This is a genomic window from Massilia sp. LMS1-1-1.1, from assembly GCF_040815535.1.
GTDB lineage: Bacteria > Pseudomonadota > Gammaproteobacteria > Burkholderiales > Burkholderiaceae_D > Janthinobacterium > Janthinobacterium aestuarii.
The window spans coordinates 55,858-113,528 of sequence record NZ_JBFPNG010000056.1 but is presented as its reverse complement, the minus strand read 5'-3'; the positions used below and the strand labels follow the sequence as shown (position 1 = coordinate 113,528).

At 60.2% G+C, this 57,671-nt stretch carries 43 protein-coding genes (2 of these 43 only partly in view); 27 read left to right on the top strand and 16 right to left on the bottom strand.

The genetic code is table 11. The features are described 5' to 3' along the window. Positions 1 to 1,221, top strand: partial view of an amidase gene (locus MRBLMS1_RS25195; protein ID WP_485882822.1) — the 3' portion only. It extends 219 nt beyond the left edge of the window; the window shows 1,221 of its 1,440 coding nt (coding positions 220-1,440); its start codon lies beyond the left edge, outside the window; its stop codon occupies positions 1,219 to 1,221. Between the two features lie 113 nt (positions 1,222 to 1,334). Here the strand turns inward: MRBLMS1_RS25195 and MRBLMS1_RS25190 are convergent, their stop codons facing one another. Next, the gene (locus MRBLMS1_RS25190) at positions 1,335 to 1,763 is read right to left on the bottom strand and encodes a DUF2061 domain-containing protein (RefSeq protein ID WP_338678708.1); all 429 of its coding nucleotides are present in this window, start codon (positions 1,761 to 1,763) and stop codon (positions 1,335 to 1,337) included. 218 nt (positions 1,764 to 1,981) lie between these two features. Here MRBLMS1_RS25190 and MRBLMS1_RS25185 point away from each other — a divergent pair, with 218 nt between their 5' ends. Then, a complete protein-coding gene (locus MRBLMS1_RS25185; protein ID WP_485882819.1) occupies positions 1,982 to 2,755 on the top strand; it encodes a hypothetical protein in 774 nt (257 codons plus the stop codon). Positions 2,756 to 2,817: 62 nt separating this feature from the next. Here MRBLMS1_RS25185 and MRBLMS1_RS25180 read toward each other — a convergent pair whose 3' ends face one another. Continuing rightward, on the bottom strand, positions 2,818 to 4,173 hold the full coding sequence (locus MRBLMS1_RS25180) for a chitinase (RefSeq protein ID WP_485882817.1): 1,356 nt from the start codon (positions 4,171 to 4,173) through the stop codon (positions 2,818 to 2,820). A 536-nt stretch (positions 4,174 to 4,709) separates the two neighbouring features. On the opposite strand from MRBLMS1_RS25180, the gene MRBLMS1_RS25175 reads away from it, so the two are divergent. Then, complete coding sequence (locus MRBLMS1_RS25175) at positions 4,710 to 5,348, top strand: SDR family oxidoreductase (protein ID WP_485882815.1); 639 nt, start codon at positions 4,710 to 4,712, stop codon at positions 5,346 to 5,348. A gap of 240 nt (positions 5,349 to 5,588) precedes the next feature. Here the strand turns inward: MRBLMS1_RS25175 and MRBLMS1_RS25170 are convergent, their stop codons facing one another. The 3 genes from MRBLMS1_RS25170 to MRBLMS1_RS25160 all read right to left on the bottom strand — a co-directional run bounded on the left by MRBLMS1_RS25170 (position 5,589) and on the right by MRBLMS1_RS25160 (position 9,192). Then, the gene (locus MRBLMS1_RS25170) at positions 5,589 to 7,238 is read right to left on the bottom strand and encodes an RNA-directed DNA polymerase (RefSeq protein ID WP_485882813.1); all 1,650 of its coding nucleotides are present in this window, start codon (positions 7,236 to 7,238) and stop codon (positions 5,589 to 5,591) included. Continuing rightward, positions 7,238 to 8,128, bottom strand: coding sequence for a hypothetical protein (locus tag MRBLMS1_RS25165; RefSeq protein WP_485882811.1), 891 nt, complete (start codon positions 8,126 to 8,128; stop codon positions 7,238 to 7,240). Before MRBLMS1_RS25165 ends, MRBLMS1_RS25170 begins: the two co-directional genes overlap by 1 nt. Positions 8,129 to 8,625: 497 nt before the next feature. Further along, positions 8,626 to 9,192: a rolling circle replication-associated protein gene (locus tag MRBLMS1_RS25160; protein WP_485882809.1), complete on the bottom strand. Its 567-nt coding sequence runs from the start codon at positions 9,190 to 9,192 to the stop codon at positions 8,626 to 8,628. 500 nt (positions 9,193 to 9,692) lie between these two features. Here MRBLMS1_RS25160 and MRBLMS1_RS25155 point away from each other — a divergent pair, with 500 nt between their 5' ends. Together MRBLMS1_RS25155 and MRBLMS1_RS25150 are read left to right on the top strand one after the other, a co-directional pair. Beyond that, positions 9,693 to 10,706, top strand: coding sequence for a CBASS cGAMP-activated phospholipase (locus MRBLMS1_RS25155; RefSeq protein ID WP_485882807.1), 1,014 nt, complete (start codon positions 9,693 to 9,695; stop codon positions 10,704 to 10,706). Between the two features lies 1 nt (position 10,707). Next, on the top strand, positions 10,708 to 12,123 hold the full coding sequence (locus tag MRBLMS1_RS25150) for a CBASS cGAMP synthase (protein ID WP_058051057.1): 1,416 nt from the start codon (positions 10,708 to 10,710) through the stop codon (positions 12,121 to 12,123). A gap of 150 nt (positions 12,124 to 12,273) precedes the next feature. Here MRBLMS1_RS25150 and iteS read toward each other — a convergent pair whose 3' ends face one another. Continuing rightward, a complete protein-coding gene (iteS, locus tag MRBLMS1_RS25145) occupies positions 12,274 to 14,598 on the bottom strand; it encodes a S8 family anti-phage peptidase IteS (RefSeq protein ID WP_485882804.1) in 2,325 nt (774 codons plus the stop codon). Then, the gene (gene iteA, locus MRBLMS1_RS25140; RefSeq protein ID WP_485882802.1) at positions 14,564 to 15,739 is read right to left on the bottom strand and encodes an anti-phage ATPase IteA; all 1,176 of its coding nucleotides are present in this window, start codon (positions 15,737 to 15,739) and stop codon (positions 14,564 to 14,566) included. The genes iteS and iteA overlap by 35 nt, the downstream gene beginning before the upstream one ends. An 864-nt stretch (positions 15,740 to 16,603) precedes the next feature. Here iteA and MRBLMS1_RS25135 point away from each other — a divergent pair. Beyond that, entirely contained in the window at positions 16,604 to 18,763 is a 2,160-nt protein-coding gene (locus MRBLMS1_RS25135) for a TonB-dependent receptor (protein ID WP_485882800.1), read from the top strand. Between the two features lie 19 nt (positions 18,764 to 18,782). Here the strand turns inward: MRBLMS1_RS25135 and MRBLMS1_RS25130 are convergent, their stop codons facing one another. Both MRBLMS1_RS25130 and MRBLMS1_RS25125 read right to left on the bottom strand, forming a co-directional pair. Then, positions 18,783 to 19,568, bottom strand: coding sequence for an anti-sigma factor family protein (locus tag MRBLMS1_RS25130; protein WP_485882798.1), 786 nt, complete (start codon positions 19,566 to 19,568; stop codon positions 18,783 to 18,785). Next, complete coding sequence (locus MRBLMS1_RS25125) at positions 19,565 to 20,068, bottom strand: RNA polymerase sigma factor (protein ID WP_139089018.1); 504 nt, start codon at positions 20,066 to 20,068, stop codon at positions 19,565 to 19,567. The genes MRBLMS1_RS25130 and MRBLMS1_RS25125 overlap by 4 nt, the downstream gene beginning before the upstream one ends. A 334-nt stretch (positions 20,069 to 20,402) precedes the next feature. On the opposite strand from MRBLMS1_RS25125, the gene MRBLMS1_RS25120 reads away from it, so the two are divergent. Both MRBLMS1_RS25120 and MRBLMS1_RS25115 read left to right on the top strand, forming a co-directional pair. Next, positions 20,403 to 21,725: a S8 family serine peptidase gene (locus tag MRBLMS1_RS25120; RefSeq protein WP_485882796.1), complete on the top strand. Its 1,323-nt coding sequence runs from the start codon at positions 20,403 to 20,405 to the stop codon at positions 21,723 to 21,725. A 175-nt stretch (positions 21,726 to 21,900) separates the two neighbouring features. Continuing rightward, the gene (locus MRBLMS1_RS25115; protein ID WP_485882794.1) at positions 21,901 to 23,112 is read left to right on the top strand and encodes a DUF4382 domain-containing protein; all 1,212 of its coding nucleotides are present in this window, start codon (positions 21,901 to 21,903) and stop codon (positions 23,110 to 23,112) included. Positions 23,113 to 23,498: 386 nt separating this feature from the next. On the opposite strand, the gene MRBLMS1_RS25110 is transcribed toward MRBLMS1_RS25115, so the two are convergent. Together MRBLMS1_RS25110 and MRBLMS1_RS25105 are read right to left on the bottom strand one after the other, a co-directional pair. Then, complete coding sequence (locus MRBLMS1_RS25110; RefSeq protein WP_485882792.1) at positions 23,499 to 27,302, bottom strand: hypothetical protein; 3,804 nt, start codon at positions 27,300 to 27,302, stop codon at positions 23,499 to 23,501. A gap of 387 nt (positions 27,303 to 27,689) precedes the next feature. Further along, the gene (locus MRBLMS1_RS25105) at positions 27,690 to 28,103 is read right to left on the bottom strand and encodes a MerR family transcriptional regulator (RefSeq protein ID WP_485882790.1); all 414 of its coding nucleotides are present in this window, start codon (positions 28,101 to 28,103) and stop codon (positions 27,690 to 27,692) included. Between the two features lie 194 nt (positions 28,104 to 28,297). Between MRBLMS1_RS25105 and MRBLMS1_RS25100 the strand changes: the two genes are divergently transcribed. After that, entirely contained in the window at positions 28,298 to 29,527 is a 1,230-nt protein-coding gene (locus MRBLMS1_RS25100) for an NADH:flavin oxidoreductase/NADH oxidase family protein (RefSeq protein ID WP_485882788.1), read from the top strand. A gap of 43 nt (positions 29,528 to 29,570) precedes the next feature. After that, on the top strand, positions 29,571 to 30,554 hold the full coding sequence (locus tag MRBLMS1_RS25095; RefSeq protein ID WP_485882786.1) for an acetoacetate decarboxylase (ADC): 984 nt from the start codon (positions 29,571 to 29,573) through the stop codon (positions 30,552 to 30,554). A gap of 4 nt (positions 30,555 to 30,558) precedes the next feature. On the opposite strand, the gene arsH is transcribed toward MRBLMS1_RS25095, so the two are convergent. Together arsH and nhaA are read right to left on the bottom strand one after the other, a co-directional pair. Further along, on the bottom strand, positions 30,559 to 31,290 hold the full coding sequence (gene arsH / locus MRBLMS1_RS25090; protein WP_485882784.1) for an arsenical resistance protein ArsH: 732 nt from the start codon (positions 31,288 to 31,290) through the stop codon (positions 30,559 to 30,561). Between the two features lie 185 nt (positions 31,291 to 31,475). Next, positions 31,476 to 32,741, bottom strand: a complete 1,266-nt coding sequence (gene nhaA, locus MRBLMS1_RS25085) for a Na+/H+ antiporter NhaA (RefSeq protein ID WP_139089026.1) — start codon at positions 32,739 to 32,741, stop codon at positions 31,476 to 31,478. A 505-nt stretch (positions 32,742 to 33,246) separates the two neighbouring features. Between nhaA and MRBLMS1_RS25080 the strand changes: the two genes are divergently transcribed. The 3 genes from MRBLMS1_RS25080 (at position 33,247) to MRBLMS1_RS25070 (ending at position 37,176) form a co-directional block, all read left to right on the top strand. After that, the gene (locus MRBLMS1_RS25080) at positions 33,247 to 34,284 is read left to right on the top strand and encodes a zinc-dependent alcohol dehydrogenase (protein WP_485882782.1); all 1,038 of its coding nucleotides are present in this window, start codon (positions 33,247 to 33,249) and stop codon (positions 34,282 to 34,284) included. A 92-nt stretch (positions 34,285 to 34,376) separates the two neighbouring features. After that, entirely contained in the window at positions 34,377 to 35,090 is a 714-nt protein-coding gene (locus MRBLMS1_RS25075) for a hypothetical protein (RefSeq protein WP_485882780.1), read from the top strand. A 142-nt stretch (positions 35,091 to 35,232) separates the two neighbouring features. After that, entirely contained in the window at positions 35,233 to 37,176 is a 1,944-nt protein-coding gene (locus tag MRBLMS1_RS25070) for an FTR1 family protein (protein ID WP_485882778.1), read from the top strand. A 40-nt stretch (positions 37,177 to 37,216) separates the two neighbouring features. On the opposite strand, the gene MRBLMS1_RS25065 is transcribed toward MRBLMS1_RS25070, so the two are convergent. Next, a complete protein-coding gene (locus tag MRBLMS1_RS25065) occupies positions 37,217 to 38,593 on the bottom strand; it encodes an amidohydrolase family protein (protein ID WP_485882776.1) in 1,377 nt (458 codons plus the stop codon). 148 nt (positions 38,594 to 38,741) lie between these two features. On the opposite strand from MRBLMS1_RS25065, the gene MRBLMS1_RS25060 reads away from it, so the two are divergent. From MRBLMS1_RS25060 to MRBLMS1_RS25020, 9 genes are all read left to right on the top strand, one after another. After that, positions 38,742 to 39,638, top strand: a complete 897-nt coding sequence (locus MRBLMS1_RS25060) for a LysR family transcriptional regulator (RefSeq protein ID WP_485882774.1) — start codon at positions 38,742 to 38,744, stop codon at positions 39,636 to 39,638. 127 nt (positions 39,639 to 39,765) lie between these two features. Continuing rightward, complete coding sequence (locus tag MRBLMS1_RS25055; protein WP_436480668.1) at positions 39,766 to 40,170, top strand: ribonuclease domain-containing protein; 405 nt, start codon at positions 39,766 to 39,768, stop codon at positions 40,168 to 40,170. A gap of 76 nt (positions 40,171 to 40,246) precedes the next feature. Then, on the top strand, positions 40,247 to 40,852 hold the full coding sequence (locus MRBLMS1_RS25050) for a TetR/AcrR family transcriptional regulator (protein WP_485882771.1): 606 nt from the start codon (positions 40,247 to 40,249) through the stop codon (positions 40,850 to 40,852). 104 nt (positions 40,853 to 40,956) lie between these two features. After that, entirely contained in the window at positions 40,957 to 41,760 is an 804-nt protein-coding gene (locus MRBLMS1_RS25045; RefSeq protein ID WP_485882769.1) for an oxidoreductase, read from the top strand. Positions 41,761 to 41,795: 35 nt separating this feature from the next. Further along, complete coding sequence (locus tag MRBLMS1_RS25040; RefSeq protein WP_485882767.1) at positions 41,796 to 42,803, top strand: NADP-dependent oxidoreductase; 1,008 nt, start codon at positions 41,796 to 41,798, stop codon at positions 42,801 to 42,803. 155 nt (positions 42,804 to 42,958) lie between these two features. After that, positions 42,959 to 44,116: an ABC transporter substrate-binding protein gene (locus tag MRBLMS1_RS25035; protein ID WP_485882765.1), complete on the top strand. Its 1,158-nt coding sequence runs from the start codon at positions 42,959 to 42,961 to the stop codon at positions 44,114 to 44,116. Between the two features lie 37 nt (positions 44,117 to 44,153). Further along, on the top strand, positions 44,154 to 47,798 hold the full coding sequence (locus MRBLMS1_RS25030; RefSeq protein ID WP_485882763.1) for a response regulator: 3,645 nt from the start codon (positions 44,154 to 44,156) through the stop codon (positions 47,796 to 47,798). Then, positions 47,795 to 50,335 (top strand): EAL domain-containing protein, encoded by a 2,541-nt coding sequence (locus MRBLMS1_RS25025; protein ID WP_485882761.1) that lies wholly within the window; start codon positions 47,795 to 47,797, stop codon positions 50,333 to 50,335. The genes MRBLMS1_RS25030 and MRBLMS1_RS25025 overlap by 4 nt, the downstream gene beginning before the upstream one ends. 19 nt (positions 50,336 to 50,354) lie before the next feature. Then, positions 50,355 to 50,729, top strand: coding sequence for a hypothetical protein (locus MRBLMS1_RS25020; RefSeq protein WP_485882759.1), 375 nt, complete (start codon positions 50,355 to 50,357; stop codon positions 50,727 to 50,729). Between the two features lie 28 nt (positions 50,730 to 50,757). On the opposite strand, the gene MRBLMS1_RS25015 is transcribed toward MRBLMS1_RS25020, so the two are convergent. Continuing rightward, positions 50,758 to 52,263 (bottom strand): anion permease, encoded by a 1,506-nt coding sequence (locus MRBLMS1_RS25015; RefSeq protein ID WP_485883332.1) that lies wholly within the window; start codon positions 52,261 to 52,263, stop codon positions 50,758 to 50,760. A 287-nt stretch (positions 52,264 to 52,550) separates the two neighbouring features. On the opposite strand from MRBLMS1_RS25015, the gene lodA reads away from it, so the two are divergent. The 5 genes from lodA (at position 52,551) to MRBLMS1_RS24990 (ending at position 57,666) form a co-directional block, all read left to right on the top strand. Next, on the top strand, positions 52,551 to 54,344 hold the full coding sequence (gene lodA / locus MRBLMS1_RS25010) for a CTQ-dependent lysine 6-oxidase LodA (protein ID WP_485882757.1): 1,794 nt from the start codon (positions 52,551 to 52,553) through the stop codon (positions 54,342 to 54,344). Then, positions 54,341 to 54,760 carry a hypothetical protein gene (locus MRBLMS1_RS25005; protein ID WP_485882755.1) on the top strand — a complete coding sequence of 140 codons (420 nt, stop codon included), beginning with the start codon at positions 54,341 to 54,343 and terminating at the stop codon, positions 54,758 to 54,760. The genes lodA and MRBLMS1_RS25005 overlap by 4 nt, the downstream gene beginning before the upstream one ends. After that, a complete protein-coding gene (locus tag MRBLMS1_RS25000) occupies positions 54,757 to 55,872 on the top strand; it encodes a tryptophan 7-halogenase (RefSeq protein ID WP_485882753.1) in 1,116 nt (371 codons plus the stop codon). Before MRBLMS1_RS25005 ends, MRBLMS1_RS25000 begins: the two co-directional genes overlap by 4 nt. A gap of 245 nt (positions 55,873 to 56,117) precedes the next feature. Next, positions 56,118 to 56,891, top strand: a complete 774-nt coding sequence (locus MRBLMS1_RS24995; protein ID WP_034748152.1) for a ferredoxin--NADP reductase — start codon at positions 56,118 to 56,120, stop codon at positions 56,889 to 56,891. 199 nt (positions 56,892 to 57,090) lie between these two features. Then, positions 57,091 to 57,666 (top strand): type 1 glutamine amidotransferase family protein, encoded by a 576-nt coding sequence (locus MRBLMS1_RS24990; protein ID WP_485882750.1) that lies wholly within the window; start codon positions 57,091 to 57,093, stop codon positions 57,664 to 57,666. On the opposite strand, the gene MRBLMS1_RS24985 is transcribed toward MRBLMS1_RS24990, so the two are convergent. Further along, positions 57,663 to 57,671, bottom strand: the 3' end of a protein-coding gene (locus MRBLMS1_RS24985; RefSeq protein WP_485882748.1) for a serine hydrolase domain-containing protein. The gene runs 1,437 nt beyond the window's last position; 9 of the gene's 1,446 nt are visible here — the last part of the coding sequence; its start codon lies off the right edge, out of view — the gene reads right to left on this strand; the stop codon is at positions 57,663 to 57,665. The two genes, MRBLMS1_RS24990 and MRBLMS1_RS24985, sit on opposite strands and share 4 nt — an antisense overlap.

Genomic DNA, 57,671 nt, shown 5'->3' with positions numbered 1-57,671 from the left:
GCCGTCACCATGGCAGGCAAGCGCAGCGAAGCGGGCAGCCGCCTGGGCGCCGGCCATGTCGCCGCGCTGGATTCGCATCTGATGACGCAGTTCCGCCAGGCGGGACTAATCACCTTTGGCCGCACGAGCACGCCGGAAATGGCCTTTGCCACCACCACGGAACCCGTGCTCTACGGCGCCACGCGCAATCCGTGGAACGTGGCATTGAGTGCGGGCGGCTCCAGCGGCGGCGCGGCGGCGGCCGTCGCGGCCGGCATCGTGCCCTTGGCCCATGCGACGGACGCGGCCGGTTCCATCCGCGTGCCGGCCGCCTCGACGGGCCTGTTCGGCTTGAAACCGAGCCGTGGCCGGGTTTCGAACGGTCCCGCCATGGACGAAATCTTCAGCGGCCTGGGCGTGCAACTGGGCGTGAGCCGCACGGTGCGCGACAGCGCCGCCTTGCTTGATTGCGTGCAGGGTGTGCTGCCGGGCGAGCCATATGTGACGGCTGCGCCCGGCCACAGCTGGCTGTCGCAAGTGAGCGTGGCGCCGGGCAAGCTGCGCATCGCCGTGCAGCGCGCCGCCTGCAATGGCGCCCATCCCGTGCCGGCCATCGATGTCGCGCTCGACACGACCGTGCGCCTGCTGGAAAGCCTGGGCCACCACGTGGAAGAAGTGGCGCCCGCGCTGGGCGTGTCGTGGGAAGCGTTCGTGCACGCCAATGCCAGCATCTGGTGCGCCAACCTGGTGCCATGGATGGACGCCCTTGCGCAAGAGAGCGGGCGGAGCGTGTCACTCGACACCCTGGAAGCGGCGACCCTGGCCTGCTACCGCCATGGCAAGACGGTCTCGGCAGTCGATTTCGTGGCCGCCCTCGACGTGCGCAACACCGTCACGCGCCAGGCCAGCGCCTTGTTTGGCCAGTACGACGTGCTGCTGACGCCCGCCATGCCGGACTTGCCATGGCAGCTGGGCCGCTATGGCGAAAAGGAGGAAAAACTTGACGGTGTTGGCTGGACGGCGCGCCTGTTCGAGCATTCGCCATACACGCCGCTGGCGAACGTGGCAGGCTTGCCAGCCATGTCCGTACCGCTCGGCATGTCGCATGAGGGTTTGCCGATCGGCATGCAATTCATGGCGGGCTATGCGAACGATGGGATCTTGCTGCGCCTGGCGGGACAGCTGGAGCGGGCGGCGCCGTGGGGGCAGCGTCGCCCATCCGTGTGGGCGGGCAAGGTGTAAAGCATGCCATGAAGGCGGCTGAAACCGGCCGCCATATCGGCTTTGGCCTGCGGCAGAAGCCGGGGTCGGACCCGCCGGGTTCGAGCCCAGTCCTTGTTCTTGGGTGAAAAATATCAGGTGGGCAGCGTCGCCAGCGGCGCCGCGCTGCGGCTTTCCAGGCGAAAGCGGGCTTTTTCCCACAGCCGGTCGTGGAAGGGCAGGACGATCACGTTGCAGATCGGCTCGACCACGGCCAGCAAGCCGCCGAAGGCCATGGAACCGGTGGCCCAGTACATGACGCCGAAAGCCACGCTCATGTGCAAGGCCGTCTGGCTGAGCTTTTCACCGGCCAGTGCGGCAAAGCCAAGGCGGCTGGCGGCGTAGCGGCGGCGGATCGCATGCCAGGCTTTTTCATGCCACGGCAGCAGGGCTACGTTGATGACCGGTTCGATGATGGCTGCCAAGCCACCGAGCGCCAGGGAACCCGTGAGCAAATAGGCGAGGCCGAAGGCGATCGACATGTGCGTGCAGACCTGGCTGAATGTTTTGATCGCTGTGAACAAGGGAGGCTCCTTTCTGTTGAATTCGCTTATCCTTGATTTAGATAGTAACGATTCTCATTTACAAAAGGAAGCAAAATATTTCAAACGGCTCAATAGAAATAAACTATCAATACATGACATTACATTTTATTTTCACGAAACCGGGCTGATCCCGTCCCAAACGCGCATTTGCTAGCTACACAGTAAACCAGCATGTGCTGGGGTTTCTGGAGAACAGCATGCCCACCCTTTTTGACGATGTACTGACCACGCCACAACCCTGGTCGCAGCAAGTGATTGCCGAGTGGCGCGATGTTTTTCCTGCGCAACACGGCGCCAATCTCGATGATTTCGTCGTGCGCGAGTGCCTGCGGCGCAACGCTCTCATGGACATGCGCAGCGTCGTCGGCCAGTCGGACCACTATGCGGGCCAGTCGTGGCGCGACGCGGCGCTGGGACCGCAATACAAACCGGGCAAGATGCGCGCCGTCTTTGCTCAATATGAACGCAATCCGGACTACTATTTCAACGGCGAACTGGACAATGGCATCGTGCTCAGTTCCATCGATGGCCACGATTGGTACACGGATGGCGGCGGCAATCACCGCACGGTGCTGGCGAAGTTCGCCTGCGACCGCATTGCGCGCCACACCGGGCGCTATCCGCTGGTGCGCGGCGTGTCGACTTGCCACTATGAGCCGGACATGCAGGCCTGGCGCCTGTTCTGCCAGCTGCAGCAACGCCATGCGCAGCTCATTTCCGTGGCCGTCACGCGTGAAGACAGGCAAAGAACCGATGTGGCCGGCGCGACGGACATCACCTGGCGCCTGCGGTTTTTTGTGCTGGACCGGCGTTTTGGCGGTATTCCTCGCGCCGGGCAGCTCGACGCTGCCCGCTTTTGCGCCTATGCCCGCCATGTGCTTGCGCATGACGGCAAGCCAAGCTGGCGCGACCGCGTGCTGGACCGCCTGATTGCCGACCCGGACCGTCTCGTGTACCAGTCCGTAGCGTAAGCACGCCTATATATAGAGTATGCAGGCCGGAGGAGGGAAGTACTCGTCCGGCCTGCCTGACCTTACGGCAAGGTCTTCAGCACGGTCTTCGTCGGCACGGAGAAATTATAGTTGTCGTGGCGGTCCCAGTTGATCGACCACGTCATCACGCCGCGGAAGTCCGGATATGCCTGCAGCGGCTTGATGGTGCCGCAGTTGAGCAGGCGCGTCAGGCAATTGAGGGCGTTGCTGACGTCGGCATTCGTCGTGAAACCCGAGCCGGCCGAGCTGCGCCCCGACGGCACGCCAAAGCCCACCTGGTCCGGACGCAGGCCGGCAAAGGTATTGCTGCCGTAATTGAAACCTTCGATCAGCATGCGCGCCGTGGCCACCAGCTGGTCGGCCGAGCCGGCCTTGATGGGACCTGTGGCGTACGGCGTATAGATATCGCCATTGTTGTAGTACTGCGGGTGCAGCACCGTCAGCTCCGAGCGCAGGGCGTTGATGATGGGAATGTAGGCGCCCCAGATGCTGCCGTAACTGGTGTAACCACCTTCCACGTACACCCATTCCGGCGCCATCGACAGGTAAAAACTGCTGCCGACCTTGGCTTTCAGGTTTTTCACGGCGATCGGCAGATAGGTCTGGATGGCCGCGCCTTGCGCCACGCCGTTTTCCAGGTCCAGGTCGATGCCGTCGAAACCATATTTGGTGATGATGGCGTACAGGCTGTTGGTGAAATTCGTCGCTTCGGCCGTGTTGCCGACGGAAACGGAGCCATTTTGCCCGCCCAGCGACAGGATGACTTTCTTGCCCTTGGCACGCTTGGCGGCCACGTCGGCGATGAATTGCGCTTCCGTGCCGGCGCCCGGATCGATGGTCAGGCTGACATTGCCGCCGCCCGCGTTGTCGCCGAACGACACGACGATCACGTCCCAGTCGTCGCTGACCTGGCTGATCGGATAGGTGGCGCCGCTGGGGTTGGTGAAGTTGTGCCAATAGCCGATCAGCGCGTGTTTCGCCAGGCCCGTGGGAGTAGGCGTCGGTGTTGGAGTTGGAGTCGGGGTAGGTGTCGGAGTAGGCGTCGGGGTGGGAGTCGGCGTAGGTGTTGGGGTAGGCGTGGGTGTCGGAGTTGGCGTAGGAGTTGGCGTCGGCGTGCCGCAGTCTCCCACTGCCGTCCAGGGCTGGCCGCTACCGGCGCCGCCGTTGCTGGTCGACGGGTTATTGCCTTGCGTCCACCAGTTGGCCGTGTAATTGACGTTGTTGTAGCTGGCCTGGCCGCCGCCGTTGTAGGCCGTGCCGCTGTTCCACGGCGCATAGCAGGCGACCGCTTGCGTGGCGCCGGCCAGCAGCTGGCTTGCGCCTGCGCTAGATCCTTCGCTGCCACCGCCGCAGGCTGCCAACGTTCCCCCGAAGAGGGTAATGATGAGGGTATTCATGACTGTCCGGTTCATTGCGTCTCCTTGTGTATTTTTTTTGCAGGCCGGCTGGACACCGTCCGATTTTTCAGAGTGCAAGCATTGCAGGTGGTAGTCAACTGGTTTTATTCTTTGCGCAAGATCACAATACCAGTTGCCGTCTTTCCCCAGTTGAAGGGCGATGCGGGCCATACCAGTGGCTGTTTTCTGGCGCGCTGGTATGGTGCTTGGATTGGTGACGGGAGCAGGGCGGGGAAGGGAGGAAGAATCTCGCAACGGCTATGACGCTGTTTCCTGACGCAATACGGCATACGATACGCGACAGATCCAGCAGCCTCTGCGTCAAGGCCACGGCCTGATCATCGGAATTTAATGTTGAGATTCCTCATTGAAAATAATCTGTAAATGGCTGATTTCATTGCCTATTTTGTTGATGCTGCTGGCAGTGGAATATTAGTCGCGGGCGGCAATTTGCCACCAGTCAAGCGCATGTGTTCCTTCATTAAAGAAAGCCTGTAAGTTCCTGTATGGAACCATGCCACGACGAAAGCGAGAAGATGAAAAAGATAGTGATACTGGGTGCAGGCGGACAAGTGGCGCAGTGGGTCATCCGCGCCTTGGCGGGCCGTGAAGACATTGCCTTGACGTTGTTGTTGCGTAATCCCGCCAAGCTGCCTGCGCCAGTCCCGGCAAACGCCGCCGTGCTGGCCGGCGACGTGCTGGATCAGGCATTGCTGCGTCAAACGATGCCTGGTCACGACGTGGTCTACGCCAATCTGGTCGGCGACGACATGGAAGACCAGGCCAACAGCATCATTGCTTCCATGCAGGCCTCGCATGTCGAGCGCCTGATTTTCGTGCTGTCGATGGGCATCTACGATGAAGTTCCTGGCAAATTCGGAGAATGGAACAGCGCCAGGCTGGCGGAACACCTGAAACCATTCCGCCGCGCCGCCGACGCCATCGAAGCATCAGGCTTGGCATACACGATCGTGCGCCCAGCCTGGATGACGGACGAAGACGAAGTCGACTACGAACTGACGACGCGCCACGCGCCATTCAAAGGCACCGTGGTGTCGCGCAAGAGCGTGGCAGACCTGATCGCCAGCATCATCGAAGCGCCAGAACTGCACCTGCACGCCAACCTGGGCGTGAACAAACCAAACACGGACGGAGACAAGCCATATTTCATGTAGCTTGTTCAAGCGGCGGCAACAGCGGCGCGCAGATAGGGAAAATCGCGTTTGCGATTGGGGAGTTGGCAAAATGGGGGTTTTCTCAAATTCATCCATAACTTCGCATAATTTATATTATGTCAAATTAAGACGGGAGGTGGCAAGTACTTTTGGTCCCTCAATCCCCTCAAGCTAGACGCTCCATACAGCGCCCCATTTGCTAATTTTCTGTATGGAGCCAGCGGCCAATAGACTTAGCAGTTAACTAGAAATCATTTGGTCACCCAATTCCAAAGCCTGCATGTCCAGGTCCTCACCATCGGTTTCCCTCCTGCCTAACAACATTTCCTGTGTCGAAGCGTCAAGATTTATACGTAAAGACTCAATTTCCTTTTCAAATCCAGAAAGCTCCTTGGTGCGCTCTACTACTCCTTCCCGCAGTGCAAAGAGTATTGAATGATTGTACTCTACGTGGCTACTTGGGATAACATTATGCAAATGAAGAGAGACAAAGGCATCTAACCTATGCGTCACAGATAGATCCCAAGTATTTACCACAGGTTGCTTCCTAATTGAATGCGAAACTGTTTTCCATATTTCGCAATATGAACTTACAGTTGATCCAGGGTAATCTATTAAAGAGGTACAATCATTGCTGATAACGGCATTCGAAACCTCTCTTTGTACGGTTAATTTTGGATGCATTCCTGCAACATCAGATATGATGTGATATTCAGACGTATCTAAAAGATAAAATAATGGATTAATCGCTCTTCGAGCTTTTTGCAGTGACCCTCTCGTATGATCATGAGTGTCAACACGTATATCCAATGCTGCGTTCCTATATTTCTCGCGCAGGGCTTTTGTCCTAGACATTATGTCGATAAATTTCAGACCGCCACTTCCTCTATTTTGATTCGCCCAACTTCTAGCAATTATCTTCTCTAATGGAATATGAAATCCCTCATCCCTCAAATTTCTTCTTGTGGATTCAAATCTACTTAAATCAGTCTTTAGCCAGTTTTCTAATAACTGGCAATAATTGAAAAAATCCTCTCCTTCAATTGGATTTGTATTGGTTTCGCTCTCCCATTGAAGTAAAGAGTAAACCTCTTCTTTTTCATGGTTTGGTGACAGTCCAAGCTCAGAAATTAATGCATTTACTGCAGTTTTTGTTGTTTCAATTTCACTTCTATGGCAAACAATAGTAATGTCATCAACATATCGAAAGAATTTATCGCCAAATTTCTCGCATAATTTTTTATCGAAATCTCGCAACAATATATTCGCAAGTAAATGTGACACTTCTGTGCCAACAGGTAGCCCAGACGGCGATTCCATCAATTGCTGTATCGAAAAATCAACAAAAACCTTTAGGTCAATATGCTGTTTCATTTCCAAATGAAACTTCTTCAACTTATCGATCATTATCTGAATATTTACAGATGGATAAAATTTTTCTATATCAAAGAAAACAGCAACATGATCTTGCGATTTAGTCAAGCAAGATAAAATAGCTTTATTTCTAGCTTCATACTCAGGAAGGAAATATTTATAATTTGAAGATGTATTATGATTTGCAATTCTATAGCTAAAAACGTTTGGAGGACTTATCAGATGTTTAAACAGTGAAATCTCGTTGATTAAAAATGCCTCTGCTGCAGCTGTTGTTGGGCTTGGAGTCAGACATCTTCTATACTCTAACTTTCCTTCCGAATTAATTCCCTTAAATATTGAATATTTTTTGTAATTCCAATGCTCAGAAGAGTTCAACTTCTTTTGAATGGATCGTTCTATAATCGCCGCTTGCATTGCGCTAGGATTTTTAGCTCTAATTTTCGCGCCCAAAAAGGCAGGATCGTAACCTTTTCGCAATGCATTAACTGGTCTATTTAATATATATTTCTTCATTATTTCGCCAAATCCATGAGAAGATAATCAGCTGCAGTTTTTTGAGCCCCCTCGGAATGAGGGTCGAGCCAAGTGTATTCTTGCTTTACTATACGTTTAGTACTTCTCTCATCATCCGCAACATCTGGCTTATCTTTCATGAAATCGACCCAATATTTCGGCATCCATTTTTTCTCAGTTAGCGGCTCCACCCATAAAAAAGCACTATTGTTTTCCTTGAAAGATTCGGCAATTACTTGATAAGACTTGGAAAACTGAGAAATGAAAACGCTTTTCTTTACTCCAGATATTGCAGAACAAAGCAATAAATATCTAGGATCAATGCCAATTCCAAGAATTGGAGAATTTATGACCTCTGATTTTATTTCTTCTATCTTAACCCTAATTTTATCATCATCTGTAATGTCCACTTCGTGCTTCTTAATGGTAGTGTGGATTCCAAATTTACTATAATCAGACTTAAGGGAGTCCAATAAGCACTCATAATGATTTAAAGCGTTTTGACTAAAATCTATAGCATGTATATCTACGTCAAGCGGATCCATTGGAAGAGTAAGATTTTCTCGCATTTTACATATCGTATTCAACAGCGACATAGTTCCAGCGCCGTGGCCTGCGGCAATATCAATAATATAAATATGTCCATCTGTCAACAATCCAAGAACTTCCAATTTTATATCTTCACAATCTTGCTGTTCAATGCAAGCTATAACTTGTGTACGTGCAGCAGAATTTAAATAACGCGCGATCAAATGTTTATCGCTCTCGTCGTCCTGCGCACCACCGACAGCGCCACAATAATCTTTTCCAGAATTCTTCAACTGATCTGCAAATCCAATTTTTGTACAGTATTTCGCATGACTATCTATTGTATACGGAGCTAATGTCATGCACTTAATTCCATCATGCTCTATTTCAAATTTTGGATACATAAAAACCCTGTTGATATTTAAATTCAATAAAGCTAACCATCCGTTTAAACCACTTGAAAATTACATTTGCTATTATAAATAAAATACAACATTACCACAAAACTAGCATAAAAGAGCAACCATCAGAATAAAATTTAACTATTGAAATCTCCGCGCTTGGCTCGACCGCAGATTCCATGGCAGCGGATATCATCCTTAAAACAGCGTTCACAGACCCGTAAACGCAGACAGTACCGTGCCTGCTGAACTGCCCATTTCGGCACCCCAAGCATGTACATAAAATCTTCCAGCATCCTCGTGCGATTGACCGCCCGCCAGTTTGTCCGTCTGGAGTTGCGAATGATCCAGTACTGATTGCGAAACTCTCCTCAATTTGCTCAAGTATCCGCAGTGAATTAGCGTCAAAATGCGCCATAGCACGTCCCTCCTCCCCGTCAATCAAGGTGGAGTAACTGTCAGAAGGGACAATCGTCCACCACTTGTGGCAATCCCGGTGCGGTCGCCAGGTACACGACGCCGAGATTGTTGTTGCACCAGGTCTGCAGGCCGGCCATGCAATGGCCTGATAGCGCCTGGAATGCGACCTGCGCAGCGCGCAGCATGTTTGTACAAAACGGCACCCGCCATACATCGACTTCCGGCACCACGATGCCCCTGGAGCGGAAGTAGCGTTTCTGGTCGAGCGTCCTGCACTGCGTTTCCTTACCGCAGTATTTCGCTATATAGCTGGCGATCTTGTGCGCCCCGGCCACACCAAAGCCGAAACGGTGCGGGTTGCGGACGTGGACTTGGCCCAACTGCTCGCCGTTCGGGCCACGCCCCAGGATGCCTTGCCAGATGGAGCGCAGCAGCGCATACATTTGTCGCCCCGCGACGGCCACATGAAAATGCAAGGCGCCACGGGCCTGTTCTTCAATGACCGCCACATAATGAAATTGTTTATGCTTACCAAGTTTTCGAGAAAAGGCTTTCCAGTGTTTTAATGCAAGTTCGCGGTCCAGCATGTTTTCTCTGTAGGTCAACCCGAGCGGGCTTCACCGCACTGGCTGCACCATACTTTTGCCAAGGCGGCCCATCCGACCGACCAAAATATTGGGACTGCGACAGCTTGGCCCGGGCATCGCTTTTTAAGCACAACCATGCCTTATACCGGGCAGGCCTTGGTGGAATTAATCAGGGCACCAATTCGATCATCCCCGAAATTTTCATAGTAGCGAACGGATAGCCATTTCATGCGTGTATTGGGAAAGCGTTTACGTGTTCGATTGATTCTTGCAGTACATGCAGTGTCTGGACGACTAAAGCCGGAGAGCGTCCTGTGCCGGCGGACATTGATAACGCATTAGATGAATTTGTGGCGCTCGCGCGACGGCGCACACGATCTCGGAATTTTGTGATTCCCTCGTGATCGGTATGCCCTTCATTCGTCGCCGGCGCAAAATATCGTTCAGACACCCGAACCAAGAGGATGTATACAAGGAAATAGTGGTGTATATTTAAACATTCAAGAATTAGGCGACCTATGGCAGATAATTCCAATGAATGGCCTGGAAAGCAAGAATTTCATGCTTTAGCACTTACAGGTGGAGGTTACCGTGGCCTGTTCTCCGCGCAAGCCCTTGCTAGCATGGAATACACCACTGGGAAACCAATAGGACGAAGCTTCGATCTCATCTGCGGTACGTCAATCGGTGGAATAGTGGCGATTGCGGCGGCGTTTGAGATACCTATGTCGAAGGTTGTCGAGGTATTCGAATCGAGGGGGGCATTAATCTTTCCTACCGATCGACGCGCACCGGAAGGTAGTATTTTAAAAAAAATCGACCTAGCAAGGCACCTTGGAAAACCGCGATACTCAAGTTCGCCCCTGCGTGCCGCTGTTGAGGCACTAATACCGCCGGATACGCTTCTAGGCGAAGCAATCCATCCCCTCGCAATTCCAGCCGTCAACCTTACACAAGGGAGTCCACAGGTCTTCAAAACACGGCACAAGTCGGAGTGGCAGCGCGATAGTAAGCTGAAGGTTGTAGACGTCGCGCTTGCGACGTCAGCAGCACCAACTTTTTTCGAATTAGCCGAGATAGGAGGCGACCGTTACGCCGATGGCGGACTATTTGCAAACGCTCCGGACCAGATCGCTCTTCATGAAGCTGAGCATTATTTTGGGGTTCCTTCCAGTTCAGTACATATATTAAGCATCGGGACCACGACGAGGTCCTATTCAGTCGCCCATTCAGCCGGCCGCAATTTTGGGATCGGCACATGGATGGATGACGCAAGACTACTTTCTGTCATGATTTCAGCACAGCAGCAGTTCATTGGCCAGGTAGTAGCTCATCGCCTTGGTGAGCGCTACCTTCGAATTGATCGCGAGCCCTCGCATGAACAAGCGGAGGAAATGGGGCTCGATATCGCCACAGAAAGTGCGCGGTCGACGTTGATTAGCTTGGCGAAAAAGGCCGTGACCGACATCATGCACACGAAACTACTGCCCTTTCTCGCCCACACTCCTTACTTGCGAATCATTAAAGACTAATATGGCCAAAGCTGCGCATCTTTTCAGTGGTAACGCCTCTGACTCACTCATCAACCGCGTCACCCCAACCGTTGAGCAGCGCGAGTTTCTGCAACAGCAGTGGAACGATATGCGTGACTATGTGTGTCCCAACCTACAAGAAGAGTCTGGCTATCCGATATCCACCTGGCTTCAAGGATCGTACAAATACGGCACACTAATCCGGCCTGTTCACATTGATGAAGAGTACGATGTCGATGTGGGCATCTATTTCAAGTGGGAAAAAAAAGATGGTGAGGCATTTCCAGCTCCGGAGCAGCTTCGCACATGGGTTCAGACTGAACTGCTTGGTTATGCGGACGAGTGTAGTGATGTCCGTAAAATAGAGGCCCCTGCAAAAGAGCGATGCTCGAGAGCCGTGTATAAAATGCAGTTTCACATCGACACGCCTGTCTACCATCTCGATCCGTCAACCGACAGGCGGCAGCTCGCCACTTTGAGCAATACTTGGGAAAAAAGTGACCCAAAACCTATCTACAAATGGTTCAAGGACGCCGCATCGGGTAGCGCGCGAGAACAGCTTCGCAGGCTTATTCGGTACTTAAAGGGATGGGCTGCTGTTGCTTTCGTAGAGACGCCGGAGTCACGGCCGTCTTCAATCCTGCTTACGGTGGTAGTAACTCAGGCATACCAGGATGCATGGGTCGACCGGTTGCTTGCGCTTCGGGACGACGAAGACGCCTTGGTTGATGTTATCGTCCGTATCCACAAGCGGCTCTTCGCTTCATGCCAAGTGCGTAATCCGGTCGACGAGAACGAAGATCTCAATCGCATGTCTGCTGACGCTTGGGATGCATTCCTTAGCAGCCTACAATCCCTTGAGGATGCGGCTGCACGTGCCGTCGATGCCGCAGATGAAGCCGCAGCTGCCCTAATTTGGTCAGAGCCTTTTTCGTTTCTTATGCCTTTGCCAGATGTTGAGGCTGTCGAAATGCAAGAGGAAGCCTCAGGCCGAGCTGTTATGCAAATCCCCGACGTCGTGATCACTGTCTACCTCGGCAACAGCAAAGTGGCCCACGCATCGTACGAGAACGAAGTCCCCAACGTAGGCAAGGATTGTTGGCTGGATTTCCGGATTAAGAACCCGCACGTCATTCCAGACTATGCGACAGTCGAGTGGACGGTTCGCAACGCTGGACAAGAGGCCGATGGCATTGGTGACTTGGGGCATCGGCAAATGGGGATGCGATTACTAAGCGTGCGCGAACATACCTCATACATTGGTAAACATTTTATGGATTGTGTTGTTCGGCTTAATGGGCAGGTCTATGCCGTACGAAGAGTGCCTGTCCATATCAAAAACATTCTGAGAGCCGAGCGGAACCCGCCCAAGCCGGCTTATACAAAATTCGTCAGTCGCTTACGGCGACGCCGTTAGTTGTTTTCATCGCGGACGACGGTGGGGCGCATCGGCACGGCACGAAGCGAACATAAGCCGACTTTCGTGCGCGAAAACACGGTGTTCGTCCGTATCGCGCGCAATCATAGAGGCTGAATAGCCCGTCACGGACAAGAGCAGATTCAGTCTCTAGGTACGCACTGGAATATCGACGCGCTGCGAAAGATCTTGGCTGATCCAGTTGCTGGCGGCGAGCAGTCTCCTTCCCTCGCCGTAGATATTCGGGTTGTCATCCAATGCCCGGAGCGTCACCGCGATGACGACACGCAGCGGCTGCGCAAGCTGCGGCTCGAAAGCCCGGCGCAATAACGTCGCTTGCAAACCCCATGTTTCGCCCGCCATGCCCTTGGGAAATCGTCGCCTATAGATTTTAACGGGGGACCATTTCCCGCCGTGTTCGACTTGAGCTTCCTCGAGACCTGTCGTGCCAAGTTCGCCCAGCGCCGGCACACAACCTTTGAAGTGGGGTTCTCCTCCGGGATTGGCTGTGAAGGTGCCAAACCCGACGTCGACATTGAAGCGCACGTATTCGGCACCTGCCGAAGGATCGAGCGGCGGCGAATAGACGGCAGTGATGATCACTTCACCGCGAAATTTCCCCTCGTGTAGTAGCGATGGCGGAATTGGATACGGTGCCTTGCGCCATTTCATGCTATCGATAATGTCCAGTTCGAATAGCATAGTGAAGCTGGAGTCGGAATCATATAACACGACACCCGGATCGCCTGGCAAGCCAGCGCCGAAGTATCGGCGCTGGGCAATGTCGCGGTCGGGAGAATTGATCTGCGCGCTGTGAACCATTAGCGCCTTCACCATGGTCGGCGAGACAGCCACCTCGTAGGGTCTCCCAGGCAGCGCAAGGCTGTGCCATGTCTGTGCAGCTATAGCTGCCGCGATCGGGGCCGCGTAGCTCGTTCCAGCCCCGCAATTGAAACCGACACCTGGCGTCAGTACATTGACGCCGATGTCGGCCGACTGCAAGTTGACATCAGCATTGCCGCCGACATGCACGATGTCCGGTTTCGGCGTAAACACTGGGCCAGGTCCGCGGCGGGAATACGGAGCGGGTTCATCGGCGCCGACCAGACTGGCCGGGTTGTCCCGGTGTGTGACTGCGCCGACGGTCAACGCGCGCACCGAGTCAGCAGGACTGGTGATGCGATCGGACAGCGCGTCGATACCGGCTGGCCAGCCGCGGCGCGGCAAATTGATGTAATTTCCAGCCGCGACGATGAACAAAACTCCATACGCGTCACTGAGCGCGTCGAGTTCACGGCCGAAGTCACTGAACTCATCGTCACCGATCTCAGCACCGCCAAGCGACAAATTCCACACCTTAATATCTGGCCGCTTTGCCAATGCCTCGCGCAGGCGAAGCATCAAATCCGTCTCCGGTGCGCCGCTGGTTTCGAGTGCGCAGACATCATGCACGCGGCAAGCGGCATGTGGAAAATAGGGATGCCCGCCATTGAGGCCAGCACTGTCGACGATGAGCGATGCAACGGCTGTCCCATGCACATAGTCCGTGTCTGGAGGAAGAACGTAGATATCGCGTCCGGACACCCATGGCCCCAGGGCTGCGCCATCGGGATCGATGCCCGAGTCGAATACTGCAACGGTGGGAAGTCCGGGGGGCGGACGAACGGCAGTAAAGCGCGGAGCAACTGGCGCTGCCGGCATGACAGCAGCTGTCGGCAGAACCTGTGGTTCGGGGCGAACATGTCGAATGCCCTGATACTGCAAGATGGCGGTAAACGCCTCCTGCGTCATCGCGTCATCCACGGCGACCAGAAATAGCGGCGGCCCGACACGTTGATCGATCACCTTGAACGACAGCTTGTAATAGCGAAGCAATTGCAAAAATCGCTCTACAACCAGTTGGGCTGTCGCAAGTGCCTGGTGCGCAAACACTTTGATCATTAATCGTCGCTGCAAGCCGCGCAGCGTGTCGAGCACTTCTGCAATCGGGTGCCCCCGCAGCGACTTCGGCAAGCGCCGCTGTGCAGTCCACGCTTCGAAACCGTCGACGGCCGATAAATTCGCCCGAATTGCCTTTGTGTTGCGCTGGCCAATTACACCGTTTAGTTGTGCGAGGTTGACTGCGTTGACAGCCACCAGCATTTCGTTAATCTCCCCGTGCCCTGCTGGAGCCATGTTCGCCTCTGCGATCAGCATCATGGGCCGGTGCGATTTTGCAACCGCGACGTCCCGCATGCGGATGACCATTACTCCAGGAACGTCGGGCGCCGTCGCTTCGGCGACAATGGCTGAGGCAGCATTTACCATCGATACCTGCAAAGCCTGGCGCAACTGAGGCGTCACGTCGAAAAGTTCTTTCCCACCGCCTCCTGTGGTGACGACGCCGGAAAGATCCCTTGAGTGATAAGAGACATGCGCGATCGGATTGCTGGTCTTGAAGCTACCTCTTGCGGGACGGTTTACCTGGGTTGCCATGTTTTCCTTGGAGAAGATGGTTTATTTGCCTTGTCGAAACAGAATATAACCGAGCCAATTCCCTGATCGAGAATATTTTTGCATCCCATTCCCGAAGCCAGCAGATTTCGTTTCCGAAGGAAGCCAGCGATTTGCCTTGGGCGAGCGCCATGGCGAGCGCGAGCCTACGAAACAGCTCGGCCACATCGACGACAGATTTGCCACTAAAGATCGCCTGCCGCTTGGCGTCCATCGTAACCAATTCAATTAAAGCGCCCGACGCGCCTTCGGACTTCACCACTAGAGTCTCCAAGTCCAAACCGTCAGGCGTAAAGCCTGCGAGCATTGTTTTCCACATTGCCGCACGTAGCTCATGGTCGGGCAACGGCAACGGCAATTGGAAGGGAAACCGCCTCCAGACAGCTGGGTCGAGCAGCCGTTCGTGATTCGAGGCGGCGAGCACAATCGTGTTCTCGGAAAGCGCATCAATGTTCTGCAATAGCGCGATCACCACGCGCTGCAGCTCACCTACGTCACGTTCATTTCCCCGCGCAGATGCCAAGGCGTCGAACTCGTCAAGGAACAGCACACAGGGACGTTGCTCGACGTAGTCAAAAACGCGGCGCAAGTTCTTGCTGGTCTGACCAAGCAGGCTACTAATCAGGGTATCGCAGCGCACAGTGAGCAGCGGCAGCTCAAGTTCAGCGGCGATCCAGCGCGCCGTTTGGGTTTTTCCGGTGCCAGGCAGACCATAAAGCAGCAGCCGCAGAGGTGATGCAGCTTTTGCGGCACGTAGATGGTCATAATGCCTTACAGTTTGCAAGAATTCCGTAATCCGATTGGCTGTGCCACTCGGCAAGTGTAAAGTGATGGCGCCCTTAACGGGCGCGCTTACGTCAACGGTGTCGAGACGGCTCTCTTGGTCAACCGGTAAGTTGGCAAAGGCCCTCGAGGCGTCTTGTGTGTGCGCCACGGCAGTCGGTGCGCGTGCCAGCCGTTCTCTGATTCGGCCAGCTATTTCACGCTCCCCGTCCTGTTCCAACTTATCCGCAAGCAAACCGGCATAGTTGGTCGACATGGTCGCGTTGGATTTCAGCGCCCCATCAATAATTTTCAATACTTCGGAAAGATGCGGAAACGCCATTTTGCAACGATTTTTCATGAAGGTGAATCGGATAGAGCAGCTATCGTAACGCAAAATTCCAATTCCGTTTCACTTTTCTTCAATATCGATTCACTTCGCTACAGCCGTGCAAATCGTAAATAGCTGGCTGGACTGTGAATCCTTAGCTGTACCGATTCAAACCTGACTTGGCAAGACTTGGCAGGTCACATCTAGCGCGCACCGCTGCCTTAACTGACCAAGTTGGCCAACGCGGAGACCAATAAGAAAATCGATGCTCTGTACTGGAATGACTGTCAGAAAGGACAATCGTCAACCACCAGTGGCAGTCACAGTGCGGTCGCCAGGTACACGACGCCGAGATTGTTGTTGCACTAAGTCTGCAGGCCATCCATACAATGACCGGTCACGGCCAGAAAAGCTGTTTGTGCAGCACGAAGCATTGTGGTGCAATGAGGTAGCCGCTATACATCGACTTCAGGCACCACAATGCCCTTGGAGCGGAAATAGGGTTTCTGGTCTAGCGCCCTGTACTGCATTTCCTTGCCGCAGTATTCCGCAATCTACCTAGCGATCTTGTGCGCCCCGGCCACGCATAATTTCATGTTTCGACAAAATGCCTTCCAGACTGTGTCACGCGTCTACAGGCCGATCTTCCGATGAACCAGCCCAATCCGCACACCTATTATGGCGGCGCCGAGGTGAGACACACCGACTATGCCCCCATGAAGGGAGACGCCAGCAGATCAAACTGAAATTGCTGATCTTTGCAAAGCCAAGCCGAATCGGCGTCTCGACCAGCATTCAGAGCGTGTCATATCACGAAATATAGACCGTAATGATTCTCATTTATAGTATAGTGCGCACAGTTTTCCTTCTTATAACCTTGCGCCCATGCCATCGATGCCATCCTCACTCCCTACTCCTTTCCCAGTCCACCATCCCCTCGCCGCCCGCCTGATCCTCGCAGGCCTGCTGATTGCCAGCGTGCCACCCTCCGTCTACGCGCAAGCAACGTCCAGCGCGCCCAACCCGCTTGCCACCGTCGTCGTCACAGGCCAGGCCGAAGCGGATGCCGGCGGGCAGATTGCCAAGAGTGCGCGGGCTGGCTTGCTGGGGGAAAAAGACTTGCTCGATACGCCGTTCAGCGTCAACAGCTACACGAGCCAGCGCATGCTGGACCAGCAGGCGCTGACTCTGGCCGAGGTGCTGGGCGGCGATCCGTCCACCCGCTTCACGGGCCAGATCGGCGGCGTCACGGATTCGTTTTTCATCCGCGGCTTTCCCCTCAACGAGGGCAATCTGAGTGAAGTGGCGTTCGACGGCGTGTATGGCGTGTCGCCCAATTACCATTTGTTTACGGAATACCTGCAAAGCGTCGAGGTGCTCAAGGGGCCGGCCGCCTTGCTGTACGGGATGTCGCCGAATGGCGGCGTGGGCGGCGTCGTCAATGCCGTGCCGAAACGCTCGCTGCCGCGCGACTTGACGCGTTTGACGCTCGATTACGGCTCGGGCTCGCAGGCTGGCGCGGCCATCGACGTCAGCCGCCGTTTCGGCGAGGAGCGGCGTTTTGGCATCCGCTTCAACGGCTTGCACCGCCAGGGCCGTACGCCGCTCGACCACCAGACGTCGCGCGCGGAAGTGGCGGCCGTCGCCCTCGACTACCAGGGCCAGCGGCTGCGCGCCTCGCTCGACGTGATCGAGCAATACCAGTGGATCGACGCACCCACGCGTCCTTTCCTCGTGGCAGCGCGCCTGCCCGTGCCCGAGGCGCCGGACGGCCGGCGCAACATCGCCCAGTCCTGGGGCTGGTGGAAGTCCAACGACCTGGCCACCTTGGGCAAGATCGAATACGATGTGAACGATAAAGTGACCGTGTTCGCCGATGTGGGCGGCACGCGCTCCGACGTGTCGCGCTATTCGGACCAGACGCCGACGATCACCAGCGCGGCCGGCGACATGACGGTCACGCCCATGAACTGGAAATTCCGCGTGCGGCGCGCCAGCGGCGACACGGGCGTGCGCACACGCTTTCGCACGGGCGGCGTCGAGCATGCGCTGGTCGTGATGGGCAATGTCTACCGCGACGAGTTTGGCAGCGTGAGCAATTCCGGCAAGCTCATCACCTCAAACATCTACCATCCCGTGGCCGTGCCCGACCCCGGCATTGCCGCACCGGCCCGCGTGCCGAAACTGTCCGCGTCGACCCTCTCCAGCCTGGCCGTGGCCGATACGCTGGACATGCTGGACCAGCGCGTGCAGCTGACCCTGGGCGTGCGCCGCCAGCTGGTCGAATCGAAAAACTACCACGCCACCAGCGGCGCGCTGACCACGCACTACAAGCAAGGCGCCTTGACGCCGCTGGCCGGCATCGTCGTCAAGCCGCTGCGCCACGTGTCGCTGTATGCGAACTATATTGAGGGCCTCAGCAAGGGCGATATCGCCCCGAACATCGCCGACAACGCGGGCCAGGTCTTTGCGCCCTACAAGAGCAAGCAATATGAAGTGGGCACGAAGGCCGATTTCGGCGTCGTGCTGGCGACCCTGGCCGTGTTCCAGGTGACCAAGCCCAGCGGCCAGTTGTATGGCAAGGTCTACAGCATGGATAGCGAGCAGCGCAACCGGGGCCTGGAGCTGAACCTGTCCGGCGCGGCCAGCAAGGCCGTGCGCCTGCTGGCCGGCATTACCCTGCTCGACGGGCGTCTGGTGAAGACCAACAACGCCGCCACCATGGGCAAGCGCCCCGTGGGCGTGCCGACGTCGATGGCCAACCTGGGCGGCGAATGGGATCTGCCGTACTGGCCGGGCCTGACGGCCACGGGCGCCGTCAGCTACACGAGCAAGCAGTTTGTGGATCAGACGAATCTGCAATCGGTGCCGTCGTGGACCAAGGTCGACCTGGGCTTGCGCTACCGCACGGCCATCGCCGGCAAGGCGACGACCTTGCGCGCCGGCTTGATGAACGCTTTCGACCGCCATTACTGGGCCGGCGTGGCCTCGTATGGCACCGTTTCGCAGTCGGCGCCCCGCACCATGCAACTGTCGGCCGCCGTCGATTTCTGAGGCGATCGGCAGTCAGGCCTTACTTGAGTTGCTGCAGCGCCTGGCGCTCGGCGTCCGCATCGAGGGGCTGGCCCGCGATGCGCGCGTCTATCGCCTGCAAAATGGCCGGGGCGGCGCTGCCCGCCATGCGGTAAGTTGCCGCTGCCGTCGTTTCCGGCTGGGTTTCCACCAGCACGGGAATGATCCACGGGCCGCCAGCCTCGGGCGCCTTGCAGGCGAGGCCGGCCAGGGCCGATGCCTGGCTGGCGCCGTCGTGGAGCGTGAAACTGCGGCAGAATTGACCGTCGGCCGTGCGGAACGTGATGCCGATGCTGACAGGCTGTCCCTGCCCTGGCGCGCTGGCCAGCTGCTGCGACAATGCGCGGGCCAGCACGCCGCCTGCCGCCATGCGGCCATCGGCGGTGCTGACGGCATCGGCGGCAACGTCTTGGCGGCCGCCGGATTCGAGCATGGGCAAGGCCATTTTCCCGATGAGTACGCCAACGACCAGGGTCGCGGCCAGCGCGCCCCACGCGGGCAAGGCCCAGCGGCTGTGGTTGGCGGCGGGCCTTGGAATGAACGCTGGCTCCGGGCTGGCGGGCGCCGGTTCGGCCGGGCGCAGTGCGTCGCGCAGGCGCTGCGGCACGGCTTCGTCGAGGATCGGGGCGAAACTGGCGTAGACGTCGTCGCGCATGGCGCGATACTGGGCCACGCGCCGGGCCATTGCGGCGTCGCCAGCCATCGCGGCCTTGACCTGCGCGCTGGTGTCGGGGTCCAGCTCGCCGTCGGCAAATGCCATCAGGATTTCATCAGAGAACTGCGTCATTTTACCCTCTCCGTATCGGACAACTGCGCCTGCAGCGCTTCGCGCGCCCGCGCCAGGCGGCTGGTCAGCGTGCCGACCGGAATGTCCAGCACCTGCGCCGCCTCTTTGTAAGGCATGCCATCGATGAGCACCAGGGCCACCACCATGCGCTGGTCCTCGTTCAGCCGGCTGATCGCTTGCTGTACAGCCAGGCGATGCACCTGCCTCTCGGACGCATCGTCGCCGACGAACTGCCCCTCTTCCTCGTTGCTGAACAGTCGGTCGCGCCGTACCCGCACCCTCACCTCGTCTATCCAGGCATTTTTCATGATTCTGAACAGCCAGCTGTCGAGCCGTGACCCCGCTTCCCACTGGCCGATATGCTTGAGCGCCCGTTCGATGGCGACTTGCACGAGATCATCGGCATCTTCATGGTTGCGCGTGACTGCCCGGCCAAAGCGCCGCAGCCGCGGCAGCAAGGCGGCAATTTCGGTGTGGAGCGATGCGACGTGTGGCGTCATTGGTCTCTGGTAAACGATGGGGTACGGGATTTTAGTCCATCCCCCAACCATTTAGGCTTAATATAATGAAACATCCTGTTTCACCGAACGCCCCAGATATTTCGCCATGCCCCCTAGCCTGCTCCTGTTAGCCCCTCCCGCCCGGCGCCTCCTGGCGCTGCTGCCCCTGTTGTTGACCTGCACCGCCGTCCATGCCCAGGGCCATGGTCAAGGTCAAGGTCAAGGTCAAGGCCATGGTCAAGGCCAGGGCAACCGGCCAGCCATGAATCCCTCGATGAATATGCCCATGCCGCGCGGCAATGGCAATGGTATGGGCAATGGAAATAGTATGGGCATGGGCAACGGAATGGGGAATGGCATGGGCATGGGCATGGGTTTGCAGAGGGATCCCCCCGGCTTGCTCAAACAGCAAAACTGGATGCAACCCGGCAATTCTGGCAATGTTGGGAATGCCGCCAATGGGGCCAGGGCGGCCAATGCAGCCAATCGCGGCGACACTGACGAGACTGGTGAAGGGGCCAGCCTGCAACAATCGCGCGCGCGTACGGTGAAAAACCTGCTGCGCGTATATCGCGACGTGATCGAAGCCGATCCCCGCGGCGAGCCCGTGCTGAGGCGGCAGCTGCTCGCATGGTCGCCGCCGGCCGCCGTGCTGGAAGCGGCGCGTGCCGAGGGTTTCAGCGTGCTTGGGAAGCGGGTTCTGGGCGGGCTGGGCGAAACGCTGGTCACGCTCGGCGTGCCGGAGCGTTACAGCACGGAAGAGGCGCTGGCGCGGCTGCAAGCGCTCGATCCCGGCGGCAGCCATGATTTCAATCACCTGTATATCAGCAGCGGCCAGTCCGGCAAGCCATCCTCCCCCGCTCCCGGCCGGCGCGCCGCCCGTCCTGCCGCGGCCGGTCCGGTGCGCGTCGGGCTGGTCGATGGCGGCGTCGACGGCACGCACCAGGCATTCCAGAAGGCGGCCATCCGGCGCTGGGGATGCAACGGCCGCGTCGTTCCCAGCGCGCACGGCACGGCGGTGGCTTCGCTGCTGATCGGAAACGCCGACCGCTTTCATGGCGTGTCGCCGGGAGCCCGGCTGTATGCGGCCGACGCCTATTGCGGCAGCGAAACGGGTGGCGCCGTCGACCAGATCATCGAGGCGCTGGCCTGGCTTGCACGCGAACAAGTCCCAGTGGTCAACGTCAGTCTGGTGGGACCGCCCAACCAGATGCTCGAACGCGCCGTGCAGGCCATGCTCAAGCGCGGCCACCTGCTGATCGCCGCCGTGGGCAATGACGGCCCGGCCGCGCCGCCGTTGTATCCGGCCAGCTATCCTGGCGTAATCGGCGTCAGCGGCGCCGATGCGCAACGGCGCATCCTGCCCGAGGCAGCGCGCGGCCCGCAGGTGATGTTCGCCGCGCCCGGCAGCCAGATGCTGGCCGCCGCCGTCGGCCCGCAGCCCTATGGCGTGGTGCGCGGTACATCGTTTGCCGCGCCTATCGTGGCAGCCATGCTGGCGCAAAGCATGCGCAAACCCGACCTGACGGCAGGCCGCGCCGCCGTGGCCAAGCTGGCTGCGCGGGCGCAGCGCATGAGCAGCGGGGAACGCTCGCCCGAGGCCGGCTACGGCCTGGTCGGCGAAGCATTCCGCATCGCGCCCGAAGCCAGGCCATAAGGCCCGGGCGCGATCGCGCGCCAGGTCGCGAAAAAAAAGTTGCCGGTGATGGATGAAATCCGCCTCGCCCGTCGTTCTTACTGTACCAGCCGCAATTTTTCCGTGGCTCTCAAGGAGACTGAACATGAAATCCCAGCAACTTGCCACCCTGGCCACCATTCGAGGAGAAATCTCCATGACACACTTATTGCGTACCTGCGGCATGATCAGCACCGTCACCGCCGCAGCCCTGCTGTCGGCCTGCGGCGGCGGTGGATCGTCAAGCGATACCAACCTGAGCGGGACTCTGGGCGTGGCCATCACCGATGCGCCAGCGTGCGGCTTTGACGCCGTCAACGTGACCGTCAACAAGGTCCGCGTGCACCAAAGCGCCACGGCGGGCGATACCGATGCGGGCTGGACCGATATCACGCTCAGCCCCGCGCGCAAGATCAACCTCTTGAACCTGACCAATGGCGCCCTGGAAAACCTGGGGCAAACCCCGCTGACGCCCGGCCGCTACACGCAGCTGCGCCTGGTGCTCGATGCCAATGCCGGCTCGGCCATGGCCAATTCGGTGGTGCCGAGCGGCACCGTCAACGAGGTTTCCCTCGATACGCCCAGCGCGGTCCAGAGCGGCATCAAGCTGGTCAACCAGTTCGACGTGGCTGCGGGACAGCGGGTCGACCTGGTACTCGACTTCGACGCCTGCAAATCCGTCGTCAGGAAAGGCAATGGCGGCTTTGCGCTCAAGCCGGTCGTCAAAGTCGTGCCAACCGTACTGAACGGTATCAACGGTTTTGTCCCCCCTGCCTTGCTGACGCAACATGTGATGGTAACGGCGCAGCAGAACGGCACGATTGTCGCCGCCACCGCGCCGAACGCGACGACGGGCGAATTCTATCTGGCGCGCCTCGTCCCCGGTAACTATGACGTCGTCATCACCGCCGACAACAGCGCCACTGCCGTCATCGCCGCCGTGCCGGTCGCCACCGCCACCAGCACCACAACGCTCAGCAGCGCCAGCGCGCCGATCAATCTCGTCGCTGCCGCAACGGCTCCAGGCATCATCGGCGGTACGGTCGCCCTGGCACCAGTGAGCATCACCGAAGTCGCGACGGTCTCCGCAAAGCAGAGTTTCGCGGCCGGCCCGACCGTCACGGTGAAGTACCAGGGCGTGGATATCGCCACCGGCGCCTATGCGCTGACCCTGCCCACCGTTGCGCCGCAACTGGCGCCGTACAGCGCCACCCTGCCCCTGGTATTCACGGCGCAGGCCAATACGCTGCCCGGTACCGGCAAATACAAGGTGGAGGCGGCAGCGAACGGCTATGCGGTCCAATCCGTGCCATCGGTGGATATCTCCACGGCGAATCAGCTTGGCGTCAGCTTTACTTTGATACCTTAAGGGCTTAGTCGTCCATGGCTATAACGCCGCAGCCATCGGCGCCATCATCGGCTCGATGATCGTCGTCGCTCGGCGCTCGGGCATGGACATATCGCCACCCTGATCGCCGTGGCCACTGTAGCTGATGGGAAAATTCAAAAAATTGCCCGATCCCGTCGTGGTGGCCACAGCTGCTGTGGCGGGCTTAATGATTTATGCCCTGCTTCATCATTAATCGAATACATCGGGCAACTATCTTGGATCCTGTAATGGCAGTCATCTCCAGTCTCACCGCCGCACTTTCCAGCAACAATAACGTTATCGTTGGAGATACATTTTTACTCGCAGATCCTTCAATACGATGATGTAGTTGTCACCCTTGTCCATACCATTTCGGCTGGCCGCAATTACTCATCCCGCTTGCTGCGTGCAATGACGCGCTCGGCCTCATAGCCATACTCAGCGGCGATATCCCGTAGAGTGGACGCGAACCGAACGAAGCCTGCATTTTCCACAGATTCTGCACGTGTCCGGTATTTTTCGGCTAGTGCACGCTCAGAGGCACCGGTGGGGTCAACCCAGTGTGCGCCACGCGAGTTATACAATTGAACTCGAAAACCGTTACGCAAAGTCTCGGCGTCAGGTGTATCCAAGATAGCGGCCACAGCCTTATGAATCCAAAGCCCTGATGGATCCTGTGGTGCATGTGTCAAGACACGGCCGAACATTCCCAACGAAATGCCGAGATGCCCCGTTCTTGCGGCATTCTCCCGCATGGCCTGCGACCATTCGATGAACGCCGCATCGCTAAATCCTCCATCACCTGATCCTGGGACAATCTTCCAGTTACTCAGCAAACGATATGCGTTGGTGGCAATATCTTGCTGTGAGGGGGAAGCCTCCTCAACGATTTTCTCCGATCCCTCCGGCCTAAAAGCCAAGCGAATCATGCCGCAGAAACTATTCGAGTTCTCCGCCATCTCCGATTCGATTGTTTTCGGCGAAACGCCCGGATGATGTTCAAGGAGCGGCAGATATGCCCATTCAATGCGCGCCAGTTCGCTTGGATCAGTGTCCTTGGCTTCTTGAAGAAGTGCTATCAACTTAATGGACGAGTGCTCCTCCAATTGATGCGGTGGTTCTGACGAATTCACCGCCGCGAGAAGAGTCTTGGTCACCTGCGCATGGTCGATCTTCTTGTTCTGGTGAACAAGCTGATACAGACAGCTAACAGCCGCACGGGGCCTTTCGTACTGGATTAATTTATCAATCGCATCATGGCTCCCTTCGTCCGCTTCGTACATGTTGGCTTCCGCGATGCGCCAATACAAATCTTGTTCTTCCCCTAAAACCACGTCGGCTCTTTGCCAAGTTTGCAGAGTGAATGGAAAAAGGGACAAGAATTCGGCCGCATCTGTTTTCGACCAACTTGCAAATCCCTGCTTGTCGATCCATTCCCATTTAGCCAGTGTGAAGCGTGACCAGGCATAGCCGACCGCGAACTGGTATCGGGCACTATATCTATCGCTCAAGAAAGCCGGGAATACGCGCGTGTCCAGATGTTCGTCCGCCGCTGCTCCATAAGCCAGGCCGACTTGCCGAGGCGACTTTGTAGATTCCGCAAACCGGACCAGCGATTCGAAGCCGCCGGATGAGTGGATCTCTGCCACCGCATCCCGGCGGCTTTGCTCCAAAGCCTTACGGCTGGCCTCCCAGTCGTTCTCCGAACTGTAGAGATCAAAATCATTGCTGTTAAATAGCCGGCGGAAAAAGATGAGCGGATCCTTTGGCGTGAGCTTGTCCGTTAACCGGGCAATCCGCTCAACTTCTTCCTCTGGCATGGCCCATGTCGCGTCAGGGAAACGTCGGTGCTTTCGTACAACGTGGTCCAATGCGGACCAAAGGGCGAAGCCAGTCTCGCCGGAAGCGTCCTTCAACACTCCCTCTTCAATACTTTGAAACAGCAATTCTTGCACATCTGGCGGCAACACGCCGATTCGGCCAGTAACCTCGATCAGGCGATTGGTATCGAAGCGTGCCATTTCAACCGCCAGCCGCGCGTATGTCGCAGTCTGCTGCCAGTATTCCGCCTCCGACACTCCCTTCTTCCAGTCCTCTGGTATCCAAGAACGCCAAGCAGGACGCCGCGTCCCATCTGATGTGGAATGAGACTCGGGAAAAAGCTTCAACAGTAGTGACCATGCAACCTTGGGCAGATCCCTGATCAATATTTCAACCGCAGAAATTCGCTTGGGCACTTCAGCGCACGTTAAAGGGAGCCACGGCAGCAACATGGTGCGAAGCGAATTTATAGGGCGATTCGACCACTTTCCACCAGGATCCCGCTCGGCCAATTGGGCTAGGCAATAAGTTGACCGAATGAACAAATCCGGGTTCCACGCAAGGGTTTCCAGTGCCCACAATAGCCCGCTGATATATGTTCCCCCAGTGAGCGCGCCGTCGCCTTCTTGTTTAAACAGATCATCAAACGGACAATCAACGGCCCGGATCGCTCCCTCTACCGCCGCCAGAAAAGCACTAGGCGACGCCTCAGCCAGCAAAGGTAGGACATCGTTAAGTGTTGCCCAGTGCTGCCAAGTGGCACCATCCAGGATGTCGCGCACCGCCTGGGTTGCTATATGGGGTGCTTTGCCCGCTGAACAGGATGTCAAGGCGGTCGGTTCGCTGCCAAGCAAGGCAAGGAACTCAGCACCCCCCAGCCGCAGCGCCGATGAATACTGATTTAAGTTTGCTTTAAAGTTGGCAAAATGGCGCTGGTCGGGCGGCAAATCAAATTCAGGATGCACCTCACGGAGAACTGTGACGGCAACTTGGCCGACGCGCTCAACCTGATCGTCGAATAGCATTGGGCCTAGTGTAAACCAGCCCTCGTAGCGCGCAGCGAAGCGCCATTCGCTTTCCCATTGTTTAAGAGGAGTGCCCGGGCGCAACGCTGCCTCACGGATTGCCGCGATCCACTCTCCGTAGGTCTTTCCCGCAGCCTTTCCTACTGCCTGAGTATCCGCGTCGGAGCGCTCGTTCCAAGATCCCAAAAGCATCGCGATGGCCAATTCTGCCGAGGCTGAGCTCTCCGCCCACTGGGGCATCAAAGAAAGGTTTTGAATACAGCGCAAAAGCGATCCAAGATTCCCTCCGCTTTTCTTGGCAAGCGATCGGGCACGCTCGTCGTTGTAGCCCCCTTTCTCCAGCCCATCTTGGATATGCTGCATTTTGGGCATGGGCAAGGAGATACTGGTGGGGTCTGGAGTGCCGCCTCGGGGGCCGCCGAAAATCACCGCGTGCCCCTTGCGTATTGCTTTCTGGATTAAGCGGCGTCCCATATCATTATTCAGGTCGAGTTGCGCGTCAGCAATCAGAATGTGCTTTTCGTCGTAAAGAACAAGCGTTTCCCATGCCGCCGGGCTTGATACGATCAAGCACCGCCCCAATGCGTCTGCCTTCGCTTCTGCATCAAGTGTGGAGATATATGCCGAGATGAAGTCGACAACTTGATCTGGATAATGGGTTTCCAGCTTCAGCTGTGTCAGCTTATCATCGATTATCTCTTGCAGTTTCACGCAAGCATCTTGCCTGTTGGCGATAAATAGCTCGCTGACCAAGGCCGGAGGCTCCCCAATGGAACGCGTAAGGTCCCAGCGTTCTTCCACGGTTTCAATGTCGTGCATCGGCATGCCACGCATCGTTTGAAGCAACCATTTTTCCACCGCTGGAAACTTGCGAATCCAGTCCAGCAGGATCGTTCCATCGATCACGCGTACCTGCCCCCACTCGTCTTGATTTCGACGTTTGGACAGCCAATCGAGCTGCGCTTCAGGTTTCCACGAACCCTCCCATCCTCGTCGTCCGGAAAATGGCGTGACAAATACAAAGGTCGCCGCCTTGCGAACATCTTCAGGCGTCGCTTCTTTCAGGCTTTTGTAATCTGATGTAGCCTTCGCTCCAGCATCAAGATTGGTACCGATTTCCCAGTAAGAATCACCGTCGGGCACGAAGGGATCGAAACCCACATCAACACGAAGTTTTCCATCAGGTCCATGCTGCCCGATACTGTCGCCCAGCGGGAAACGGCGCTCCCGTGGTTTTGGCACAGATGCCGCGACTAGACGCCAAACCAGTTCCACGATGACACCTTGTGCGTCCCGTGCATTGCTGCGGACCCAGTCGTCGAGTAAATTTTCAGTGAGCAGCAAGTAGTAATCTCCCGGTAGTCGAAATAGCCGGCGTGCCTAACCGCGAAAGCCCGCGCCCACGAAGATTTTACTAGAGTTGCCAACTCGATAAATATAACTTTAGGTGGGCCCCTAGTAAAAGTGCCCAATTAGCTGAAGTAGTCCAGATTAAAAATATTTTTCCAGATGAAAGCCAACGTATGGCTAGACTACAGCGCCGTCTGTTCTGCGGCCATGGCCAGTAACTGCCCCACCGACACGCATTTTAGGGGGTGTCGCCCAGTTAGCCCGTCAACTGTAAAGTGCACACGGCGATCTCAGGCTGTAGACATCTTGCCGCTGACTCTCCCTGCCCTGAGCAGACCAACATTCACAGCGCTTTCTACCTATGCAAAACCAGTCTTGCATTTAATCTTTACTGCCTATCCCCAGGCTTTCCATCACCCTGGCGGCATTATCCTTGCAGTCCACATCGTCCGGTTTTGCATCGATCAGCTGAATCAGGGATAAAAGATGGGCCTTGTTCTGCGCCAAGCGCACTTCCAGCGATTCGATGTCGGCAATCTTCTTTTTCAGCGCGGCCATCAGCTCATCATGTTTCCATGATGAGCTATCCTCAGGCAAGACTTGCCTGATTTCGTCCAGGGAAAAGCCCGCCTGCTGCGCGTCGCTGATAATGGACAGTACCGCCACCGCTTCCAGAGGATAGTCGCGGTAGCCATTCGATTGCCGGCTCACGGCTTTCAACAAGCCCCTGGATTCGTAGAACCGAATCGTGGAGGCCGCCAAGCCGCTGCGCTTGGCCAATTCGCCAATTTTCATCACTTCCCCGCTGATTTTTTGTGCTTGCCTGTCTATGTCATCACGACGCCATGCTCAACTATAAGCTTGAAGCCAGCTTGAATGTCAAGCGGCGGACGAGAGCGAAAAGAATATTGATATCTTTCCGATTCAGGCCTTGACCTTCAAGTTAGCTTAAAGCTTATCGTGAGGCTATCGCAACCTTGGAGATCAGCATGAAACCCTTTACCGCACTGACATTGCCCAACGGGACAGTCGTTCCGAACCGTCTTGCCAAAGCCGCCATGGAAGAAAACATGGCCGACAACGATCACGCGCCTTCGGACGAGCTGATACGCCTGTACCAGTCGTGGGCGGACGGTGGCGTGGGCCTGATGATCACCGGAAACGTGATGATCGACCGCCGCGCCATGACGGGGCCCGGCGGCGTGGTGCTTGAGTCTGACGAATTTGGCGCCCGCTTCGAGCAATGGTCGCGCACGGCCCGTGCACGCGGCGCGCATATCTGGATGCAGATCAACCATCCAGGGCGCCAGATGCCCGCCGCCCTGGGACAGGAAACCATCGCCCCGTCAGTTGTGCCCATGGACCTGGGCAACTTTTCAAAGCAATTTTCGGCGCCGCGCGCAATGATGGAGGCCGACATTGCCGACGTGAAGCAGCACTTTGTCAACAGCGCCCGGCTGGCGGAGCGCTTTGGCTTTACGGGCGTGCAAATCCATGCCGCGCACGGCTACCTGATCAGCCAGTTCCTCTCCCCTCTGACCAACCAGCGCACCGACCGCTGGGGCGGTTCGCTGGAAAACCGGGCGCGGCTGCTGGTCGACGTCGTCAAGGAGGTGCGGCAAGCCGTCGGCAAAGGCTTTGCCGTTGCCGTGAAGCTCAATTCGGCGGATTTCCAGAAAGGCGGCTTCAGTTCGGATGACGCCAAGCAGGTCGTTTCCATGCTCAATACCCTGGGTGTCGACCTGATTGAATTGTCCGGCGGCAGTTATGAAGCCCCTGCCATGCACGGCCAGACCCGCGATGGCCGCACCCTGGCCCGCGAAGCCTATTTCCTCGAGTTCGCCAAGGATATCGCCACGGTGGCCAGCATGCCCATCATGGTGACGGGCGGCATACGCCGCTATCAGGTGGTGCAACAAGTGCTGGACAGCGGCATTGCCATGGCGGGCATGGGAACGGCCTTGGCGCTCGACCCGCAACTGCCTGAAGCATGGCGTTCCGATCAATCGGCAAGCCCCTTGCTCCGGGCCATCACCTGGAAAAACAAGGTGCTCTCGTCCATTGCCTATATGGCGATGGTCAAGTATCAGTTGCGGCGCCTGAGCCAGGGCAAGCATACCCGGCCCAACGTGGCGCCTGCGCTGGCGCTACTGATACAGCAATGGGACACCGCCATCCGGAACCGGCAGTATCGCCGCCGGATGCATAGCGGCTTTTAATGGCGTTTTTCCCAATCAAACATGGAAGGTGCAAGCAATGAACATGAACATCGCCGCGGCGGTATCCGCATTGGTATTGAGTATTGCCACAAGCCCGTCCCGGGCGGAACACGCTGTCGACAACAGGCAGCTCATCATCGATATTGCGGGCTATGCCGTCCCGGTGGCCGCTGGCGGCCTGTATGACCGCTTTCGCTCGAATCCGCCTTTGTCCGTCATCGCAGCGGAAGCGCCGGAGCTTGACCTGAGCTGGTTCAAGGAGATGCAAAAAGAAAAGGTGTCCATCGGCTTTGACTCGTACTCGCCGAACTTCTATTACAGGAACCACAAGATCACAGCCGTATTTACGGCGGACCTCGCGCGCCTGAAGGAGCTGATGCCGGCAGACATACTGAAGCAAGTCCAGCCCTTGCAAGTGTGGCCAGGCCGGGGCGCGGTGGCCTTGACGGCCTATGCGTATGAGTACTGCGACAACGACAGCTACAATGAAATTTCACTGGCGATTGTCACCAGCAAGCCCGGCAGCGCCAGCTTTGGCCCGTTCACCTTGCTGGGCCAATCGCTGTCCAAGGATTTCTGGGGCTATGTGCTCAAGCTTCCCGTCAACACGGAACTGGCCAGGGTGCGTGGCGTGGTTGGCTACAATCTGCCCAAGTGGCTGACCGGTATCGAGGTGAAGGAAACGGACGCAAACGTTTCCTTTGAAGTCATGGATAGCGCAACAGGCAAGCTCGATTTTGTTTTTGCAGGCAAAAAACTGGGCGACCTGTCGCACACGGCCGATGTGGTGAGCAACAGCTTCACCAACAAGGATGGCGCCGGGAAACTCACGTATGGCTATGCCGTTTCCCGCCAGCTCAGCCATGCGTCGAGCACGAGCGCGGATGCGGTCGACCTGAAGCTGGGCGACGGCAGCTTCTCCACCTATATCAAGTCATTGAAGATGGGAAAGATGATGAAATATGAATACGTGCCGGAATTTCAAAGCGCGCTGTATGCCCCGAAGCCAATATTAACAAACCATTAACGGCCTACTCGCCCGGCGTTTCGTGATCCATGGCCGCCGTGGCGAGGGCGCGCACGTCAAGCGGCATGGATTCCTTGCGCTCGCTGTAGCGGCTGGTCAGGTAATCGGAGCGGTCGCGCACCACCAGGGTGAATTTATACAGTTCTTCCATGACGTCGACCAGGCGGTCGTAGTATGGCGACGGCTTCATGCGGTCGTTGTCGTCGAACTCCTGATATGCCTTGGCAACGGATGACTGGTTCGGGATCGTCACCATACGCATCCAGCGGCCCAGCACGCGCAAGCCGTTGACGGCGTTGAACGACTGCGAGCCGCCCGACACTTGCATCACCGCCAGGGTCCGCCCCTGCGTTGGGCGCACGCTGCCCATTTCCAGCGGCAGCCAGTCGATCTGCGACTTGAACACGCCCGTCACGGCGCCATGGCGTTCCGGGCTGCACCAGACCTGGCCTTCCGACCACAGCGACAGTTCGCGCAGCTCCTGCACCTTGGGATGGTCGGGACTGACGCTGTCGACCATGGGCAAGCCATGCGGGTCGAACACCCGTGTCTCGGCGCCGAAATGCTGGAGCAAGCGCTCCGCTTCCAGGGTCAGCAAGCGGCTGAACGAGCGTTCACGCAGCGAGCCGTACAGCAAGAGGATGCGCGGCGCATGCGTGGACACCGTCGGCGGCGCAAGTTTATCGAGGGTCGGCGTGTCGAGGTGGGCCGCGCTGATGTTGGGCAGCTTATTCATGGTAAGTCCTTTCTGATTAGCTCAGGCGCAGTGCCAGCCAATGCGGTGACAGTTAATTCTATAATTCCATAATAATCGAAACATGAAATTAATGTAAACCTGTTTTTCTGCGTACGAGCTACCTGGAAAGACCGTTTGACATGGGATCCGTCGAGACCAGGTGCAGGCCTCGACGGAATACAGCATTACATTGTCACAACATCGCCATCGCGACGAATTTCGTCTGCCTGCACACTTTCATGTTCACACTGGTCTTTTGCCTTCGGGGCAAAACGCAGAATCAGGCAAGCAACGATGGCCGACAAGAGAGAGCCAAGCAGGATGCCGATCTTGGCTTCCTCGACATACGCTGGATGGCCAGGAAATGCCAGGCCACTGATGAACAGGCTCATCGTAAAACCGATACCGCAAAGCATCGAGACCGCATAAATTTGCAGCCAGGTGCTGCCGCGTGGCTTGCCAGCAAGTCCACTCTTGACCGCCAGCATGACACCAGCGAACACGCCCAGTTGCTTGCCGAGGAAGAGACCTGCGGCAATGCCAAGCGGGAGCGGCGCCCACATGGCCGATGGCGAGAGTCCCGCAAACGAGACGCCAGCGTTGACGAAGCCAAATACCGGGACCACCAGGAAACCGACCCATGGATGCAAGGCATGTTCGAGCCGGTGCAGAGGCGAATCAGGCGCATCCGGCGTGCCTGGGGATGGAATGTAGGGGATCAGGAAGGCGCCCACCACGCCGGCAATCGTTGCGTGCACGCCCGAGAGCAGCGTGACATACCAAAGCAGGGCCAGGCCGATCAGATATGGCCACAGTTTCATCACGCGAAGCTTGTTCAAGGCAAATAACACCACGACGATGGCGGCCGCGGCGGCAAGTGCGCCGGCATTGATGGAGGCAGTATAGAAAACGGCGATGATGGCGACAGCGCCCATGTCATCGATAATGGCCACTGAAACAAGCAGCAGTTTCAATGACAAGGGGGCATGGCGTCCCAGCAGCGCCAGCACTCCCATGGCGAACGCGATGTCCGTCGCGGCAGGTATCGCCCAGCCATTCATCAGCAAGGGCTGTTTCGCAGTCAGTAAAACGTAGATCGCGGCCGGGAATGCCATCCCCAGCAGTGCGGGCAATGCCGGCAGGCGTCGCTGCTCCCACGTCGAGAGCCGGCCATCGACCAGTTCCCGTTTGATCTCGAGCCCGACCAGGAGGAAAAAGACCGCCATCAGCCCGTCGTTGACCCAGAGGTGGGTTGTCATCGGGCCCAGTTTGTCGCTGAGCACGGGACCTGTTTGCCAATGCAGAAAATGCTGGTAGGCGCTGGCCAGCGGACTGTTGGCGATAATCAGGGCGGCAACGGCCGCTGCCATCAACAGGATGCCGCCCGCCGCGTCACTGGCGAGGAAGCGCTGTAGAACGGAATGGTGTTTCGATGATGTAGTGGTGCTCATGCCGCATGCTCCTTGAACGAATGGATGTCCACGACGCACCAGGTCCTCCGGACGCAAGCACGCGCGGCGAGGTCAATGACGGAAGAAGTGCCAATACAAGCGCAAGCGCAAGCAGGCCGGGCAGGCGTAGACGAGGAGTGGGAAAGGAAAAAGACAGCGCCCGCGGAAAGCGGTGCTTCAATCAGTTGACGCCAATAGAGATGGAACGCTGCGCGCATCATAAAACCTCACGGAAAACGAAAATGTCGTTCTCCGTATTCGGGGTAGCCCCGGGCGCACGCAGCACACGCCGAGTTGTCATTATACCTCAGGCCCGGCTTTCCTTCAACGCGACAGCAGCGGACTGAATCGTCGTCCAAGGTGGCTGGCTTCCCGCTCAGTATGTTGATGTAGATCAATCAATTTTTGTATCGTGTGCAGCAGAATATGATCATTCGCAAGCTTCTGTTCAACAAGCCATGGCTTGCGCCCTGCACTACGCCCTACCCACTTCATAAGGAATACCATGACACCCACTACCATGAAAGCCGCCGTTGTCGAGCAACTGGGCCAGCCGCTGGTGCTGCGCGAGGTGCCCGTGCCGGTGCCCGGTCCCGGCCAGATCCTCGTCAAGACGGAAGCGTGCGGCGTTTGCCACACGGACTTGCATGCGGCACGCGGCGACTGGCCCGTCAAGCCGTCGCCACCGTTCATCCCCGGCCACGAAGGCATCGGCCTGGTGGTGGCCGTGGGCACGGGAGTGACGGAAGTACAGCTGGGCGACCGGGTCGGCGTGCCTTGGCTCTATTCGGCTTGCGGCCATTGCGAACATTGCCTGGCAGCCTGGGAAACCGTGTGCGCCGAAGCGCAGTTCGGCGGCTACACCAAGAATGGCGGCTTTGCCGAATACATCCTGGCCGACCCGCGCTACGTCGCGCATATCCCGGCGGGACTGTCCGCCGTGCAGGCGGCGCCCATCATCTGCGCCGGCGTGACCAGCTACAAGGGCATCAAGGAAACGGGCGCGCGGCCGGGCGAATGGCTGGCCGTGTCCGGCATCGGCGGACTCGGTCACCTGGCCATCGAGTATGCGCTGGCCATGGGCTTGCGCGTGGCGGCCGTCGACATCGATGACGGCAAGCTGGAGCACGCACGCGCCCTCGGCGCCGAAGTGACCATCAATGCGCGCCAGGGCGACCCCGTCGCGTCCTTGCGCGAAGCGACCGGGGGCGGCGCCCACGGCGTGCTGATCACGGCGCCGTCGCTCGACGCCTTCCAGCAAGGCGTGGCGATGACGCGCAAGCGCGGCACGTGCGTGCTCGTCGGTTTGCCGCCAGGCGACTTCCCGACGCCGCTGTTCGACGTCGTCGCCAATTGCGTGACGATACGCGGCTCCTTTGTGGGCACGCGCCAGGACATGGCCGAGGCGCTCGCCTTTGCCGCCACGGGCAAGGTCAAGGCCGACGTGGAATTGCAACCGCTGTCGGCCATCAACGACATCTTCAGCCGCCTGGAACACGGCAAGGTTGCCGCGCGCGTCGTGCTCGATTTCAGCGCGAAGTAAACGCGACGCCAGCATTCCGGTGTGTCGTGCGACGGCAATTTAATTGCCGTTGTTATGATGGCTTATCATAAAAACACAACAAGGACACACCGATGAAGCAATCCCTCTCCCGCCTGCTGGCCTGCGCCGCCCTCGCCTTCTCCATTTCGGCCACCTGGGCCAGCGCGGCCGAGCCAGCCGCGTCGTCACTGCCTGGCCACTATTATCTGCAAGGCGTCATGGAAACGGGCTCCGAACTGCTGCTGAAAAAGGACGGCACGTTCGAATGGATGCTCAGTTATGGCAATACCGACCAGCAAGCCAGCGGCGAGTGGCGCGCTTCGGGCGACGTAGTCACCCTGGTGGCGGGCAATGGCGGTAAGGAGCCGCAGTTCCGCGTGTTCGAGGAATCGGAAATGCGCATCCAGAAAGCGGCCGAAGCGGGACTATGGGTCGCCATCGTCGGCTTTCCCCTGCTGGGACCGATGGCCGGCGTGGAAGTGAAATTCGAAGCGCAAAGCGGCAAGACGGCCACGGCCGTGAGCGTGGCGAACGGCGACGCCATCGTCCGCATGCCGGCGTCGGAACGCTGGGTGCGCGCCGGCTTGCGCCGCCAGGGGGCAAAAGCCGACTATCAATGGCTGCCAGTGCCAGCCGAGCGCGCGCAGGAACGCATCGCCGCGTTCGCCGTCACCGATCCGCAATGGCTCAGGGGCCAGGCATTCCAGAAGCTGGCCCTGCGCGTCGTCGAGGGCGGCCTGCGCGTGGACGAGCCTGACAACGGCCTGGCCAGGGGCCTGTACGCGAAGCAGGCGTCCGGCCAGTAGCACGCGTTTTCCGCCGTCCCATTCTCTGCCGCCTCCCGGCGCCTGCTCCGCACTATCGTCCAGGACAAGGTCCGTGCGCCGTTGACACCCCGCACGGTCTGTCCTATAGTCGCCGGGTTAACGATAAATGAGAATGAGAATCATGTTCAGCTCTATGAAGAAATGGCTCGTGTGCTATCCGCTCGTGGCCGCCAGCCTGTTGCTGGCCGGTGGCGCGCACGCGCAAACAACCGATCCCGGCGCCGGCGCCAAGCAGTTGTGGCAATTGATTGACTACGTTGCCGTCGATTACAGCGGCGCCGTCGAGCACGGCAAGGTGGTCAGCGAGGCCGAATACGCGGAAATGCTCGATTTCACGGACAACGCGACGACGCAAATCGCCGCCCTGCCCGCCCACGCTTCACAAGCGGCCATCGCCGCCGCCATCGCCGACCTGCGCGCGGCCGTCGTCGCCAAGGCGGACGGCGTGGAAGTCAAGCGCCTGGCGCACCATGCGAACGGCTTGCTGATTGCCGCCTACCCGATACCCGTGGCGCCGAAAGTGCTGCCCAACCTGGCGCGCGGCGCGGCCCTGTATGCGGCCCAGTGCGCTTCTTGCCACGGTGTGGCCGGCGGCGGCGACGGCCCGCTGGCGGCCAGCCTGGAACCGAAACCGATCGCCTTCACGGATGGCGAACGGGCGCAGTCGCGCAGCCTGATGGCCTTGTACCAAGTCATTTCGCAAGGCGTGGCTGGCACGTCGATGGCCAGTTTTGGCCAGCTGTCCGAAAACGAGCGCTGGGACCTGGCTTTCTATATCGGCGGCATGTCGCACGATGCGGCGGCCAGCGCGCACGGCGAAAAGCTGTGGCAGGACGATCCACAAGCCAAGAAGCTGTACGCGGACCTGGCCGCCGTGACGACCCTGACGCAGGAAGCCGTTGCCGCCAAACTGGGCGCGGACGAAGCCAAAGCGCTGACGGCGTATCTGCGCAGCCATGCCGACAAGGCCGAAGCGCACAAGCCGGCCGGCCTGGCCCTGTCGCGTCTGCGCCTGGCCGAAAGCCTGGCCGCCATGCACGCGGGCGACCGCGCGAACGCGACGCGCCTGGGCCTGTCGGCCTACCTCGATGGTTTCGAGCCGATCGAACCGATGGTCGGCGCGCGCAACAAATCCCTGCTGCTGGCCGTGGAAAACGCCATGCTGGCCTACCGTTCCGCCGTGGCCAAGGGCACGGTGGCCGACGCCGAAGCGGCCGGTGAAAAACTGCAGCAACTGTTTACCCACGTGGAAGCGGAACTGGGCGACGCCAAGGCCGACCCGATGACGACCTTTATCGGCGCCCTGACGATCTTGCTGCGCGAAGGCGTGGAAGCGCTGCTGATCGTGATCGGCATCATCGCCTTCCTGCGCAAGGCCAAGCGCAAAGACGTGCTCGCCTACGTGCATGCGGGCTGGGCCAGCGCGCTGGTGGCGGGCGGCCTGACGTGGGTGGCGGCGACGTATCTGGTGACCATCAGCGGCGCCAGCCGGGAAGTGAGCGAGGGTCTCGGTTCCGTGTTCGCGGCCCTGGTCCTGCTCAGCGTGGGCTTGTGGATGCACCAGAAGAGCAGCGCCGGGCGCTGGCAGGAGTATTTGCACGAGAAACTCACAGCAGCGATGAGCCGGCGCTCCGCTTGGGGCCTGTTCGCCCTGGCCTTCATCGCCGTCTACCGCGAAGTCTTTGAAACCGTGCTGTTCTATTCCGCCCTGGCGGCGGACGGCAATGGCGGCGCCCTGCTGGGCGGCTTCCTGGTGGCCATCGTGCTGCTGGTCGTGATCGCCTGGGCCTTGTTGCGCACGAGCGCGCGCATGCCGATCGGCAAGTTCTTCTCGTGGACGTCCGCCTTCGTGGCCGTGCTGGCCGTGATTTTGATGGGCAAAGGCGTGGCCGCGCTGCAGGAAGCGGGCTGGGTCGGCGTCACCCCCGTCGATTTCGTGCGCATCGACTTGCTGGGCATCCTGCCGACCATGGAAACCCTGCTCGCGCAGGCGGCCATCGTGGCGATCATCGTCGCCGGCTATGGCTGGAACCGCGTTTCGGCAGGCAAGCGCAAGCTGGCCTGATCCTGAAATACCGGCGTAGGCAGAACTCACATGGCGCTGCCTACGCCTGGTGGATAGTTGCGAACGACTGGGCAAACAAATCAGGCTGGTAGCCGGCGGCACTGAACAGGTGGCCACAGGACTCGTCGATCGCGGCGCGCAGTTTTGCCTGATCCACGCCCAGCACGACGCCACCGCGTTTGCGCACGCGCCCGCCAATGATGACGGTATCGATATTGCTGCGCTCAGCCGCATGCACGACGGTACCGATGGCGTTGTTGACAGGATATACATTGAGGTCGCCGGTGCGTATCAGCACCAAGTCGGCCTGCTTGCCTGGCCTCAAACTCCCGATGCGCTGTTCCAGCCCCGCCACCGCGGCGCCGTCGATCGTGGCGGCCTCCAGCAAGCGGAAGGCATCGGTGGGCGCCGCCGCATGGCGATGTCCGTGGCGATGTCCCATCACCCGCTGCAGGTAGAACGCCACGCGCATTTCCATGAACATGTCGCCGCTATACGAAGTCTCGTTGTCGACACTGAGGCCGGGGCGTATGCCGTGCTGGTGCGCCGCCTGCCAGGCGTTCATGCCATCCTCGATGCCGTAGTGGGCATCCGAACGCGGGCATACATTGACGCGCACGCCCGCCTCGCGCAAGATGCGCCAGCCCGATTCCGGCAGGCAGGTGCAGTGGTTGAAGATGTTGTCGCTGCCGAGCAGCCCCTGCCGATGCAGTCCTGCCAGCTCGGCCGCCATGCCAGCGCCAAAAAACTCGGTCACGATGGGAATACCCAATTGACGGGCGACGGCCCACTGCTGAGGCTCCAGCTGCGCCATCATGGCCAGCGTCACCAGGCTGTCGGGATTCATAAAATACTTGGCCTGCAGGCGCGCGAGGTTGCCTGGCCAGTGCGCCTTGTCCCACTCGCCAGACACAGGCGCCCCCGAGGCGTGCACGGCGCGGATGCCCGCATCGAGCAGCGCTTCGACCGCCGCGTCGGAGTGCTCCCCGGTGCGGCTGTTGTGGGAATTGTCGATCACGGTCGTGATGCCGGCATCGATGGCGCCCAGGGCCGTGAGCAGGTTGCCCACGTAGATGTCGCGCGGCCGGTAGTATTTGGCGAACGAGAAATGCGTGGCGTTGCAATAGTCCTCGAGCGTTGCCGCATTCGGGTTGATGCGGCGCAGCTGGCCTTCCCAGGAGTGGCGATGGGTGTCGACCATGCCGGGAATGGCGATCATCTGTGCGGCATCGATCACTTCGGCGCCGTCGGCTTGCAGATTCTGGCCGATGGCGGCAATGACGCCATCGGCAATCAGGATGTCGCCCTTGGGCAAATTTCCAACCTTGCCATCCATGCTGATAATGGTGGCGCCTTTGATCAGCATCTTGCGGGATGCCGGAGCCAGTGGCCCCAGTAGTTGGTCTTGTTCAAACATGCTTGATTCCTGCTATAGCTAATGAGTTGCACGCAGTCTAGTGCAGGCAGGCACGGGGAAAAAGTGGCGCCGTGTGTTTTCACCATGCAGAAAATCCGAATAATGTTGGGTTATAGTGCCGTTTCCCCTACTGCTACGAAGACAAGACATGGACCGCGTACAAGCAATGCAGGTATTCCTTCGCGTGGTCGAGAGCAGGAGTTTCGTGCGCGCGGCAGAGACCCTGGGTTTGCCCGCATCGTCGGTGACCGCCATCATCAAGCGGCTGGAAAAGCATTTGCAGACGCGCCTGCTGAACCGCTCCACCAGAAACCTCAGCCTGACACCGGAAGGCGAGCGCTACTTCCACCGCTGCCGCGAGATCCTCGAGCTGATCGCCGACACCGAAGCGAGCCTGCAAGGCGCTAGCGAGCGCCCGCAAGGACGTTTGCGCGTGGATATGCCTGGCGGCATTGCCCATGCCGTGATCCTGCCGCAGCTGGCGCAATTCCAGCAGCGCTATCCCGATATCTATCTGATGATCGGCGTCAATGACCGCCAGGTGGACTTGATACAGGAAGGCGTCGATTGCGTCATCCGCACCGGCAGCCTGGAAGACTCGACCTTGGTCGCGCGCCGCTTGGGCGAACTGCGCTGGATCACTTGCGCGGCGCCGTCCTACCTGGCCGAACACGGTGTTCCCGCAACCCTGGAGGATTTGCCGGGACACCGGGCCGTCCACTACTTTTCCAGCACCACGCGGCGCGGCAGCGACCTGCATTTCATCGAAGACGGCACCCGCATCGCCGTGCCCCTGCCCGGCACGGTCGCCGTCAACGAGACGGGGCTGTACATCGAGCTGGGCCTGGCCGGCCACGGCTTGATGCAGCTGGCCGAGATCCTGGTGAGCGGGCAGTTGCAGGCAGGGGAACTGGTCGAGGTGCTGGCCGACAGGCGGCCTGCGCCGGTGCCGGTATCGCTGCTCTACCCCCATCAGCGCTTTCTTTCCCCGGCGATGCGGGCGTTCAGCGAGTGGACGGCCGAGCTGTTCAGCAACGGTACGTGACAATTGAATAGTAATATTTTCAAAAATTTAACTATATTCGGTATTGCAGACATTATGCCGGCCGACCGGACATTGGCCGTATCAAACGAGCTTATCCATTGAACGCTCCACCAACGAAAGCATATCGATGAAAACTCAACGCGCAACAAGCTGGTCGCTCGGTCTTATCGTGGCAGGCGCCCTGCTATCTTTCCCTGCCCATGCGGCGAAAATCCCCGACTGCGGCAAAAGGGAACCGAGCAAAACCCTGCCTACCCCGCAAAACAGCGAATATGACGCCTACCGCAACGCGAAGACGAGCGCTGTGGCCGGTGGTCCGGGCAATACCGTCTTCAATAACAACGAGGGCCGCCTTCCCGCCGCCGGCAAGGATGAGGTCTATTATGAATACTATCTGGGCATCGGCGGCGATGGCGGCGCGGGTTCGCATCGTGCGGTATTGCTGGTGCAGACCCCGAAAGGGAAACGCAAATTGGTGGAGCGCTATTACACGCAGGACCACTATGCGTCCTTTTGCAGCCTGAAGAGCTAGTCTTTCCTCAATTACCAGGCGCGGCGGGGAAACGTCTGCCGCAGCTGGTCGCGTGCATGGTGTTGAAAAGTGCGATATGATGAGCATCATGCAGAACTCACCAAACAAACCGGCGGCGCAAAGCCGCAAGGAAGCCACCCACGAACGCATCGTCGAGGTGGCCACGCGCGCCATCCGCCGCAGCGGCTACGCGGGCACGGGCGTGGCCGACATCATGAAGGAAGCGGGCCTGACGCACGGCGGCTTTTATGCGCACTTCGCCTCGCGCGACGCGCTGCTGGCCGAAGCGGGCGACCGCGCCGGCGCCGAAGCGGTGGCGCTGGCGGCCAGGGTGGCCGCAGCCGCCCCACCGGGCCAGGCGCTGCAGGCCATGCTGGCCGCGTATCTGTCGCCTGAACACATCGCCGCCATCGAGGTGGGCTGCCCCGTGTCGGCGCTGGGTTCGGAAATGCCGCGCCAGGCGCCCGAGGTGCGGCGCGCCGCCACCATCCACATCAAGGAAATGATCGACCTGTTCGCGCGCCAGTTGCCGAACTGGGGCCAGCCCGAAGCGCATGCGCAAGCGATGGCGACCGTGTGCGCCATGATCGGCACCACCATTCTCGCGCGCGCCGTGGACGAACCTGCCCTGTCGGACGCGCTGTGCGCGGCCACCCTGGCGCAGTTTCAAACACCCAGCTAATTGCACCGCCCGTGGCCTTGATCCGTCCCGGGCTTTTTTTGAAACAACAATATGATGATCGTCATATTTTATATCCAACGCTGTCAACCACTGAAGGAATTACCATGAAAAAGATTGCCCTCGTCACCGGCGCCTCGTCCGGCATCGGCGCGGCCACGGCCCAGCGCCTGGCGCAAGCGGGTTACACGGTGTACGGCACCAGCCGCCGCGGCGGACAAACGGCCGGGCTTGGGCATGCGATGCTGGCGCTCGACGTCACCAGCGATGCGTCCGTCGCTGCGGCCGTGGCCGAGCTGATACAGCGCGAAGGCCGCATCGACCTGCTGGTGAATAACGCCGGTTTCGGCGTGGCTCCGGGTGGCGCCGAGGAAAGCAGCGTGGCACAGGCGCAAGCCATCTTCGACACGAATTTCTATGGCGTGCTGCGCATGACCCTGGCCGTGCTGCCGCACATGCGGGCCCAGGGCGGCGGGCGCATCCTCAATATCGGTTCCGTCCTGGGCTTTTTGCCCATGCCTTACGGCGCGCTGTATTCCGCCACCAAGCACGCGATCGAGGGCTACACTGAATCGCTTGACCATGAAGTGCGGGGCTGGGGCATCCGCGCCAGCGTCATCGAACCGGCCTACACGAAAACCACGTTCGAAGCCAATCTGCTGGCGCCCGATACCCCGCTGTCAGCCTACCGGCAAGTGAGCGCGGCCGTTACAAGCCGGCTGCAAGCGCTGATGGCTGGCGCCGATGACCCGGCCATCGTGGCCGACACCGTCCTGGCGGCAGCGCAGGCAAGCCAGCCCAAGCTGCGCTACACGGCCGGGCCGCTGGCGGCGCGCTTGCGCCTGATGCGCCGTTTCATGCCGGCCGCGCTGCTGGACGCCGGCTTGCGCAAGGACCTGCGCCTGGCCTGAGCGCCGGCGCCTTTTCAGTCTTCAGAGAGAACATCATGCAAGCTTTGCAACTTAAAAAATACGGCGGCCTCGATCACGTGGCGTTTGCGGAACTGCCCCGCCCCACGCCCGGTCCCGGCGAATTGCTGGTGCGGGTGCACGCCGTTGGCCTGAACCCCATCGACAACCTGATCCCCAAGGGCGACTTCAAGCCGATCTTGAAAACGCGCTTGCCGGCCACCCTGGGCAGCGACCTGGCCGGCGTGGTGGTGGCCGTGGGCAGCGGCGTCACGCGCTTTACAGTGGGCGACGCCGTGTATGCGAGCATTTTCGACACGCCGCACGGCAGCCTGGCCGAATTTGCCATCGTGCCGGAACAGGCGGCCGCGCTGAAACCGGCCAACCTCGATTTCGTGCAGGCGGCGTCGATACCCATGGTGGGCCTGACGGCGTGGCAAGCGATGCATGAGCGCATGCAGCTGAAGCCGGGCCAGAAAGTGTTCATCCCGGCCGGTTCCGGCGGCATCGGCACGTTCGCCATCCAGCTGGCCAGGCACCTGGGCGCCCGCGTGGGCACCACCACCAGCACGGCGAACGTGGAACTGGTGCGCGGCCTGGGCGCCGATGACATCATCGACTACAAGAAACAGCCGTTCGAGGACGTGCTGCGCGATTACGACGCCGTGCTGGGTACGGTGCGCGGCGACGGGCTGGAAAAAGCCTTGCGCATCGTCAAACCTGGCAGCCGCGTCGTCTCGCTGGTCGGCCCGCCCGACGCCGCCTTTGCCCGTGCGCGCGGCATGAACGTGGTGCTGAAACTGGTGTTCGGTTTGCTCAGCCGCAAGATCATCGGCCTGGCGAAGCGGCGCGGCGCCAGCTATGCCTTCCACTTCGTGCGTCCCGACGGCGGCCAGCTGGCGCAGATCGCCGCCCTGATTGAAGCGGGAAGCATCCGCTCCGTCATCGACAAGGTGTTTCCTTTTACCGAGGCGAAACAGGCGCTGGCCTACCTGGCGCAGGGCCGCGCGCGGGGCAAGGTAGTGGTGCAACTGCCCGTGTCCTGAGGCGTATTTAACCTGCTTTCCGCGCCGCGCAGTGAGTGTGACCATGAGTGCGACCAGGACTGTGATTATGTGTGAGTTTTGCGTTGGCAATTTCCTCCATACTCGTTGTCAACCGTGTGCTTATTGACACCGGTCAACCTCCATAAAGGTAGCTCATGCGCGTTTTCCCGGAATGCTGCTGGCTCGCCATCACCCTCGTGGCCGGCATGGTTCATGCCGCCGAACCGGGCGTCACCGAGACGCACATCCGTCTGGGCATGGTCAATGCCCAGACGGGGGCGGCCTCGGGACTGGGGAAAGCCATGCTCGACGGCGCGACGGCCGTGTTCCTGGAAGCGAACCAGCGCGGCGGCATCCATGGCCGCAGCATCGAGCTGGTGGTCGCCGATGACGGCTACGATCCGGACCGCGCCATCAGCGAAACGCTCAGGCTGGTCGAGGAAAAACAGGTGTTCGCCCTGTTCGGCAACGTGGGCACGCCCACCACCAACGCCGTCATACCGATCGTCCAGGAAATGAAGGTGCCGCTGGTGGGCGCGTTTACGGGCGCGATGACCTTGCGCCGCCCCGTGGTACGTGAAATCATCAACTTCCGCGCCAGTTATGACGATGAGTCCGATGCACTGGTGCAGTATTTCGCCAGCCGGGGCGTCAAGCGCTTTGGCGTGCTGTACCAGGACGACGGTTTCGGCAATGCCGTGCTCGACGGCACCGTGCGGGCCCTGCAACGGCGCGGCCTGGAACTCGTCGCCAAGGGCTCGTTCCAGCGTGGCACCACGGCCGTCAAGGCGGGACTGGCGGCCCTGATCGGGCACGACCTGCAAGCGGTGGTCATGGCCGGCCCCTACACGCCGGTGGCGGCGTTCGTGCGCGAAGCCAGCCAGGCCGGGTTGAAGGCGGCCCTGTCCACGGTGTCCTTTGTCGGCACGGACAGCCTGCTGCAACTGCTGGGCAAGGAAGGCAACAACATCGTCATTTCGCAGGTAGTGCCCCTGCCGGACGACCGCCAGTTGCCGATCGCCGCCGACTGCGCCGCGCTGCTGGCCAGGCATGTGCCGGCGGCCAGGCTGTCCTTCGTCAGTTTCGAGGGCTGCATCTCGGCCACCCTGATGGTGGCGGCGCTGCGCCGCACGGGCGCGGACCTCACGCGCGAGCGCCTGATCCAGAGCTTCGAATCGTTCGACCGGCTCGATCTGGGCGGCATGCGGGTGACGCTGCGTCCCGACAACCACCAGGCGTCGACGGCCGTTTTCCTGACCCGCATCGCCGACGGCAAGATTGTGCCGGCGGACCCGGGGCCTGGCGCGAAGTGATGCGCGCCCACTTTTCCAGCCCGCCCTGGAGCCAGGCATGAAAATCAGGACCAAGCTGATCATCAGTACCACCGTCCTGCTGGCGGGCGTGGCGGCCATGGCGGCGGCCAGCCTCTTGCTGGTGAAAGGCATAGAAACCCATGTGCACGGCTTGACCGACCGGACCGTGCCGATGTACACGGACGTGTTGCGCCTGCGCTATACCGTGCAGGACATGGCCTCGGATTTTTTTGAGCTGGGCAAGGCGCAAGACCTGGCGCAGCTGGAACAGGTATCGAACAAGATCGTCGCCAATATCCAGGCCGCCGAGAACATCCGCAAGCAATTGCGGCGCCATGGCGAGTCGCAGTCGACCCGCTACCATACGGCCTTCGAACAGGCATTCGAGCGCATGCGCGTCGCCGTGCGCAAGCGCCTGGAAAACGAGGCCTACTACAAGGCACAGGCGACGGAGATGGGCCAGGTCCTGGCGCAGATCAAGGCCGCCGCCAAGGCCGCGCGCGGCAAGATCCGTCTGATCGACAGCCAGGCCCAGGCCACGGCCGCCGAGGTGCAACTGGAAAGCCAGCGCCTGAACGAGAATGCCCGCTACCTGGCCGACTTGCGCAATAGCATCCTCGACATGCAGATTGCGCTGGCCGAAACGGAGGCCGTGAAGAGCCGTTTCCGCATCGCACCCCTGCGCGAACGGCTGACGGCGGCCGTCGCCCATCTGGACGGAAGCGGCGAGCGCGACATCAGCCCTGCCCAGCAGGCACTGCGGACAAAACTGCTGGCCACGGCGCGCCAGTTGCTCGATCCCGCCGCCGGCCTGATGGCCTTGCGCGCCGGCTTGCTGGCCGAAGGCGGCGCCAGCGCGGCGCGGCAGGCGCAATATGCGGCGCTCAAGGAACAAGTCAGCGCCACCCTGGCCGCCGCCCACCTGCGCCTGGCAGAGGAACTCGATCCCATCGAACTGCAGCTGGCCATCGGACGCGACCGGCTGGCGCAGGCCAACCGCTACATGCGCACCTCGTCCCGCATCGAGGACGCCAGCGGCGAAATCAACCTGGCCGTCGACGCCATCAGCATCGGCGTGGGCGAAGTCATGCTCGCCACGGCCGCCAGTGACGTCAAGCGCCTGGGCGACGATATCGCACTGCACATCAGCGCACTGCACCGCGACATGGGCACCATGCAGACCTTGCTGCAAAGCATAGGCCAACTGGACTTGCTGGCTGAAACGCGCAGCGTCGACACCTATCTGGACGCGGTGGAACGCTCGGGACAGCGGCTGGTGCAAGCCAAGGGCAGCGTGCTGGACAGCCAGGCGGCGCTGGACGAGGTCATCGGGCACGTGCGCGCCTTCGAGCGCGAACAGGCCGCCTATTCCGCGCAGCAGGTGGCGCGCATCACGGGCCGGCAGCAGGACGCCGTGACCCAGGTGCGCGATGGCGTGCGCCATGCCTTCATGCTGATCCTCGGCATCGCGCTGGTGTTGCTGCTGGCCTGCGTGGCCATCACGGGGCTGATCAGCGCATCCATCGCCAGGCCGCTGGCGCACCTGTCCCATGCGATTGCCCATATCCGCGGCGGCAAGGCGCTGTCGGTGCGCGTGGCGCAGCATGGCAGCGATGAACTGGGGCAATTGATCAAGGGCTTCAACGGCATGCTCGAGCACGTGGAACAGCGCGACCTGGCGCTCAAGCAGGCCAAGGCCGAGGCCGACGCCGCCAACCGCGCCAAGTCGGAATTCCTGGCCAAGATGAGCCACGAGATCCGCACGCCGATGAATGGCGTGCTGGGCATGACGGAATTGCTGCAGCGCACGGAACTGAGCCCCAAGCAGCAGCGTTTTGTGCACACGGTGCACCGCTCGGGCGAAAGCCTGCTGAGCATCATCGACGACATCCTCGACTTTTCCAAGATCGAGGCGGGCAAGCTGGTGCTCGAACATATCCCCTTCGACCTGCGCCAGGTGATCGACGATGTCGTGGCGCTGTTTGCCAACGGCATCCAGCGCAAGGCCATCGAATTTACCTGCCGCGTCGCCTCCGACGTGCCGCAGCACGTGCGCGGCGACCCCGTGCGCCTGCGCCAGATCCTCACCAACCTGCTCAATAACGCCACCAAGTTCACGGAAAGGGGCGAGATTTCCGTCGATGTCAGCTGCCCCGCCGCCGGCCAGATCCGCCTGGAAGTGCGCGACACGGGCATCGGCATGGCGCCGGAAGCGGCCGCCGCCGTCTTCCAGCCGTTCCGCCAGGCCGACAGCACCACTTCGCGCAAATACGGCGGCACGGGACTGGGCCTGGCCATCATCAAGCAGCTGGTGGAAATGATGGGCGGCAACATTGTGCTGAAATCCGTGGCGGGCCAGGGTTCCAGCTTCGCCGTCACCGTTGTCGTGGGCACCGTGGCGCCCGAGGACGCGCCGCCGGCACCGCCGCCGCGCGTGTCGCTGGACGCCTTGAACGTGCTGATCGTGGACGACCATGCCACCAACCGCAGCATCCTGCTGCAGCACGCGATCGAGTGGCAGATGGCCGCCGCCAGCGCCGCCGACGGCGCCGAGGCGCTGGACCTGCTGCAAGGCGCGCGGCGCGGCGAGCGCCCGTTCGACCTGGCCATCATTGACATGCGCATGCCCGTCATGGATGGCGCCGAGCTGGTACGGGCGATCAAGGCCGACGCCGGCATGGCGGCCCTGAAAATTATCATGCTCAGTTCGCTGGACGCTTCGGCCGAGCTGCGCCAGGTGACGGCGCTGGGCGTGGAATACTGCCTGACCAAGCCCGTGCGCGCGATGGAACTGCGCCACTGCATCGAAGCTGCCTGCGGCTACGGCACCGTGGCGCCAACGGGTGCGGCCATGCCTGCCCTGCCCGCTCCAGCGGACACTGCGGCCGCAGGCCAGGCGCCGCTGCGCATGCTGCTGGTGGAAGACAACGCGATCAACCAGGAAATCGCCCTGGCCATGCTGGAAGACAGCGGCTACGAAGCCACGCCGGCCGGCAACGGGGCGCGTGCGCTGGCCCTGTGGGAGCGCGCCCCGTTCGACGTGATCCTGATGGATTGCCAGATGCCGGAAATGGATGGTTTTGAAGCGACCCGGCGCTTGCGCCGCATGGAAAGTGAGCAAGGCCGCAGCCGCACGCCCATCATTGCCCTGACGGCCAACGCCATCCTCGGCGACCGCGAACTGTGCCTGGACGCGGGCATGGACGACTACCTGGCCAAGCCGTACACGCGCGCCGCCCTGCTGGCCATGCTGGCCCGCTGGCGCCCGTCGCCCGCCGCGCCGGCCCCAGCGGAGACGGTGGAGACGGTGGAGACAGCGGCAGCACCCGGCGCCATCCTCGACGCCGCCGCCCTGCAAAACCTGCGCGCCATGCGGCGTCCCGGCCGCCCCGATGTGCTGGGGCGCATCATCGACCTGTTCTACAGCGACGCCCCGCGCCTGCTGGGGCAGCTGGAAGTGGCTGCCGAGGCCAGCGATGCCGCGGCCCTGCAGCTGGCGGCGCACACGCTCAAGTCCAGCTGCGCCAATGTGGGCGCGCTGGGCTTGTCGGCCACCTGCCGTGAAATCGAACAATACGCGCGCGGCAATGACGTCGGCAGCGCGCTCAACCATATCCGCGGCATCCAGCAAGAGCTCGACCGTGTCCTCGCCGCCCTGGCCATTGAGAAGGAAGCCATATGAATACCGCACTGCCCCCGCAAGCACTGGTCCTGGTGGTCGATGACGACACCATGACGCGCATCCTCGTGACGGAAGCGCTGGAGCCGGAAGGTTTCCGCATCGAGGAAGCGGCCAGCGGCCTGGAAGCGCTGGCCGCCTTCCAGCGCGGCGTGCCCGACCTGATCCTGCTCGACGTCGCCATGCCCGGCATGAGCGGCTTCGAATGCTGCCAGCAGCTGCGCCGGCTGCCCGGCGGCGCGCACGTGCCCATCGTCGTACTGACCGGCAACGATGACGACGACTCCATCAAGCAGGCGCTGGAAGCGGGCGCCAGCGATTTCATTTCCAAACCGATGCAATGGCGGCTGCTGGCGCACCGGCTGCGCTATCTGCTGCGGGCCAGCAGCGCGCTCACCGAATTGAGCCGTATCCAGGAAAGCCTCAACCACGCGCAGGCGCTGGCCCGTCTGGGCAACTGGGAATACCGGGTCGCAGGCGGCGACGGCTACTGGTCGCCGGAGCTGTTGCGCATCCTGGGCCTGGACGCCGATGCCGGCGCCACCAGCTTCGACCGCCTGCTGCAGTGCCTGCCGGAAGACCAGCGGCCCCTGCTGCTCGATGCCTTCATGGAGCTGCATGCGAGCGGCACCAGCTACGGCCTCGAGCACAAGGTGCTGCGGCCGGATGGCGGCGAGTGCATCGTCTTTCACCAGGCCGAAGCCGTGCGCGAAGGCCGCGAGGTACTGCTGATGCGCGGCACCGTACAGGACATCACGGACCGCAAGCTGCAGGAATTGCGCATCGAATACCTGGCCAACCACGACGCGCTGACGGACTTGCCCAACCGGCAATTGCTGAACGACCGCATCGGCCAGGCCATCGCCCACGCCCGCCGCACCCGCTTGCACCTGGCCACCCTGATGCTGGACCTCGACCGTTTCAAGTTCGTCAACGACAGCTATGGCCACCCCGTGGGCGACGCGCTGCTGCGGGAAGTGGCCCGCAGGCTGAAGCTGGCCGTGCGCGAAGGCGACACCGTGGCCCGCCAGGGCGGCGACGAGTTCGTCATCCTGCTGACGGACCTGCCCGACATCGAGACGGCCGAACAGATCGTGCAAAAAGTGCTGGCGGTGTTCATCGAGCCCTTCGTGCTGGGCGAACATACGCTGCACGTCAGCACCAGCATCGGCGCCAGCGTGTTTCCATCCGATGGCGACAGCGGCGACATGCTGCTCAAGACGGCCGATGCGGCCCTCTACAGCGCCAAGGACAAGGGCCGCAACGGCTACCAGTTCTACAATCACAAGATGGGCGTGCTGGTGGAAGAGCGGGCCGAAATCGAACACGCGCTGCACCAGGCGCTGGCGCTGGGCGAGCTGGAATTGCACTACCAGCCCAAGGTCGACCTCACCAGCGGCAAGATCTATGGCATGGAAGCGCTGCTGCGCTGGCGCCGCGACGGCATCGGGCTGGTGCCGCCGGACCGCTTCATCCCCCTGGCCGAGGAAACGGGCATGATCGTGCCCATCGGCGAATGGGTGCTGCGCGCGGCGTGCGCGCAGCTGGGCGTCTGGCATGCCTACGGCTTTACGCACCTGACGATGGCCGTCAACGTGTCGGCGCGCCAGTTCCGCCAGGTCGACATGCCGGAACTGGTGCGCGAAGTGCTGGCCGCCAGCGGCGTGCCGGCCCACTGCCTGGAGCTGGAGCTGACGGAAAGTGTGCTGATGCAAAACCGCGACCTCGTCGTGAAGGCGCTGGAACAGTTGAAGGACATCGGCGTCACCCTGTCGCTGGACGACTTCGGCACCGGCTATTCGAGCCTGTCCTACCTCAAGCAGTTCCCCATCGACGTCGTCAAGATCGATCAATCGTTCATCCGCGACGTGACCGACAGCGTGGATGGCGCGTCGCTGACCCGCTCCATCATCGCCATGGCCAAGTCGCTGCACATGACGACGGTGGCCGAGGGCGTGGAAACGGAGGGGCAATTGGGATTTCTCAATACCAACCGCTGCGACGCCATGCAAGGCTATTACTTCAGCCGCCCGCTGCCCGGCGCCGAGATGGATCTGATGTTGCATGCGGGCACCCATCTACCGCCCGACAGCTGCCATGCCGAAGCGCCGCAGCGCGTGCTGCTGCTGGTGGACGACGAGGAGCATATCCTGTCCGCCCTGCGCCGCTCGCTGCGCAAGGAGGGTTACCAGATACTCAGCACCAGCCAGCCGCAGGAAGCGCTGGAACTGGTGGCCGCCCATGCCGTGGGCGTGATCCTCACGGATGCGCGCATGCCAGGCATGTCCGGCAATGAGCTCTTGCGCCGCATCAAGGGTATCTATCCGGAAATCGTGCGCGTGATGCTGTCAGGCTACCCGGAACTGCATTCGGTCACGGCGGCCATCAATGAAGGCTCGGTGTACAAGTTCATCACCAAGCCCTGGGACGAGACCTTGCTGAAAGACCATTTGCGCGAAGCCTTCGTGCGCTTCGAATCGGGCGTGCAGCGGCCACCGGTCGGTCCGCATGGCGTGGAGATCAGCAACCGTGCCGCCTAGCGCGCCGCCAGGAGCCGCCATGCAGGATCAGCTGTTCTTCGAAGGTTTGCGCGCGCTGGCCGAAGCCGCCTTCCCCAAGCATTGCGCCTGCTGCGGGCGCGAATTCGCCACGGCGGACGAGTTCATTTTGCAGACGCAATCGATGCGCCAGAATGTCTCGGGGCTGAAACAAAGCTTCGATGACAACAACGTGGCCATCGTCGAGGTCTACCGCAACTGCCTGTGCGGCTCGACCCTGATGGATTTCTTTTCGGACCGGCGCGACACCTCCGAGGCATCGCTGCAGCGGCGCCAGCTGTTTGAGCGCCTGTTGCCGCCGCTGATGGAAAAAGGCATGGAACGGGCCGCCGCGCGCGAATATCTGCTGCATGTCGTGCGCGGCCAGCTGCCGTGACGGGGCAGCTGACTGCTGGCCGCTGGTATTACCAGTAGCCCAGCACCTTCCACCACGTCGTGCCGACGACGGCAAAGATCAGCAATTCGATCACGCACATGATGAAGCCGACCCGCCACCAGTTGCCCATCGTCACGAAACCGCTGCCGAAAATGATGGGCGAAGTACCCGTCGCGTAGTGGGTCAGGGTCATCATGATGGCCGAGCCGGCCGTCATCATGAGCATGAAGGGGACGTGGTATTCGGCCGGGATCAGGTGCAGGCCCACCGTCAGGAAGGCCAGCAGCATGGCGCTGATGTGGGCCGTCGTGCTGGCGAAGAAGTAATGCGAAAAAACGAATACCAGCACCAGGACGCCGGCGATCGGCAGCCAGTCCATGCCGCTGGCGACGATGGCCGCCTTCATGCCGGCCGAGAACCAGGCGATCACGCCCGTCTTGTTCAGCTGCTCGGCCATCATGACGAGCGCGCCGAACCACACGAGAGTATCCCAGGCGCTCTTTTCCGACAGCACATCATCCCAGTCGATGGTGCCGGTAATGATCAGCACGAACAAGCCGACAAAGGCAACCACCGTCGCATCGAGCGAAAACGCGGGGCCGAACAGCATGGCCGGCACGTTGGCCCACAGCAGCAGCAACAGGGCGAAGGTGCCCAGCATGACTTTTTCCGACGGCGACAGCGGGCCCATGCCTTTCAGTTCCGCCTTGGCATAGGTGACGGCGTCGGGCGTGGCTTTGAGTTCCGGCGGCGACAGCCAGTAGATAATCAGGGGCATCACCAGCAGACAGACGAGGCCCGGCAGCAGCATGCACAGGGCCCAGGTGGTCCACGTCAGGTGGAAACTCTGGCCGCTGGCCTTGGCCACGAAGTCGACCACGAGCGGGTTCGGTGCCGTCGCAGTGAGGAACATGGCCGAGGTGATCGGATTGGCGTGGTAATTGACGAGGGCCAGATATGTGCCCACCTTCTTTTCCGTACCCTTGGCCGGGTCCGAATCGAAGGCATTGGCGATCGATTTCATGACGGGGTGGACGATGCCGCCGCCGCGCGCCGTGTTACTGGGCGTAAAGGGCGCCAGCACCAGTTCGCAAATCGCCAAGCCGTAGCCGATGCCCATGGTGCGCTTGCCCAGCAAGGAAATGAACAGCAGGCCGATGCGGCTGCCCAGCCCCGTCTTTTTCAAGCCGCGCGAAATCAGAATCGCCACGACGATCAGCCAGATCAAGGGATTCGAAAAACTGCTGAGCGCATCCGTGATGGCGCCTTTGGACGAGGTCGACGTCACTTGCGACAAGGACACGATGACGATGGCCATCATCGCCATCACGCCGATCGGCATGACTTTCAGGATGATCGCCAGAATCGTGGTGAGGAAAATCGCCACCAGGCCCCAGGCCTTGGGCGTCAAGCCATCGGGCGCCGGCAGCAACAGCATGCTGACCAGCAAGACCGTGCAGATTAGGGCGGGGACGAGGCGGAATGGGACGGCTTCCTTGAAATGCAGGAACAGGTCGCGCACTGTTTTATACATCATGATTTCCTTTGCTGGACAGGCATCCTGGCGGGCGGTCGCCCGAGTGGATTGGTGATAATTCTTTTTAGCAACATCATACAAGCTCAGGCGCCAGTACCCTGCTCCATTACGCCTGCCCCTGCCAGGAAATTCCCGAATCGTTGACTTGAGCGCTATCAGAGTGCCGGAATATATTGACGGCAAGTGACAATGGGTGACTTTTTTGTCAATTTTTCTCTGTATCTTTCCCCGTAGCCGCCGCAAGATATGCCACCAGGATTGCCAACCTTTCAGGGGAAAACTTGATGAATAGCACGGAACAGTACTCGATACATCCATCGATCGGCATTGCCCGCGTGGGCAACAGCCATGATTCGTTTTATCTGGCGCCGGAAACGATCGGCGGGCTGCCGATCGAAGTCGACAGCAATAACGATCCGCAGGTAGTCGATGGCAAGCCGGTCCACGTTGCCCAGTTCAAGGATGCGGCCGGCCGCGTGCGGCGCCAGGCAGCCAGTTTCCGCATTTACAAGACGGTGGCGGGACGTCCCGGCGAAAAAGTCCTCGTCGACCTGCAAGACCCGAGCATTGCCAAAATCGAGTGGACGGTGCACGTGGCAAACAAGAAGGCAGCGTGGTGGAACTTCATTCCCCTGCTGGGCGACTTGATGTTCGGCCCATACAACAGCTATGAAACCTGGGAAAATACGCCGCCCGCCTGGAATCTGACGCCCACGTCATGGACCAATCTGCGCAATGACACCGTCAAGGGAGATGTGGCACGGCAAAAACTGATCGTCGATCCGGGACCGCGCACACTCGATGCGCCGCTGGGCAAGGCCCATTTCGACAAGGATGGCGCCGGTTCCTATGCGCACGTCTCCTTCCCCGATCCGCAGGCCATCACGCAAGGCTATCCCGTGCGCACCCTCGGTGAAATGCGCACGGATTCGCGCGGCAACCTGCTGGTGATCGGCGCCTATGGCCGCGCCGGCGGCTCCGAAAGCATCACGGGCTTTGGCGGCGGCGACACGTGGAATGACGACGTGGGCGATGGCCCCGTCAGCGCGACCATCCATTTTACGGATGGCAGCCCGTCCGTGGAACTGAAAGCCTGGGTGGTCATCGGCTCGCCGAAGTTCGCGCCAGAACTGGTGAACATTTCCACCTGGGATGACGTCGTGGCCGACATGGCCATCAAATACAAGAACGCGCTGCCCGAGGCCTACGACACCGCCCGCTGGAGCGGCAGCGAGGGCTGGAATCCCGACTATGTCGTCAATTACGCGCAGGACATCCAGCCATTCCTGGCCAGAATAGGCGATTACCAGTGGGTGGCGACGGTGCCGTCGATGACGGCCTTCATCCGCCCCAACTTTGACGTGGCCGATGCGTCGGAAGCGAACCGGCCGCAGCGCGAAAAATTCTTCAGCTATTTCAGGAAGCCGTCGGCCATCCGGCCCGGCACGGAAGAACAGGCACCGGGATTCACCGGTGGCCAGGGCGGACAATTGTTCAGCGAAGCCACGACGGAAAACCCCGGCGCGGGCATACCGCTGATGCCCTTGAATTCGGGCAGCAATTCCGTGCGCAACAACGTCATCAGCAAATTTTCCGTGCTGACGGATACGCAATACTTTGCCTTGCAGCAATGGGCGGCCGGCAAGTTCGCCGCCGATGCGCCGGGCCTGGCGCTGCCCGGCATCGACCCGCTCGATCAGGCGTCCATCGGCAATTGCGTGGGCGAACCCATGTGCCCCGGCATCGAAGTGACGTGGAGCGTGCGCAATCCCATCATCTACGGGAAACCGTACGCCATCCTGCACCGCGTGGATGCCGACTACGCAAAAAATGGCCTGTCGGCGGGCCGCGACGAGTGCGAACCGCTGGACTGGAACGCCCCGACCGTCGGCACCGGCTGCGAACCGGGCGACCTGACCAAGCGCATGGCCATCCCGTGGCAGGCCGACTTCTATGACTGCTCCGTGCAGATGATTAACTTCGACAATCCGGACCTCGTCAAGAATCCCGACACGCTCATCCCCGTGCCCCCACCTACTACGCCTACTGGTGGCCACCGCAAAGCCCGTGGAACGTGATCAACGGCGCCACCACCAAGGAAGAGCAGGCGCTTGCCGGTGTGCCGGCCGGCATGCAGGTGATGTACAGCCGCGGCATGAACAGTTTTTCGCAAATGATCAGCTCCTGGCACTACCTCGGTTTCATCGTGAACCAGAACCAGGATGCCGAATCGGGCCGCCAGTACCCGTATTTTGTCGAGAAGGAGCGCAATCACGCAAAGTTCGTGGCCGCCAGCGTCGGGGTCGGCAATGCCAGCAGTTTCATCACGGGCGACGATTCCAACTACCTGCCCGCGTGGTTCCTCAAGGACGAGGATCCGCAGACGGCGCCCGAAAAGGCATCGCAGCTGTTTGCCAGCGGCGGCGCGCAAGTGGCCGTGCACGACACGCCGAAGAAAATCCAGCCTGCCAACCGGCGCCGGTTTTCCCATTGAGTATCACGCCAAACACGTCGTCATCGCGCGACTACGACGTCGTCATTGTCGGCGGCGGTGCCGCCGGCACTGCCGCCGCCCTGACCCTGGCCCGCTACACGGGCTTGCGCATCGCCTTGCTGGAAAAGCAGCTGTTCGACGATTACCGGGCTGGCGAAACGGTATCGTCATCCATCTTTTCGATGCTGGACTTCCTGGGCGTGGGCCGCGACCTGCTGGACGGCGCCCAGCTGCCCGCGTTTTCCCACGCGGCCGCGTGGGGCAGCGCGGAACTGATGTCGCGCGACGCCGTCTTCAGCAGCCACGGCCACGGCTTGCACCTGGACCGCAGGCAATACGACGCCATCCTGCTTGAGCAGGCGCGGCTGGCGGGCGTGGACTTGTTGCGCCCTGCGCAACTGGTGCAGCTCGAACACGGCGACCCGTGGCGCCTGCGCGTGGCGAGCGAGGGGCAGGAAACGGACCTGACGGTCCGCTACCTGATCGATTGCAGCGGCAAGCAGGCGGCCATCGTGCGCCAGCGCAAGCGCCCGATCCACACGGAAGACTCGCTGGTGGCGCTGTACGCCTATTATCAGCTGGACGTACCGCAATTCCTGCCGCACCGCACCCTGGTGGAAACGACGCAGCACGGCTGGTATTACGCGGCGCCCCTGCCCGGCGACCGCGTGGCGCTGGCCTTCATCACGGATGCCGACATCCTCAAGCACCTGCGGCTGAAGGAGACTACGCCCTGGCGCGAGGCCGGCATGGGCACGCGCCATGTGGGCGATATTCTCGCGCGCCTGCCCGCGCCAAGCGCCCTGCGCCATTACGCCATCCACAGCCGGGTGGCGTCGCTGCCGGCCGATGAAAACTGGACGGCGGCGGGCGACGCGGCCGCCTGCTTCGACCCGATCTCGTCGCTGGGTATCGGCCAGGCCATGGCTTCCGGCATCCATGCGGCGCGGGTAGCGGAAGCGTTTCTGGCCGGCGACCGGGGCATGGCGGCGGGCTACCGGCGCAGCGTTTTCGCCGCGTTTGAAACCTATCTGCAGATGCGGCGCGGCTTTTACGGCGCCGAGCAGCGCTGGCGGGAGGCGCCGTTCTGGCAGCGCCGGTCCGCATCCTGACGCCCCCGGCAAAAAAGTGAGCCAGGTCAAGAGAGCGCAGGTCCACGGTCCGTTTCCGGCCCAATTCCAGCCCCGCCTTGCCATTCGCACTATAATGTTGGCACCGCGTGCGGCAGCAATGGCGGCGATAGACGGTAACAATTTCGTGCGGAGGCCGGTACAATAGCGTCTGGGCCTACACAGGGTTTCACTTTTGCCAGCAGTTGCCAGCAACTAACCATTTTTTTGACCAGCCAATAAACACTATGAGTTCGATGAATGAAGAGCGCGTATTAAGCGTGCACCACTGGACGGATACCCTGTTCTCCTTTACCACCACGCGCGACCCGTCGCTGCGTTTCTCGAATGGCCATTTCACCATGATCGGCCTGCGCGTCGACGGCAAGCCTTTGCTGCGTGCCTACAGTATCGCCAGCGCCAATTACGAAGACCATCTGGAATTTTTCAGCATCAAGGTGCCGGGCGGCCCATTGACGTCGCGCTTGCAGCACTTGCAAGTGGGCGACACCGTCATCGTCGGCCGCAAGCCGACGGGCACCCTGGTGTCCGATTACCTGCTGCCAGGCAAGCGCCTGTACATGCTGTCGACGGGCACGGGCCTGGCGCCTTTCCTCAGCATCGTGCGCGATCCGGACATCTACGAGCGTTTCGACCAGCTGATCCTCGTGCACGGCGTGCGCCAGGTCGATGAACTGGCTTACCACGACTTGCTGGAAGAGCATTTGCCGAAGCATGAGTTCCTGGGCGAAATGGTCAGTGACAAGCTGCGCTACTACCCGACCGTGACGCGCGAAGACTTCCGCAACATGGGCCGCATCACGGAACTGATCGAGAACGGCAAGCTGGCCGAAGACCTGGGCGTGCCGGCGCTGAACCCGGCCGAAGACCGCGTGATGATCTGCGGCAGCTCGGACATGCTGCGCGACCTGAAGGAAATGCTGGAAGCGCGTGGCTTCAAGGAAGGCAATACCTCGACGCCTGGCGACTTCGTTGTCGAGCGCGCGTTCGCCGAGAAGTAATCCGCAGCAAACTCGTAGCAAATACAGGGGCCCGGCCCCGCTGCTTCCCGCGGCGGTGCCGGGCCTTTTTCATTGCAACTTGCGCCATCATTTCCTGCGCGCTCCTGACAGAAATTGTCAGTACTTTTTATTATGATTTCGGCACCAGCTGGCTAGCAAGCCGGTACTATTGATATCTCCACCTGAGACAGGACTTTTCATGACACGTGCCATCACCATTCTGACCGAGAACTTTGCCGATTGGGAAACCGCCCTGCTCAATTCCACGGCGCGCCTGTACTACGGCTTTTACACGCAGTTCGCCACGCCGGGCGGCTTGCCCGTCACCTCGTCCGGCGGCATGCTGGTCACGCCGCAACTGGCGCTCGAAGAGATCGTGCTCGACGAACTCGACTTGCTGATGGTGTGTGGCGGCAGCTTCTGGCAAAGCGGCAAGGCGCCCGACCTGGGCCCGCTGCTGCGCGCGGCCCGCGACAAGGGCGTGGTGCTGGCCGGCATTTGCGACGGCACGCGCGTGCTGGCGCAGGCGGGCGTGCTCGACACCGTGCGCCACACCTCGAATTCGGCCGAGAACCTGACGGATACGGGCTATGCGGGTGCGGCCCTGTACCAGGACGTGCCGTGGGCCGTGGGCGACCAGCGGGTCATCACGGCACCGGGCACGGCGCCCGTCACCTTCACCAGGGAAGTCTTGCGCGCCCTCGGCATAGACGATGAGAATCTGGCCGCTTACCTGGCCATGCATGGGGCCGAGCACGGCCAGGCAGCCCGCTAATCGGC

Bases quoted from the DNA above. Each gene is read 5' to 3' on its own strand.
- MRBLMS1_RS25185 (WP_485882819.1), top strand. From the start codon at position 1,982: ATGCCCACCCTTTTTGACGATGTACTGACCACGCCACAACCCTGGTCG.
- MRBLMS1_RS25180 (WP_485882817.1), bottom strand. From the start codon at position 4,173: ATGAATACCCTCATCATTACCCTCTTCGGGGGAACGTTGGCAGCCTGC.
- MRBLMS1_RS25175 (WP_485882815.1), top strand. From the start codon at position 4,710: ATGAAAAAGATAGTGATACTGGGTGCAGGCGGACAAGTGGCGCAGTGG.
- MRBLMS1_RS25170 (WP_485882813.1), bottom strand. From the start codon at position 7,238: ATGAAGAAATATATATTAAATAGACCAGTTAATGCATTGCGAAAAGGT.
- MRBLMS1_RS25165 (WP_485882811.1), bottom strand. From the start codon at position 8,128: ATGACATTAGCTCCGTATACAATAGATAGTCATGCGAAATACTGTACA.
- MRBLMS1_RS25155 (WP_485882807.1), top strand. From the start codon at position 9,693: ATGGCAGATAATTCCAATGAATGGCCTGGAAAGCAAGAATTTCATGCT.
- MRBLMS1_RS25150 (WP_058051057.1), top strand. From the start codon at position 10,708: ATGGCCAAAGCTGCGCATCTTTTCAGTGGTAACGCCTCTGACTCACTC.
- iteS (WP_485882804.1), bottom strand. From the start codon at position 14,598: ATGGCAACCCAGGTAAACCGTCCCGCAAGAGGTAGCTTCAAGACCAGC.
- iteA (WP_485882802.1), bottom strand. From the start codon at position 15,739: ATGAAAAATCGTTGCAAAATGGCGTTTCCGCATCTTTCCGAAGTATTG.
- MRBLMS1_RS25135 (WP_485882800.1), top strand. From the start codon at position 16,604: ATGCCATCCTCACTCCCTACTCCTTTCCCAGTCCACCATCCCCTCGCC.
- MRBLMS1_RS25130 (WP_485882798.1), bottom strand. From the start codon at position 19,568: ATGACGCAGTTCTCTGATGAAATCCTGATGGCATTTGCCGACGGCGAG.
- MRBLMS1_RS25125 (WP_139089018.1), bottom strand. From the start codon at position 20,068: ATGACGCCACACGTCGCATCGCTCCACACCGAAATTGCCGCCTTGCTG.
- MRBLMS1_RS25120 (WP_485882796.1), top strand. From the start codon at position 20,403: ATGGGCAACGGAATGGGGAATGGCATGGGCATGGGCATGGGTTTGCAG.
- MRBLMS1_RS25115 (WP_485882794.1), top strand. From the start codon at position 21,901: ATGACACACTTATTGCGTACCTGCGGCATGATCAGCACCGTCACCGCC.
- MRBLMS1_RS25105 (WP_485882790.1), bottom strand. From the start codon at position 28,103: ATGAAAATTGGCGAATTGGCCAAGCGCAGCGGCTTGGCGGCCTCCACG.
- MRBLMS1_RS25100 (WP_485882788.1), top strand. From the start codon at position 28,298: ATGAAACCCTTTACCGCACTGACATTGCCCAACGGGACAGTCGTTCCG.
- MRBLMS1_RS25095 (WP_485882786.1), top strand. From the start codon at position 29,571: ATGAACATCGCCGCGGCGGTATCCGCATTGGTATTGAGTATTGCCACA.
- arsH (WP_485882784.1), bottom strand. From the start codon at position 31,290: ATGAATAAGCTGCCCAACATCAGCGCGGCCCACCTCGACACGCCGACC.
- nhaA (WP_139089026.1), bottom strand. From the start codon at position 32,741: ATGAGCACCACTACATCATCGAAACACCATTCCGTTCTACAGCGCTTC.
- MRBLMS1_RS25080 (WP_485882782.1), top strand. From the start codon at position 33,247: ATGACACCCACTACCATGAAAGCCGCCGTTGTCGAGCAACTGGGCCAG.
- MRBLMS1_RS25075 (WP_485882780.1), top strand. From the start codon at position 34,377: ATGAAGCAATCCCTCTCCCGCCTGCTGGCCTGCGCCGCCCTCGCCTTC.
- MRBLMS1_RS25070 (WP_485882778.1), top strand. From the start codon at position 35,233: ATGTTCAGCTCTATGAAGAAATGGCTCGTGTGCTATCCGCTCGTGGCC.
- MRBLMS1_RS25065 (WP_485882776.1), bottom strand. From the start codon at position 38,593: ATGTTTGAACAAGACCAACTACTGGGGCCACTGGCTCCGGCATCCCGC.
- MRBLMS1_RS25060 (WP_485882774.1), top strand. From the start codon at position 38,742: ATGGACCGCGTACAAGCAATGCAGGTATTCCTTCGCGTGGTCGAGAGC.
- MRBLMS1_RS25055 (WP_436480668.1), top strand. From the start codon at position 39,766: ATGAAAACTCAACGCGCAACAAGCTGGTCGCTCGGTCTTATCGTGGCA.
- MRBLMS1_RS25050 (WP_485882771.1), top strand. From the start codon at position 40,247: ATGATGAGCATCATGCAGAACTCACCAAACAAACCGGCGGCGCAAAGC.
- MRBLMS1_RS25045 (WP_485882769.1), top strand. From the start codon at position 40,957: ATGAAAAAGATTGCCCTCGTCACCGGCGCCTCGTCCGGCATCGGCGCG.
- MRBLMS1_RS25040 (WP_485882767.1), top strand. From the start codon at position 41,796: ATGCAAGCTTTGCAACTTAAAAAATACGGCGGCCTCGATCACGTGGCG.
- MRBLMS1_RS25035 (WP_485882765.1), top strand. From the start codon at position 42,959: ATGCGCGTTTTCCCGGAATGCTGCTGGCTCGCCATCACCCTCGTGGCC.
- MRBLMS1_RS25030 (WP_485882763.1), top strand. From the start codon at position 44,154: ATGAAAATCAGGACCAAGCTGATCATCAGTACCACCGTCCTGCTGGCG.
- MRBLMS1_RS25025 (WP_485882761.1), top strand. From the start codon at position 47,795: ATGAATACCGCACTGCCCCCGCAAGCACTGGTCCTGGTGGTCGATGAC.
- MRBLMS1_RS25020 (WP_485882759.1), top strand. From the start codon at position 50,355: ATGCAGGATCAGCTGTTCTTCGAAGGTTTGCGCGCGCTGGCCGAAGCC.
- MRBLMS1_RS25015 (WP_485883332.1), bottom strand. From the start codon at position 52,263: ATGTATAAAACAGTGCGCGACCTGTTCCTGCATTTCAAGGAAGCCGTC.
- lodA (WP_485882757.1), top strand. From the start codon at position 52,551: ATGAATAGCACGGAACAGTACTCGATACATCCATCGATCGGCATTGCC.
- MRBLMS1_RS24995 (WP_034748152.1), top strand. From the start codon at position 56,118: ATGAGTTCGATGAATGAAGAGCGCGTATTAAGCGTGCACCACTGGACG.
- MRBLMS1_RS24990 (WP_485882750.1), top strand. From the start codon at position 57,091: ATGACACGTGCCATCACCATTCTGACCGAGAACTTTGCCGATTGGGAA.